Raw genomic sequence first — 53,648 nt, forward strand, 5'->3', positions numbered from 1 at the left:
GCGTGCAACAGCAGCCTTGCGTCATCGCACATCATGGCGACGCACCTCCTTCGGATGATGGCCCAGTTCCGCGCGCAGGCGCTCGCGCGCACGGGCGAGCCGCGACATCACGGTACCGATCCGCTGCTCGATGATGGCCGCGATCTCCTTGTACGAGCACTCTTCGAGTTCGCGCAGCACGATCACCTCGCGCAGTGCCGGCGGCATGCGCTCCAACGCGGCGCGCAAAGCGCCCACGTCGACGGCGAGCAGCGTGAGCGTTTCGGGCGAAGGGCCTTCATCCACCAGTGGATGGATGTCTTCGTCGAGTTCCGCGTGCAGGTCGTCCTGCCGGTTCTTGCTACGCATCGTGTAGTAGGTATGGCGCACGATGGTGAGCAGCCATACGCGTGCATCGCCGCCGTGGAAACTGTCGAAGTAACGCAACGCGCGGAGCATCGCTTCCTGCACCACGTCCTGCGCATCGCCGGCGTCATGTGACAGCCATCGCGCCAGGTTGTAGGCCGCGTCCAGATACGGCAGCACCTGCTGTTCGAAGCGGGCGCTTCGCGCAGTGTCCTGGCCGGTCATAGGGGCTGGCGGATCGGTGGGCATGAAGGTTAAGACCTCGACAGCGCCGACTTTATTCCAGGTCTTGCCGCAGGTTGTGTGAAAGCGCCCAAGGGTGGAATAAGCGCGGTCCCGGGCCGGTAGTGGATAGGGCGGGGCGCACCCGTTTCCCTATCCGGAGAATCCGACCATGCGAGACCTAGACGAAAACACGAGCAACAGCCGCCGCCAGTTTCTCCAGTGCATGGCATGGGCCGGGGCCGGCACCTTGTGGCTGATGCAGGGCGGCGTGCTGCGGGCGCAGGCGCTGAATGGACAAGGCGGTGCGAGTGCGGCCGATGCCAGCTTCGGCTTCGTGCAGATCAGCGATTCGCACATCGGCTTCCACAAGGCGCCGAACATGGATGTGGCCTCCACGTTGCGTGGCTCGCTGGCGATGGTGAATGCCCAGAAGGTACGACCGGATTTCCTGCTTCACACCGGCGACCTCACGCACCTGTCTCGGCCCGACGAATTCGACACCCTCGCGGGCATCATGCAGGAGGCGCGGGTGGACAAGACGTTCTATGTGCCCGGCGAACACGATGTGATCGGCGACAACGGTGCGGAGTTCTTCCGCCGCTTCGGCGAAAAGCAGCAGGCCGGCGGCTGGTACAGCTTCGACCACCGCGGCGTGCACTTCGTCGGATTGATCAATGTGCTCAACCTCAAGGCGGGTGGCCTGGGCTCCCTGGGGGCGGACCAGCTGGCATGGCTGAAGAAGGATCTTGCACCGCTGTCGGCCTCGACGCCGCTCGTTGTTTTCGCGCACATGCCGTTGTGGTCGATCTATCCCGAATGGGGTTGGGGCACCGACGACAGCGCCGAGGCCATCGGCCTGCTGCGCCGCTTCGGTTCGGTGAGCGTGCTCAACGGCCATATCCACCAGATCCAGCAGAAGGTGGAAGGCAGCATCACGTTCTATACGGCGCGCTCCACGGCCTACCCGCAGCCGGCACCGGGCGCTGGTCCCGCGCCTGGCCCCATGAAAGACGTGCCGCCGGAAGCGCTGCATCGCTACCTCGGCATTCGCGAGGTGCGCCACGTCCGTGGCACGCAAGCGCTCGCGCTCACCGACGAGGTGCTGTCATGAAAGCGCTTAGGCACGCGGCGGCGATGTCGATGCTTTGCCTGTGCTGCGGCGTCGCCGTACCTGCGATGGCCGCCAAGTCGGACGCGCCGCCGAAAGCGGCGGCATCCCAGATCGAGATCCGCAACTTCGCCTTTGCGCCCAACAGCATGACCGTGCCCGTGGGCACGCGGGTGGTCTGGACGAACCGCGACGAGGAGCCCCACGTGATCACCAGCGCGGGCAAACAGTTCGCTACCTCGCCCGCGCTGGATACCAGCGACACCTATGCGGTGACGTTCTCCAAGCCCGGGACCTACGCGTATTACTGCTCGATCCACCCGATGATGGTGGGCACCATCATCGTGCAGTGACGGCGCCGTCGAAACGATAGATGTCCATCGCCAGCAAGCCGTATTCGATGCCCGCGTCGATGCGCGTGGCGTGGGCCTGCGGACCTGCCGCGCCCAATGCCACGAACAAGGGCAGCAGGTGTTCGTCGGTGGGATGGGCGCGCTCGGCGAACGGCGCCTGGCGGCGATAGTCGATCAACGCCTCGACGTCGCCCTCGCCCAGCTTGCGCTCGATCCATTCGATGAAGGGGCGCACGTAGGGTGCTTCGCGCTCTTCGCTGTAGCCCGAGCGGAAGTCGTGCAGGTTGTGAGTGATGCTGCCCGAGCCGATCACCAGCACGCCTTCCTCGCGCAGCGGCGCCAGCGCGCGGCCGACCGCATACTGGTGCGCCGGGCCCAGCTGGGGCTGGATCGACATCGGTACCACGGGAATGTCGGCGTCGGGGTAGAGCAGGCGCAGCGGCACCCACGCACCGTGGTCGAGTCCCTGGGTGGGATCGAGCGTGGTCGGCAGGCCTGCCTTGTCCAGCAGTTCGGTGACTCGCGCGGCGAGCGCAGGCTCGCCCTTCGCCGGGTACTGGATGTCAAACAGCGCCTGCGGGAAGCCGTGGAAATCGTGGATGGTTTCGGGGCGTGCGGCACCGCCGACATGGGGCTGGCGGGCCAGCCAGTGCGCGGTGGCGATCACAATCGCCTTGGGGCGCGGCAAGGCCTTGGCCAGCTCGGCCAGACGCTCGCCCACGCGTCGCGGCTGGATCGCCGTCATCGGCGATCCGTGGGAGATATACAGGCTCGGCAGGGTGGTCATGGCGGTTACCTCGGGGATACCGCCATAGGTTAGGGGCTGCAGCGAAAATTGCAGCGGGCGTGCGGTGAACAATCCGTCACGCCAGTGGAACGATCATCCTCGCGCGTCATTCCGGGCTGGGCCGGAATGACGCCAGGAGGGAGCGTGCCCTTACTTCGCCCGGCGCGGCGGCTTGCCGCCACCGTGGCCCTGCGGGCGCGGCTTGCCACCGTGGGACTTCTTGAAGCCACCGCCGCCCGGACGGAAACCGCCCGGCTTGCGCGGCGGTGCTTCGCTGGCGCCACTGTCGTCGCCATCCCATTCCTTGATGCGCAGCTGCTGCTGGCTCACCCATACCTTCTTCAGGTGCTCGAACACTTCCTTCGGCATGCCATCGGGCAGGTCGATCAGGCTGTATTCGCCGCGGATGCTCAGGCGGCCGATGAAGTTGCTTTCCAGGCCAGCCTCATTGGCGATTGCGCCGATGATGTTGCCCGGCTTCACGCCGTGCTCGTGACCCACCTCCACGCGGTAGGTGCGCTTGCCTTCCTCGGTGTGATGCGGGCGCACGGGGCGCGGCACGAATTCGCGCGGCGCACTGTCGCGATCACGGGGCTTGTGCTCGCGTGCTGCGTGACGAACATCGGCATGCTCACGCGGCGCGTGCTCGCGCGGTGCAAATTCACGCTTCGGCGGGGGCGTGAGCAACAGGGGCTGGTCGCCCTGCGAGATGCGGGCCAGTGCGGCGGCGATCTCGATGGCGGGGATGTTGTGTTCCTGTTCGTACTGCTCGATCAGCTGCTGGAACAAGGCCAGTTCACCCACTGCCAGCGTGTCGCTGATGCGCTGCTTGAAGCGGGCGATGCGCACGTCATTCACGGCTTCGACCGTCGGCAGCTTCATTTCCTCGATCGGCTGGCGCGTGGCGCGCTCGATCGCACGCAACATGCCCTTCTCGCGCGGCGTGACGAACAGGATGGCTTCACCACTGCGACCGGCGCGGCCGGTGCGGCCGATGCGGTGCACGTAGCTTTCCGTGTCGTACGGGATGTCGTAGTTCATGACATGGCTGATGCGTTCCACGTCGAGACCGCGCGCGGCCACGTCGGTGGCGACGAGAATGTCCAGCTTGCCGTCCTTCAGCTGCTGGATCACGCGCTCGCGCTGTGCCTGCGCGATGTCGCCGTTGATCGCGGCGGCAGCGAGGCCCCGTGCCTGCAGCTTCTCGGCCAGTTCCTCGGTGGCCGACTTGGTGCGCGCGAAGATGATCATCGCGTCGAACGGCTCGGCTTCGAGAATGCGCGTCATCGCGTCGAGCTTGTGCATGCCGCTGACGAACCAGTAACGCTGGCGAATGTTGGCGGCGGTGGTGGTGGCGGCCTTGATGGTCACCTCCACCGGTTCCTTCAGGTGCCGCTGGGCGATCTTGCGGATCGGCGCCGGCATGGTGGCGGAAAACAGCGCGACCTGGCGGGTCGGCGGCGTCGCCTCCAGCACCTTTTCCACGTCGTCGATGAAGCCCATGCGCAGCATTTCGTCGGCTTCGTCGAGCACCAGGAACTTCAGTTCCGACAGGTCCAGCGTGCCGCGATCAAGGTGATCGATCACGCGGCCCGGCGTGCCCACCACGATCTGCACGCCGCGCTTGAGCGAGTGCAGCTGCGGGCCATAGCTCTGGCCGCCGTAGATCGGTAGCACCTGCAGGCCGGGCATGTAGGTGGCGTAACGCTGGAACGCTTCGGCCACCTGGATGGCCAGTTCGCGCGTGGGCGCGAGGATCAGCGCCTGCGGCTTGCCGGGCTTGAGATCGATACGCGACAGGATAGGCAGCGCGAACGCGGCGGTCTTGCCGGTGCCGGTCTGCGCCTGGCCGAGTACATCGCGGCCTTCCAGCAGCGGCGGAATAGTGGCGGCCTGGATCGGCGAAGGCGACTCATAGCCGACGTCGGACAGCGCGCGCAGCAGCTCAGGATGAAGGCCAAGCGCAGCGAAGCCGACGGCTGCCGGCTGGGAATCGGAAGACGGGGAGGACATGGGGGAACCTCGACATGGCATGCACGGCGGCATGCGGGAGAATGACGGTATTGTAACAGGCCGGCACGTCCAAACCGATGATTTTGTTGCGCCAAAGGCGCGATTCACGAGGAATATTCATGTCAAAACCCCTTGAAGGCCGTGTAGCGCTGGTTACCGGCGCCTCTTCGGGCATCGGCGAGGCGACGGCGCTGGCGCTGGCCGAGGCCGGCGCCAAGGTCGCCATTGCCGCACGCCGTCGCGAGCGGCTCGAGGTATTGGCCGCGCAACTGGAGAAGCTGGGTGCCGCGCCAACCATACTGGTGGCCGATTTAGCTTCCGAGGTTGAAGCGCAACGCATCGTGAAGGAAGCCGAAGCGCACTACGGACGTCTGGACATCCTGGTGAACAACGCCGGCGTGATGTATCTGGAGCCCGTCGAAGATGCCGACCTCGGCCGCTGGCGGCACATGCTCGAGCTGAATGTGCTCAGCCTGATCGCTTCCACGCAGGCCGCGTTACCCGGCATGCGTGCGCGACGCGACGGTCATGTCGTGAACATCTCGTCGACGGCGGGGCGCGTGGCCAACCCGAACGCCGCCGCCTATTCGGCGACGAAGTTCGGCGTCGTGGCGTTTTCCGAAGCGCTGCGGCGCGAGGTGTACCAGCACAACATCCGTGTCACGGTGATCGAGCCGGGCGTGGTGGAGACGGAGCTGCGCGACCACATCGGCCATGCCGAAGTGAAGGCGAACCTCAATGCGTGGGCCGACAGCATGCGCCAGCTGCAGGGGCGCGATGTGGCTGACGCCATCGTGTTCTGCGTATCGCGTCCCTCGCACGTCAACATCAACGAAGTGCTGATGCGGCCCACCGACCAGGAGCGCTGAGGCAAGCCGCACTATGATGGCGCGTTTGCGTCATTCACGGAGAACAGCCATGACCGAGATCGAGACGATCTCCGAGCAGCGTTGCCACGGCGGTGTGCAGGGTTTTTATCGGCATCATTCGGAAAGCTGCGGCGGGCCCATGCGCTTTGCGCTGTACCAGCCGCCGCAGGCAGCCACGGAAGTGTGCCCGGTGCTGTACTACCTGGCCGGCCTCACCTGCACCGATGAGACCGCCACCATCAAGGCGGGTGCGCAACGACTGGCGGCCGAACTGGGACTGATCCTGGTGATGCCCGACACCAGTCCGCGCAACACGGGCTTCGACGGCGCGACCGGTGACTGGGAGTTCGGCGAAGGGGCCGGTTTCTACGTGGATGCCACGCAGGCACCGTGGTCATCGCGTTTCCGCATGCACAGCTACGTGGTGGACGAATTGCCGGCACTGGTTGCGCAGCATTTTCCGGTCGATCGCGAACGCAGCGGCATCATGGGGCACTCCATGGGCGGGCATGGTGCGCTGACCATCGCGCTTCGCCACCCGGGGCGGTATCGCTCGGTATCGGCATTCGCTCCCATTGTCGCGCCGACCCAGGTGCCGTGGGGCGAGAAGGCCTTTCCGCGCTATCTCGGTGACGACCCATCGACGTGGGCCGAGTACGACGCGTGCGAGTTGGTGCGCCGCCATCCCTTCGGCGGCACCATCCTGATCGACCAGGGCGAGGCCGATGCATTCCTGTCCACCCAGCTGAAGCCCGAGCTGTTCGACCAGGCATGCGCGGAGGGCGGCCAGTCGCTGCTGCTGCGTCGCCATCCTGGCTACGACCACAGCTACTACTTCATCAGCACCTTCATCGACGATCACCTGCGCCATCACGCCAAGGCACTTGGCCGCCTGTGAACCTGCTCTATCCCATCCAGACGCCTCGCACGCTGGTGCGCGTGGTCGACGCAGGTGATGCGCAGCGCCTGCTGCGTTATCGCGTGCTGAATCGCGAGCACCTGGCGCCGTGGGAGCCCTTGCGTGAGTCGTCCTATTACACGCTGGACCATTGCATCCAGACGCTGGCCGACTCGCGCGAGGCCATGCGGCTGGATCGCGGCTATCCCTTCGTCGTGCTCGATCTGACCGGCAACGAAGTCATCGCGAGTTTCACCTTCGCCAACATCGTGCGCGGTGCGTTCCAGGCCTGCCACCTTGGCTACAGCATTGCCGCCAGCAGGCAGGGGCAGGGGGTGATGTACGAAGCGCTGTCGGCGGTGATGCCCTGGGTGTTCCGCGAACTGGACATGCATCGAGTGATGGCCAACTACATGCCGCGCAACGATCGCAGCGGCAAGTTGCTCGAACGTCTCGGCTTCGAGCGGGAAGGGTATGCGAAGCGGTATCTGCAGATCGCCGGCGTGTGGGAGGATCACGTCCTCACCTCGCGCATTCGCGAAGTCTGATCGCCGCAAGCTCGCTTTTTTTGTAGGAGCGCACCCAGTGCGCGAAAAGCCTACAGTGCGGTGATCTCGCAGCGCCGCGATCGCGCACTGGGTGCGCTCCTACAGTGATGCTCGGTTGCCGGCAGGCTGAAGCAGGGCACCAAGCGTCGCACGCTGCTGCCATGCCAGGACGAGATAGATGAGCAGCACGGCGAGGCCCGGCCCCAACAGGTGATCTTCCATCACCGAGTGATAGCCGAAGATCACGACGACGGGTGCGGCGAGCATCACCAGCGCCAGCGCAACGAAACGGTTGGTGAGCAGGAACAATCCACTCAACGTGTAGACCACGCCCAGCACGGGAAAGATGTAGCCGCTGCCTGCGAGGCCTTGCATGAACAACTGCGATTGCGGCGTTGCCGGTGCGGGCGGCTGCCAGAAGTGCAGCACGTCGTTGAGGCCCGCGAACACGAACCAGGCACCGAAGATGAGGCGAAGGGCGATCAGAAGCCAGTGGATAACCGATTTCATGCAGGGATTCCCGGATACGGAAGGCCCTGCATGATCGGAAGGCGAGCGACGCCGTTGTATTCCTCGTAACGCCTAGGCCCAACCGTCTAGGACAGTGGTTGGGCCATGCGCGGGCCGGAATTACGCCTTGGCGGCGGGCCGGCCGGGACGGCGACGCTTGCGGTTCCCTTCGGCGGGACGCTCGCTGCCCTTGCCATACCCGTTGTTGCCGTGCGGACGATGCGAACCCTGCTGCGGACGCGCCTGACGCGGCTGACGCTGGCCCTGCACCGGCTTCGGTGCAGCAGCGTCGGTACGCAGCGGATGCGACAGCTCGAAGCCGGGCACTTCGCTCACCGCGATTTCCTGCTTGAGCAGCTTGCGGATGTCTCGCAGCAGGCCGGCTTCCTCATGGCTCACCAGCGATACGGCCATGCCATCGGCGCCGGCGCGACCGGTACGGCCGATGCGGTGCACGTAGTCTTCGGCAACCATCGGCAGATCGAAGTTGATCACGATCGGCAGCTGGTCGATGTCGATGCCGCGCGCGGCGATATCGGTCGCCACCAGCACGGTGATGCGGCCGCTCTTGAAGTCGCTGAGCGCACGGGTGCGCGCATTCTGGCTCTTGTTGCCGTGGATGGCGGCGGCGCGCAGGCCGGCCATTTCCAGCTGCTTCACCAGCTTGTCGGCGCCATGCTTGGTGCGGCTGAACACCAGCGTCTGGCGACGGCTGTCCTGCGCCAGCACGTGCAGCAGCAGGTCGCGCTTCTTGGCGGCATCGACCGGATGCACGTGGTGCGTGACCGTGGTGGCCACCGAGTTGACGGGGGTCACCGACACTTCGCGCGGCTGATGCATGAACTGCATCGCCAGCGCCTTGATCGGCGGTGCGAAGGTAGCCGAGAACAGCAGCGTCTGGCGCTGGCGCGGCACGGCGGACAGGATGCGCTTGAGCGCCGGCAGGAAGCCCATGTCGAGCATGCGGTCGGCTTCGTCCAGGATCAGCACTTCGACGCCGGAAAGGTCGACCGAGCGCTGCTGCATATGGTCGATCAAACGACCCGGCGTGGCGATCACGATATCGACGCCGCGACGCAGCGCCTGCATCTGCGGGCCCATGCTCACGCCACCGAAGATGGTGGTGCTGCTGACGCGCATGTGCTTGCCGTAGTCGCGCAGGTTGTCATGCACCTGGGCGGCCAGCTCGCGGGTCGGGGTCAGCACCAGCGCGCGCGGACGACGCGTCTGCGTGGCGCCGGCGGTGGAAAGATGCTGCAGCAACGGCAGCGAGAACGCGGCGGTCTTGCCGGTGCCGGTCTGGGCAGCGGCGAGCAGGTCGCCACCTTCAAGAACAACCGGAATGGCGGCAGCCTGGATCGGGGTGGGTTCTGCGTAGCCTTGTTCGGCAAGCGCACGCAACAACGCGGGCGCGAGGCCCAGCGATTCGAAAGACATGGAAGCTCCAGAGCAACTCGGAGCGTTCTAACGAACCGCGTTGCAGTATTCAAAAGAGGGGAGGGAGGCGGTAGGCCTCGCCGCCAAGTATAGCTGAAAAACGCGGCGCCCGGGCGTGGGCAGCTGAACGAGCGGAGAAAAACACGCCTAAACGGTGCTTTTTCGCGCTCAGACGGGCTTTTCACCCACGATCAGGTAGCAATCGAACGGCGTGCGGCCATGCAACGAGCGAATGGTGACATGCAGGCCGGCGGCCTCCAGCAGTGCGCGAAGTTCGTCGGCGCTCGGGTAGTGCTGGGCGCCGATGCGCATCCAGCCGCTGGTACTGAGGAAGAACTCCGAGACGCGTGTCGCCGCATAGCGCCAGCTGCGTTCGCGCAGCACGTTGCGCACGATCAGCATCCCACCCGGTGCGAGATGGGCCGCGGCATTCGCGAGCAGTTCGCGCTGGCGTTCGGCGGAGAGGTAGTGCAGCACATCGAGGATGGCGACATGCCCGCGCAGCGGATACGCGGTGGCGCCGTCGGCCAGTCGCAGCGGCAGGGTGGTCTCCAGCCCGGCCAGCCGCATGGCACGCCGCCCGGCGTCGATCTTGCGTGCGTCGTGGTCCACGCCCAGGTATTGCGGGAGCACTCCGCGCGCATGCAGGTATTGCCCGAGCAGACCGATGCCGCAGCCGATGTCCAGCAAGGGCATCGGGCGGAGCGCCATGAGATCGGCCACCGCGGCGTAGGCCGGATCGGTGGCCAGCTTGCCCTGGACGTAACGACGCTGGAACCAGTGATCGTAGGACTCGGCGATGCGGTAAAGGGCGGTGGCATCCATGGCGGACATGTCAGCCGACTCCGTGACTGTATGGCGTGAAGAGAGTGTGCGCTGGCCTTGCGCCGGGCGCCACCAATCACGGGATGGTCTTGCACAGCGGCGGCCATGATGGTTCGCTTGGCGCCCTGTGTGCCGCCGTGCGGGCACGACCACGACGGAGCCACTGCATGTCGCCGTTCGCACCACTGCGGGAGTTGAACACCACCCAGCGCCACACCGTGCTGGCCAGTTTCCTGGGTTGGACGCTGGATGCCTTCGACTATTTCCTGCTCACCTTCGTGATCGTGAGCGTGGCGCAGGAGTTCCACGTCGGCAAGGAGCATGTCACCTACGGCCTGTTCCTTACCCTCGCGGCGCGTCCGCTGGGCGCGTTGCTGTTTGGACGTCTGGCCGACCGTTATGGGCGGCGTCCGATCCTGATGCTCGACGTGATCCTGTTTTCGGTGTTCGAGCTGGCTACCGCGTTCGCCAATTCGCTCACCGCGTTGCTGGTGCTCCGTTTCCTGTTCGGCATAGCGATGGGCGGTGAGTGGGGCATTGGCGCGTCGCTGGCGATGGAGTCGATTCCGGCGAAGGCGCGCGGTGTGGTGTCGGGCCTGCTGCAAAGCGGCTATCCCGTGGGCTTCTTCCTGGGTGCACTGGTGAACTGGCTGCTGGTGGACCACATCGGCTGGCGTGGCCTGTTCGTGGTCGGCGCGGCGCCGGCGCTGCTGGTGCTCTACATCCGTCGCACGGTGCCCGAGTCGGAGGTGTGGCGGCAGGGCCAGGCGACGCAGCCGAAGCGGGGCCTGCTGGAATCGATGCGCGGGCATTGGAAGCTCGCCATCTACCTGATGCTGCTGATGATGGCGTTCAACATGTTCAGCCACGGCTCGCAGGACCTGTACCACACGTTCGAGGAGGAGAGCCTGCATCTGCCGACCGGCTCGGGTGCTGCCTTCATGCTGGTGGCGATGCTCAATCTCGGCGCGCTGGTCGGTGGCCTGTTCTTCGGCGCGCTGTCCGAGCGCTTCGGGCGGCGGCGGACGATCATCCTGGCGGCCCTGCTCGCCATCCCGATCATCCCGTTGTGGATGCACGGCGGTTCGCTACCCCTGCTCGCGGCAGGCGCCTTCCTGATCCAGGTGATGGTGCAGGGCGCCTGGGGCGTGGTGCCCACGCACCTGAACGAGCTGGCTCCCGAGGGCATGCGCGGCACCCTGCCGGGCTTCGCCTACCAGACCGGCAACCTGCTGGCAGCGGTGACGGCCAATGCCCAGCTATGGATCGCGGGCTGGCACGGCGGGGACCTGGCCTTCGCGATGTCGGCCTGGATCGCCGGCGTGGCGGTGCTGCTGGCCGTGCTGGCCTGGCTGGGGCCAGAGAAGCGCGGGGTGCGTTTCGGCCAGCCGGGCCCGGAGGCGGGCGGCTAGGCGGCCGGGCTGCTAGAATCCAAGGTTTGCATTACTCACGAGACACGCAATGAAGGCTGGCAAGGACAAAGTCATCTCGCTCCACTACACGCTGACCGTGGACGGTGAAAAGGTCGAGAGCTCGCTCGATCGCAACGAACCGCTGTGGATCCTGCTCGGCCACGGCCAGCTGATCCCGGGCCTGGAGAAGGCACTGGAAGGTCGCGAGGCTGGCGAGAACCTGCAGGCTGAGATCGCCCCGATCGAAGGCTACGGCGAGCGCCAGGAAGGTCTCACCCAGCGCGTGCCGAAGAAGTACTTCCAGCAGGCTGCCAAGCTGAAGCCGGGCATGACCACGGTGCTGGCGCTGAAGGAAGGCGGCCATCGCGTGGTGGTGGTGCAGAAGGTCGGCATGTCCACCGTCGACGTGGACCTCAACCATCCGATGGCCGGCAAGACGCTGACCTTCGATGTGACCGTCAATGAAGTGCGCGACGGTACCGAGGAAGAAGTCCAGCACGGTCATGCGCATCCGCCGGGCGCCGAGGCTCACTGAGCCGGCCAGCGCCTTCCCTGTGGGGGCGCACCCTGTGCGCGACCCGCGAAGGGTTGATCCCGGCCTTGCAAGAAAAGCCCGCCAACACGGCGGGCTTTTCTTTTGCTATGCGGGTCGCGCACGGGGTAGCGCTGCTACACGGCGCCGTTGCCGTGCAGATCACTGGCGAATTGCTTACACCAGCGTGATCTGCACATCCACATTGCCACGCGTTGCATGCGAGTACGGGCAGATGTCGTTGTGCGCGGTGTCCACCAGGTCCTGCGCCACGGCGCGATCGATGCCCGGCAGGCTCACGTCCAGCTTCACGGCGATGCCGAAGCCGGTCGGTTCGCGCGGACCGATGCCCACGTGCGCGGTCACCGAAGCGTCCTTCAGCGTCACACCCTTCTGGCGCGCCACAAAACGCACGGCACCTTCGAAGCAGGCCGCGTAGCCGGCGGCGAACAGCTGTTCCGGATTGCTGCCGGCGCCACCCGGGCCGCCCAGGCCCTTGGGTACGACCAGCTGAAGGTCGAGCACGCCGTCGTCGCTCTTGGCGTGGCCTTCGCGGCCGCCGGTCACGGTGGCGGTGGCGGTGTAGAGAATCTTGCTGATGCTCATGGTGTCAGTCCTCGGTGGGGGAGAGTTGGAGTTGCCGGGTGAGTCGCTTCAGTTCATCGCGCAGCGTTTGCATTTGATCGAGGGAGAGTTGCAGGCGCTGCGCCATGCATTTGGGTACGTCGCTGGCCTGCTCGCGCAGGGCAAGGCCAGCAGCGGTGAGCCGGATGTCCACTTCGCGCTCGTCTTCGATACGGCGTTTGCGATCGACCAGTCCCGCCGCCTGCAACCGCTTCAGCAGTGGCGTGAGCGTCCCCGAATCCAGCTGCAGGCGCTGGCCCAGTTCACGGACGGTCAGGCCGTCCTGCTCCCACAGCACCAGCATCACCAGGTATTGCGGGTAGGTCAGCCCCAGTGGATCCAGCAGCGGCCGGTACAGGCCGGTGATGGAGCGGGAGGCGGCATACAACGCAAAACAGAATTGCTGGTCGAGGAGCAGATGGTCGGGAGTGGGCTTCCGCTTCATGGGCCAAATCCTAAGTGCAAAATTAAATTGTGTACAATTCAATTTTTCGATGGGAACCATAGGCCGGGCCTAAGGCCGGCTCGATGGTGGAATCGGGGAGACTAGTCGAGCAGTCGTTTGCCGAAGGCGAAATGATCGCGCCAGTAAGGGCCGTCGATATCGTCCAGGCGCACCGTGCCGCCGCTGTTGGGGGCGTGTACGAAGCGGCCCTTGCCCACATAGACGCCGACGTGGCTGATGCCGCTGTTGCCGTCGAAGAACACCAGGTCGCCGCTGACCAGGTCGGTCATGCTCCGCACCCGGGCGCCGTGCAGCTCCGACATTTCGCGCGAGCTGTGCGGAAGCGTGAGGCCCGCTGCGTTGCGATAGATGTAGTCGACCAGGCCGCTGCAGTCGAAGCCGCCATCGGGCGTATTGCCACCCCAGCGGTACGGCGTGCCCACCAGGGCAATGGCGCGGAACAGCACGTCGTTCGCGGTGCCCGCGTTGCCTTCCGGTGCGCGGGCCGGCAGGTTGGCCAGGGCCGACTGGGATTCACGCGGCGAGGCCTTGCGCGGTCCACTGGCGCAGGCGGCCAGCAGCAGGAGGGCGGTACCCAGTAGCAGGAGACGCGCCGCTCGCCACGGCCGGGGTGCTGGGGTAGGGGCGTCGTCGTCCGGGTACATCAGGCATCCCTTCTGCGTGGATTGCCTGAGAGACTAGCAAATCAATTAGTTATGTAAAAGAGTGCAGGTAATACGCGAATTGATCTCGCTTCAATGTGAGCCGCCGCTGTCAACGGTGATGTTGCGTTGGCCAAGATTGTGACCCTCCCGGTCCTTCGCAACGACGCGGTATTGGCCCGGGCGGAGATACAACGTGTTGATACTGTTGGCGGTCAGGAAGGTGTAGCGGTCGGCGGGGATGGAATCCTCGCTCTCACCAGCGTAGTGAGCCTCTACTACGCAGGGCAGCTGGCTCTCGCAGAAGTCGGTGGACACCACGCGGGGCACGCGGGCGCCGTCGATGGAAAGCCAGTGCGGGCGCCGCTCGTGGCCCGGGGGCGGCAGGATCACGTCCACGTCGTGGCGATCCGGGTCGGATGACCACACGCTGCCGTTCTGGCGGCTGATCAGTACGGACGGATCAGTCACCGGGAACTGGGCGGTGAGTTGCTTGTAGAGGTCCTTGTCGGGCATGGGGCCGATGTCGCGCCAGCGCGTCTGGTCGATCGAAAGTGGGTCGTATCCCGAGAGTTGCTTGAGCAGCATGGCCATCGGCTTGACCGTGCCGCCGAGGTTGCCTGGCGCCTTGTCGATGTGCGCATAACCGGCGTGGACGAACAGCTTGGCCTTCGGATCCTTGGCGAACACCTTCTGGTAGAGCAAGTTGGCCTGCCCTTGTTCGCGGTCGGCCAACACATCGTTTTCCGATTCGTAGGACACCACCTGGAAGCCGAGCTTTATCGCCTGGCGAATGATGTCGCCATACAACGGCTCGTGCAGGTACTGGCTGCCGGAAGTGTTGATCGGGTAGCCGCGTTTCATCAGGTCGGTGTCGGTGTTGACCAGTGCCTCGGCAGCGAAATACGTGAAGCCTTCCGCCCGCAGCTTGGGCAGCAGTTCAAGGGTCAGCTCGCGCGTATGGGCGTCGTGGTGTGCCTCATTGATCATCACGATGTGCCGGTCGGCGGCCAGCTTCGCGATTTCGTCCAACGCACTGACGGGCTGCCAATCGACAGGCGAGGGTAGCGGCACCGGTGTCTGCACCCGGTTGTCGAACGGGAAGTCGTAGATCGCCTCGTTGTAGAGCCCCAGTTCGTCCTCGACCGAGGCCAGCAACTGCTGGTCGATCAGGCGATCATCCCGGGTCAGTTGCTGCATGACCTCCTTGAGGTACATGTAGCGCGCCAGGTCGCTGCGCATGCGCGCGGTTTCCGCGAACAAGTCACGCGACACCTTCGTGCTCGACGACGCGGTGGCGGGGCCTTGCTGCGGCGGTTGTTCCTGTGGCTGCTGTTGCTGCGGCTGTTGTTGCTTCTTTTGCTGCTGCTGTTGCGGCTGCATCTGTTGCTCGATTTGCAGCAGCTGTCGCTGTTGCCCCATCGCTTCGGCGCAGATCGGGTAAACCATGGCTCCTGCCATCGCGCAGATCACCGCCAGGTGCCACACATGCTTCAACCTGCCGAACTGCACAACGGATCGTTCCATCGTTCAGGCCACTCGGGGTTAGGGGCGGGCGTTGACGACGCTACAATAACCGGATGGATGCTTCACGCAGTGATGTGCTGATTCTTGGCGGCGGCGTCATCGGCCTGGCCTGTGCGTTCTACCTGCTGAAGTCCGGGGCTACCGTGCGCGTTTTGGAGCAGGGTACCCCGGGTTGCGGCAGTTCGCACGGCAATTGTGGAACGATTACCCCCAGCCACGCCGCGCCCCTGGCCATGCCCGGCATGCTCGGCGTCGCCTTGCGCTCGATGCTTCGGGCAGATGCCCCGCTCTACCTCAACCCCCGCTTCGACGGCCCCCGCCTGCGCTGGCTGCTGGGCTTTGCCAGCCACTGCAACTGGAGTGATTTCGAACATGCCGCCCGCGCGCGTTCGTCCATCCTGCAGCGCTCCCGCGGCCTGCTGTCCTCGCTGGTGCGGGAGGAGCGCCTAGACTGCGAGTTTGGCGAGGAAGGCGAGCTGTATGTGTATCGCACGCAGAAGGCGCTGCAGACCGACGACAGGCACCATGCACAGGTGCTCGAGCGCCTCGGCGTCGAGGTGCAGCGCCTGCGGGGCGACGAGGTGGAGGCACGCGAACCGGCATTGAAGCCCGGCGTGGCGGGCGGCCTGTTCCACCCGGGCGATGCACGGCTGCGACCGGATCGTTACGCGGCCGAACTGGCCCGACGCGTCGTCGAACTGGGTGGTTCGATCGAAGCGGGTGCGCGCATCGACGACTTCGGCACGCAGGACGGGCGCATCGATCATGTACGGACCACGCGTGGCGTGTTCCGTGGCGATCGCGTCGTGATGGCGTTGGGTGCCTGGTCGCCACTGCTGGGCCGCACGCTCGGCCTGCGCCTGCCCATGCAGCCCGGCAAAGGCTACTCGCTGACTTACACGCGCCCTGCGCGGGTGCCGCGGCACGCACTGGTGTTGCGCGAAGCGGCGGTCTGCGTCACCACGTGGGAATCGGGTTACCGCCTGGGCAGCACCATGGAGTTCTCCGGTTACGTGGAAGGACTCAACCGCACGCGCCTGGACGCCTTGCGTCGTGGCGCGGCCGAAGGGCTGCACGAACCGGAAGGGCCCGAACTGCTGGAAGAGTGGTGGGGCTGGCGGCCGATGAGCATGGACGAAGTGCCCATCATCGGGCCGAGTTCGCGCTGGTCCAACCTGATGCTGGCCACGGCGCACGGCATGCTGGGTGTCAGCATGTCGGCGGCGACGGGCGAACTGATCGCTTCGTTGATGCGCGGCGGCACGCCGTCGATCGATCCAGCGCCCTACGCACCGGTTCGCTTCGGCGTGTGACCTTTACGCCGCCTGCTCGTTTGCTCGCTTACGGTGGCACCTGGATAGGAGATTCCCATGGCCGATACGTTCGACCTCATCGTGCTGGGCGGCGGCTCTGGCGGACTGGCCGCCGCTTTTCGCGCGGCACGCCACGGTGCTCGTGTGGCGATACTGGAGCCCGGTGCATTGGGCGGTACCTGCGTCAACGTCGGTTGCGTGCCGAAGAAGGCGCTGTGGTACGCGGCGCAACTGGCGCAGGGACAGCAGTTGGCGCGCGACTACGGCTTCGCCACGAACCCGGGGCCGTTCGACTGGGATCACTTCCGCCAGCTGCGTCAGAACTATATCGACGGCATCCGGCATCGCTATGCCACGAGGTTGGCTGAGACCGGCATCCAGGTGTTCGCCGAAACCGGCCGCTTCGTATCTCCCGACACGATAGCTACCTCCTGCGGCGACGAACTGCGCGCGACACAGATTCTCATCGCCACCGGCGGCAGGCCGCGTCGGCTTGACCTTCCCGGCTTTGATCTTGGCCTGGTATCCGATGACATCTTCGCGTTGCACCATTTGCCACGCCGTATCGCGGTCATCGGTGGCGGCTACATCGCGGTGGAATTCGCCGGCCTGCTGCGTGCGCTCGGCAGCGAAGTGACCCTGCATGTGCGCCATCGCATGCTCACCGACTTCGACGCGGAACTGGTCGATGCGCTGGGTGAGCGCATGCGCGAACAGGGCATCGCGATCACCGGCCAGGTGCAGGTATCGGGCCTGCATCGCGAGGGCGACGACATCGTGATCGACGACGAGGTGAATGGTCCCTGCGGTCCTTATGACGCGGTGCTGTGGGCAGTCGGTCGCGAGCCCAACAGCGATCGGCTGGACCTCGATGCGGCCGGGGTGCACATGGATGAAGGCGGGCATGTGGTCACCGACGCCTGGCAAACCACCAACGTGCCTGGCATCAGCGCGGTGGGTGACGTTACCGAACGCCCCCAGCTGACTCCTGTGGCGGTGGCGGCGGGGCGTCGCCTGGCTGATCGCCTTTTCGGCCGGCAGCCGGACAGTCGACTCGACTACGAGAACATTCCCACCGTGGTCTTCGCCGAGCCGCCACTTGCCATGATCGGCATGACCGAGGCGCAGGCGCGCGAATTTCATGGCGACCAGGTGCGCGTCTATCGCAGTCGCTTCACGCCGCTGCAGCTTGCGGTAGCGGGGCGCATGTCTCCGAGCCTGATGAAGATCCTCTGCGTGGGTGAGGATGAGCGCGTGGTCGGCATCCATGTGCTCGGCCCCGGTGCCGACGAGATGCTGCAGGGCTTTGCCGTGGCGATGAGGTTGGGATTGCGCAAACGCGACCTCGACGCGACGGTGGCGATCCATCCCAGTTCCGCCGAGGAGCTGGTGTTGATGAGCTAGCGGCATCGCACTGCCGCGTGCCTGGGCTTTCCGGGCCACGCTAAACTCCGGGCATGACCAGCACGTTCACACTCGATCGCGGCACCGCGCCGCTGCTCATCAGCCTGCCGCACGATGGCAGCCACATCCCCGAAGCCATCGCGGCGCGCATGCACCCGCTGGCGCAGCGCGCACCGGACACCGATTGGCACGTTGGCCGTCTCTACGAGCCGTTGGCGAAGGAGCTCGGTGCAAGCGTGTTGCGGCCGCAGCTTTCGCGCTACGTGATCGATCTCAACCGTCCGGCCGATGGTCACGCCCTGTACCCGGGGCGCAAGGAAACCGGGTTGGTATCCACGGTCGGCTTTGACGGCGAACCGATTTACCTGGAAGGCGAGGAGCCGACGGCGGAAGAAATTCAACGCCGGGTAAACGAATGCTGGCGGCCGTATCACCAGGCGCTTTCGCAAGAACTTGAACGCCTGCTCGCCGAACACGGGCGTGTGGTGCTGTGGGAAGGGCATTCCATCCGCAGCCGCGTGCCCATGCTGTTCGAGGGGCAGTTGCCGGACCTCAACATGGGCACCGCCGACGGCGCCAGTTGCGGTCCCGAGCTGCAGCAGCGCTTGCAGGCCGTACTGGAAAGCCAGTCGCGATATAGCCACGTGGTCAATGGACGCTTCAAGGGTGGCTACATCACCCGCCACTACGGACGTCCAGGAGCGCACGTGCAGGCGGTGCAGCTGGAGCTGGCGCAGCTCAATTACATGGACGAAGACAGCTTCGCGTACGCCCCGGAGAAGGCTGCAACGCTGCAGGAGGTAATCCTGCAGCTGCTTCGCCAGTGCGTGTAAGGACGCAAGAAGCTTCGCTCCTTGTTAGGGACTTGCAATGTCAAGCCGCGGACGACGGAAATCTCGCGCAGACTCAGGAAAAACCGGGTTCAAGGCTGCTTTAAAACGTGCCATCGTGTAGCCGTCGCGCCGCCCGCGTTGCCGGGTTCCGGCCGGGTCCGCGGCACATGACGTTCGAGGTTCTGCATCATGCGTAAGTTCGCGATCGCTTCCCTGCTCGTGGCGGGCGTTGCACTCTGCGGTTCTGTGATGGCTCAGGACGCTGCCTCGCAGGCGGCGCCCGCGACCAACAAGACGGCTCCGTCGGCGGCCCAGCCGGCCAAGTCGTCGTCGCATCATCACAAGAAGAAATCCGACCCGTCGGGTCAGTCGGGCAGCGGCAGCCACAAGGGCAAGTCGGCCAAGAAGTCGGCCAAGTCCGCGTTGCCGGCCACGACCACCAGCCACTGAGTCTGGATTTGCTTCAATCAAAAACCCCGGCATACGCCGGGGTTTTTGATTGCCTGCACGTCGACGTCAACCCTTGGACAAGGACGCAACGCACTTCAGTTCGATGGCGATGGGTGTGGGCAGCGCCGTGATGCCCAGCGTCGTGCGACAGGCATCCACGCCGGCGAAGTACTCGGCGTACAGCCGGTTATAGATAGGAAAGTCGCGCGTCATATCGGTCAGGAACACGGTGACGTCCACAAGATCTTCCCAGCGTGCCCCGCTGGCTTCGAGCACGGCGCGCACGTTGGCGAATACCTGATGGCATTGTGCTTCGATGTCGTACGCGACCAGCTTGCCTTCGGCATCATGGACGTTGCCGGGGATCGCATTGTCGCCGGGTTGGCGCGGGCCTACGCCGGACAGGAACAGCAGGTCGCCGACGCGTCGCGCGTGCGGATAGGCGCCAACCGGCGCCGGCGCCTTGCTGGTCCGGACGACCTCACTCACCGGTTGAACTCCGGAATGGTGCCCAGGCGTTGCAGTGCGTGTTCGTAGGCGGGCTTCAAGTCGCCGCGCGCGCTGACATGCATGCCCAGATCGTTCACGTGCCCATCGAACAGGCTGTAGCACCACGCGTGCACCGACAGCTTCTGCCCGCGCTCCCACGCATCCATCACCATGGTGGTGTGGCACACGTTGACCACCTGTTCCATCGCGTTGAGTTCGCACAGGCGTGCGTTGCGAAGGTTCATCAGGTCGATGGAGGTGAGCAGGGTGGAATGCTTCTGCGCGACATCGGCCACGTGGCGCAGCCAGTTGTCGACCAGGCCGAGCCGGCGATCATCGAGTACCGCCTGCACGCCGCCGCAACCGTAGTGACCGACCACGATGATGTGCTCCACCTTGAGCACGTCGACGGCGAACTGGATCGTGCTCAGGCAGTTGAGGTCAGTGTGCGACACCACGTTGGCGACGTTGCGCTGGACGAAGATATCGCCGGGCGGCAGGTCCACGATCTGGGTCGCCGGTACGCGCGAATCGGAGCAGCCGATCCACAGGTACTTTGGTGCCTGCTGTTGTGAGAGGCGCTCGAAGAAGCGGGGATCCTGCGCACGGACGGCGGAGGACCATGCGCGATTGCTTTCGAGCAGGTTATCGAGGGGACTTTTCACAGCGATGCTCTCAATAGCGAATGCAGATGTTTTTCGGCTCGGTGAAGAAGCGCAGGGCTTCCGTGCCGCCTTCGCGGCCGAGTCCGGATTGTTTCGTGCCGCCAAAGGGCGTGCGCAGGTCGCGCAACAGCCAGCAGTTGATCCACACGATGCCGAAGTCCAGGTGTGCGCCGAAGCGGTGCGCGCGCGACAGGTCGCGGGTCCACACTGAGGCGGCAAGGCCGTAGCCGGTGCCGTTGGCGATGGCCAGTGCCTCGGCTTCGTCCTCGAAGGGAATGAGGGTCACCACCGGGCCGAAGATCTCGTGCTGGTTGGTGACGGCATCGCTGCCCAGTCCTTCGATGACGGTGGGCGCGACGAACCAGCCTTCCGCGCAGCGTCCCGGCATCTGCACGGCATCGCCGCCACAGAGCACCTGGCCGCCTTCCTGGCGCGCGGTCTCGATGCAACCCATCACCTTGTCGAAATGTTCGCGCGACACGAGCGCACCCAGGTTGCTGCCCGCGTCATTCGGATCGCCGACGCGCAGGGCCTTCACGCGTGCGAGATAGCGCTCGCGGAAGCTGTCGTAGATCGATCGCTGCACCAGCAGGCGCGAGCCGCACAGGCAGATCTCGCCCTGGTTGGCGAAGCCCGAGCGCACGATGGTGTCGAGGTTGGCGTCGCTGAGTTCGGCGTCTTCGAACACCACGGCCGGATTCTTGCCGCCAAGTTCCAGCGAAACCTTCTTGAAGTGCGGTGCCGCGGTGGCCGCGATCTGCGCGCCGGTGCGCGTGCTGCCGGTGAACGACACGGCCTTCACCGTGGGATGTTCCACGATGGCCTGGCCCACGCTGGGGCCGCGCCCCAACACGATATTGAACACGCCGGGTGGAAAGCCCGCTTCAATGCTCAGCTCGCCCAGCAGGGCGGCCGTGCACGGCGTGATCTCCGATGGCTTGGCCACCACAGTGTTGCCGGCGGCCAACGCGGGCGCGACCTTCCAGGTGAACAGGTACAGCGGCAGGTTCCAAGGGCTGATGCAGCCCACCACGCCCAGCGGCTGACGCAGCGTGTAGTTGATCGCACCGGTTTCCATGGCGTGCGATTCGCTGCTCCACGCCACGATGCCCGCGGCGAAATGGCGGAGGTTGGCGATGGCACGTGGAATGTCGAGGTTTCGCGCCTGCACGAGCGGCTTGCCGCTGTCACGCGATTCCATCGCCACGAACTCCTCGAGCCTCGCTTCGATGAGATCGGCCAGCGTGTTCAACAGGCTGGCGCGTCGTTCCGTGGGTGTCGCGGCCCAGGCGGGCGCGGCGCGACGAGCCGCGTCGACGGCTTCTGCCACATCATCGGAAGAGGAATCGGGACAGTGTGCGAACACCTTGCCGGTGGCCGGTTCGAACACGTCCAGCCAGCGATCGTGCCGCGGCGCCTGCAGGCGACCGTCGATCAGGTTGGCGAGGCGCAGGGTTGGCATCGGCACAAGCTTAAGGCCTGGGGCCCCGGAATGCACCGGACGCGTGCGTATGCGTTGGTGATCTGGGCTTGCTGTAGGAGCGCACCCAGTGCGCGATAAGCCAACGGAGCGGTGACGCCGTAACGTTGCGATCGCGCACTGGGTGCGCTCCTACCGGAAAAGGTTGCGTGCTGCGTCAGGCCAGCGTGCGCGTGCGCCCACCGTCGACGGCAATGCTCACGCCATTCACATAGGCCGCCGCCGGGGTGCACAGGAAGGCAATGACCGAAGCCACTTCCGATGCTTCGCCAAACCGACGCGCCGGCACGGAGGCCAGGATGCCCTGCGCGATCTCGTCTCCCGAACGGCCGCTGGTGCTGGCCTGTGCCGAGAGCAGGCTGTCCAGTCGCGAGGTGCGGGTGTAACCGGGCAGCACGTTGTTGACGGTGATGCCGTCGGCGGCGAGTTCACTGGAAAGCGTCTTCGCCCAGGCGGCCACGGCGGCACGCACGGTGTTGGAGACGCCGAGCCCAGCGATGGGTTCTTTCACCGACGTGGAGATCACGTTGACGATGCGGCCATAGCTGCTGGCGCGCATGCCGGGCAGCAAGGCCTGCAGCAGCGTCTGGCCAGCCAGCAGGTGCTGGCGGAAAGCGGCCTCGTAGGCGCTGGCCTCGGCCGTGTGCGCCGGGCCGCCCGGAGGGCCACCCGTGTTGTTGATCAGGATCTGGATCGGGCCGGGGGCCACGATATCGTCGAGTGCGGTGCGCAGGCTGTCGGTCTGCGACATGTCCACCGCGAACCAGCGATGCTGCTGCCCGTGCTTGCGGGGCAGTTGGTCGACGACGGTCTTCAGTGCATCCGCGTTGCGCGCCAGTACGGTGACGCTGGCGCCCAGTTCGGCCAGTTCAATGGCGCTTGCGCGGCCGATGCCTTGTGAGGCGCCGCAGACAAGGGCGTGACGTCCGCTCAGGTCCAGCTGCATGAGAGAGGCTCCTTGCGGTGGAAGGGAACTAGCGCGCGTTGAGCTGGATGCCGAGTGCGCCGAACCAGCACAGCCACGCTGCCCACAGACTGTAGCGCCAGGCCTGGCGCCAACGCGTGATGGCGTTGTCTTCCAGTGCCGGCAGCACCGGGGAGCGCAGCGCCAGCTGCAGGCGCATCCAGATACGCAGCAGGTTGGCGGGGTGGCCGTCTGCTTCGGCAATGATCTGCCATTCGCGCGGATGGTGGCGGCGCAGCAGCGAGGCCACGCGGTACTGCGACCCGAAATGCAGCAGGAAGCAGGCGACGCCAGCCATCAGTAGGGTGAGGTAGAGCTCGATCATGCCGTGCCTGTCTTCAGAATGCGTCGATCGCGCCGGCTCAGCTGCTCGGCGAGCTGCCCGTTGCCGGAGTATGGGGAGTATCGGTGGTGGTGCTCTTGGGGGCGGCGGTCTTGTCGCCCTCGCCGATCACGGGGAACGGAATCGAATCGCGCAAGGTGTTCAGCACGCCGTCGCCCTGCGCCGCCTTGGCGCAGATCGCATTGTCCACGGCACCCTGGTAGGTCTTGTCCATGAGGCCGACCCACACCGTGCCATCCGGGCCATGCGGCACCTTGAAGGTACCGGCGGTGGCCATCTTGACCGGAGCTTCGGCCGAGAACGCGGCGGGTGACTGCTCCCAGTACGTGTTGCCGGACTGCTGCTTGGCCGAGCTGTACAGCACCAGGTAGCGCGCGCGCTTGTCGGTGACTTCAATGCTGCCGAAGGCGCCGGTGGTTTCGTCGGTCCAGCCCATGTGCTCGCACAGGCCGACGTCCTGGGTGGCGATCGGCTGGAAGGCATCGTCCAGCAAGACCACGGTGGGCGCGAACAGATAGCTTGCGCGCAGCCAGCGGCCGTTCAATTCCGACTTGATGGCAACGCGGTACGGCAGCTGCGTTTCGCGCGGCAGGCTGAAGCTCAGGAAGTAGCTGTGCTCGCCGTTGAAGCTCACCACGGTGCTGCCCGGACCCAGCACGAATTTCTTCGGCTGCCAGGGCAGGGTGTTCTGGAACGAGAAGTCCGCGAAGGTGCTGCAGCAGGGAGTGGCCTGCTGCAGTGTCTTGCGGGCTTGGTCGAGGCTGCCGTTCGCATTCTCCGGCGGCCGCAGGTTGGGCGGCACGAAGGTCTTCATGCTGTGGCATCCGGCCGCCAGGGCGGTGGAGACAGCAATGGCGGTGGCGGCGATCAGGCGATAGCGCATGGCATAACCGTCAATCAGAATTCGGCCGTCCCTGCCGCACGCGGGTAGGGAATGGCGTCACGAATGTTGGACAAGCCGCATACATACACCAGCAGGCGCTCGAAGCCGAGGCCGAAACCCGCATGCGGGACGGTGCCGTAGCGACGCAGGTCACGGTACCAGCCATAGGTGGCCGGATCGAGGCCGAACTGGACCATGCGGCGGTCGAGGTAGTCCAGGCGCTCCTCGCGCTGGGCGCCGCCGATGATCTCGCCAATGCCCGGAGCCAGCACGTCCATCGCGGCAACGGTCTTGCCGTCGTCGTTCAGGCGCATGTAGAAGGCCTTGATCTGTTCGGGGTAATTCATTACCACCACCGGGCGGCCGACATGCTTCTCGGCGAGATAGCGCTCGTGCTCGGTCTGCAGGTCGATGCCCCAGGCTACCGGGAACTCGAACTTCTGCCCGGAGTTCTTGAGAATTTCGATGGCGTCGGTGTAATCGATGCGTTCGAACGGTTCGGCGATAAAGGCTTCCAGACGGCTGATCGCGTCCGGCTGCACGCGCTCGGCGAAGAACGCCATGTCGTCCGCGCGCTCATCGAGCACCGCCTTGAAGATGGCCTTGAGGAAGCCCTCGGCGCAGTCGGCATTGTCATTGAGGTCGGCGAAGGCGATCTCCGGCTCCACCATCCAGAACTCGGCGAGGTGGCGCGCGGTGTTGGAGTTCTCGGCGCGGAAGGTCGGACCGAAGGTGTACACCTTGCTCATAGCCAGGCAATAGGCCTCGACGTTGAGCTGGCCGGACACAGTAAGGAAGGCTTCGCGACCGAAGAAATCCTTGCGGAAATCGATCTTGCCGTCCGGCGTGCGCGGCAGGTTGGCCAGGTCCAGCGTGGACAGTCGGAACATGTCGCCGGCGCCTTCGGCATCGGACGTGGTGATGATCGGCGTGTTGATCCAGAAGAAGCCCTGCTCGGTAAGCCAGCGGTGGATCGCCGTCATCATCGTGTGGCGCACGCGGGTCACGGCGCCGAACAGGTTGGTGCGCGGGCGCAGGTGCGCCACTTCACGCAGGAACTCCATCGAGTGCTGCTTGGGCTGGATCGGGTAGGTTTCTGGATCGTCCACGAAACCGGTGACGGTCACTTCCGTGGCCTGGATCTCGAAGCTCTGGCCCTTGCCCTGCGAGGCCACCAGCGTGCCTGTGACGATCACGCCGGCACCGGCGGTAAGGTGCTTCACCTCGTCCTCGTAGTTGGACACTTCGCTGGTGACCACCGCCTGGATCGGGTCGAAGCAGGAGCCGTCGCTGACATTGACGAAGGACAGGCCCGCCTTCGAATCGCGCCGCGTGCGGACCCATCCGCGCACGGTCACGGTGCTGCCGGCTTCGATAGAGCCGGAAAGAGCCTGCTTGACGCTAACCACCGCCATGGATTGAAACTCCTGCTGGGCGCCGCATATCGGACGCATAAGACGAATCTGGCATCATAATGGACGTATCGTTCAGGTAGCGACCCTGCGTGTCCGATTTCCGACCATCGAATCCCCCGAGTAGTTGCATCGCCCATGACCATCACCATCACTCCCGCTGCCAGTGAGCGCATGCGCACCTTCCTTGCCGGTGCCCCCGGTGCTGCGGGCGTGCGTTTCGGCGTGAAGAAAACCGGTTGCTCCGGTTTTGGCTATGTGGTGGACCTGGCCCAGAAGGTGGGCGAGGGCGAGGAGACCCTGAACGTCGACGGCGTCCCCCTCATCGTGGACGGCAAGAGCCTGCCCCTCATCGACGGCACCGTCATCGATTTTCAGCGCCAGGGCCTTAACGCGAGCTTCGTGTTCCACAACCCCAACGCCACCGGCGAGTGCGGTTGCGGCGAGAGCTTCACGGTCGGCTGAACGTCCGGGCCGAGCCTGGGCCGGGTTGGGTGTGGCTCCATGGGTCACCCGCTTGCCCCAAACCCCTGAATTCCCTTACACTTCCGCTTCTGTCCAAGCCCAACAGGTTTGGATGGAACCTTGCCTCACCGCATAGTGCGGGAGGCTGCCAGGCCCCAAAAGGGCCGCATCCACAAGGAGTTACCCACAGATGTCCCTGCGACATTACGAAGTCGTGTTCCTGGTCCACCCTGACCAGAGCGAGCAGGTCCCGGCCATGATCGAGCGCTACAAGGCGCTGATCGAGACCGACGGCGGCAAGATACACCGCCTGGAAGACTGGGGCCGCCGCCAGCTGGCTTACCCGATCGTGAACCTGGCCAAGGCTCACTACGTCATGCTCAACATCGAAGTCAGCCAGAACGCGCTGAACGAGCTTGAGTCGGGCTTCCGTTTCAACGACGCCGTGCTGCGCCACCTGGTGATCAAGCGCGACGCCGCTGACACCGACCAGTCCTTCATCCTGAAGTCCAAGGAAAAGGATGACGCCAAGTCCTCGCGCCGCCGCGACGACGAAGCCCGCGACGACAACGATCGCGACAGCGACGACTGATCAGGAGCCTAAGCCATGTCCAAGTTCTTCCGCCGCCGCAAGTTCTGCCGCTTCACCGCTGAAAAGGTGAAGGAGATCGACTACAAGGATCTCAACACGCTGCGCCAGTACGTCACCGAGAACGGCAAGATCGTTCCGTCGCGCATCACCGGCACCAAGGCCCGCTACCAGCGTCAGCTGGCGACCGCCATCAAGCGCGCCCGCTTCCTGGCCCTGCTGCCGTACACCGACAACCACGACGTCTAAGCAGCGTCGTTCCTCCTCTCCCCTTTGGGGAGAGGATCGAGGTGAGGGGTGGGTGCTCGCGATAGGGTGACCTAGAGCGAGCTTCAATCACGCGATATCGCAAGATTGGCCCCTCACCCCAACCCTCTCCCCAAAGGGGAGAGGGAGCTGAATTTGAGCAACACCTTCGGACAACCGTCCACGGCTGCGCCGGGCCACACCGGTGCTAACGAAAAGGAACCACCATGGAACTGATTCTTCTCGAGAAAGTCCGCAACCTCGGCAACCTGGGCGACAAGGTCAAGGTCAAGCCGGGTTACGGCCGTAACTACCTGCTGCCGCAGGGCAAGGCCGTGCCGGTCAACGCCGCCAACCTCGAAGCTTTCGAGAAGCGCCGCGCCGAGTACGAAGCCAAGGCTGCCTCGCAGCTGTCCGGCGCTGAAGGCCGCAAGGCCAAGCTGGAAGGCGTCGAGGTGACCCTCGCCGTCAACGCCAGCCCGGAAGGCAAGCTGTACGGTTCGGTCGGCCCGCGTGAAATCGCCGAGGCCCTCCAGGCCGCCGGTCACGACGTTCACAAGAACGAAGTGATCCAGGGCGAAGGCCCGATCCGCCACACCGGCGAGTTCGAAGCCGTGATCGCGCTGCATGCCGACGTGCAGAGCCAGGTCAAGGTGATCGTGGTCGGCGAAAAGTAAGCCGATCCATCGCTCGTAGTACCCAAACGGGCGCCTCCGGGCGCCCGTTTGCTTTTGGGTTGGGGCGTGGCGTTGTCCACTGTCTTATCCACAGATAACCACAGCTTTTCCACAGGGTTATTGTCTCGTCGCCTGAGATGGCGCCGCGTATGCTCTGTAGTCATTGCCATGCCGCCGGCGCCGCCGTCGGTTCGCTCCGAGGAACCGCGATGTCCTTCGTTTCCGACCGCTCCGAAGAATCCGGGCGCCGCCGCCGTACCGAGCGCAAGCCGTCGCCGGCGATCGATGCGTTGCGTGTACCGCCGCACTCGATCGACGCGGAGCAGGCGGTGCTGGGTGGCCTCATGCTCTCGCCCGATTCGCTGGACAAGGTGGCCGACCGCCTGAGCGAACAGGACTTCTATCGCAAGGACCACCGCCTGATCTGGCGCGCCATCACCGAGCTGGCCGGCAAGGGCATGCCCTGCGATGCGGTGACCCTGGGCGACTGGTTCGAGGCCAATGGCCTGGCTGAGATGGTTGGCGGTGCCGCTTACCTGATCGAACTGGCCAACACCACGCCCAGCGCGGCGAACATCGCCGCCTACGCGGAAATCGTGCGCGAGAAGTCGGTGCTGCGCCAGCTGATCGATGCCGGCGTGGGCATTACCGAAGACGGTTACCAGCCCGAAGGCATGGGCGTGCAGGAAGTGCTGGAGCGCGCCGAGCAGGCCGTGTTCAAGATCGCCGAGTCCGGCGCGCGCGGCAAGAAGGACACGGTGTCGATGCGCGAGGCGGTGAAGGATGCCTTCCGCATTCTCTCCGAGCGCTTCGAGAACAAGGGCCAGCTCACCGGCGTGTCCACCGGCTTCTCCGATCTGGACGAGCTCACTTCGGGCTTGCAGCCGTCCGACCTGATCATCGTCGCGGCGCGCCCCTCGATGGGCAAGACCGCTTTCTCGGTGAATATGGCCGAAGCGGTGGCGATGCGCGGCAAGAAGGCCGTGGCGATCTTCTCGATGGAAATGTCGGCCTCGCAGCTGGCCTTCCGTATGATTTCCTCGGTGGGGCGCATCCATGCGCAGCACCTGCGCAACGGCGATCTCGCCGAAGAGGACTGGCCGCGCGTCACCAACGCCATCGCGCTGCTGTCCGAAGCCAAGATCTTCATCGATGACACGCCGGGCCTGTCGCCGGTGGAGATGCGTTCGCGCTCGCGTCGACTGCACCGCGAGCACGGTGGCCTGGGCCTGATCGTGATCGACTACCTGCAGCTGATGCAGGTGCCGGGCATGAAGGAAAACCGCGCGACCGAAATCTCGGAAATCTCGCGCTCGTTGAAGGGCCTGGCGAAGGAACTCAACTGCCCGGTGATCGCCCTGTCGCAGTTGAATCGCTCGCTGGAACAGCGTGCCGACAAGCGTCCGATGATGTCCGACCTGCGCGAATCGGGCGCTATCGAGCAGGACGCGGACGTGATCATGTTCATTTACCGCGACGAGTACTACAACAAGGAATCGCCGGACAAGGGACTGGCTGAGATCATCATCGGCAAGCAGCGTAACGGCCCGACCGACACGGTGAAGCTGACCTTCCTGGGTCACTACACGAAGTTCGAGAATTACGCGCCCGATTCCTTTGTCGGTGCATTCGAGTAACGCGATAGCGCCGCACTCCGATCTTTAGGTGCCGTTCCGGTTCGGGAACGGTGCCTGTACCGCAGCCGCCTCTATGCACCGTATGCACGCGAAACGACGGGGAGGTTCACATACCCCGGTGCACCCTCGTGGCCGTCCTTACCGCACGAGGCACAACACATGTCGTTGCTACTCCTGCTCATCATCGTGTTGCTTTTGCTCAGCGCGTTACCTGCCTGGCCTTACAGCCGTGCATGGGGTTACGGCCCCAGCGGTGGCTTGGGCCTCATTCTCATCATCTTGATTGTCCTGCTGGTACTAGGTGTGATCTGAGGTTGCTGGTGCTCGGCGTCATACGAGGGCGTTGCCATGAACCGAATCGTGATTCCTGCTTTGTTGGCGACCGCATGTCTTGCGCTCAGCGGTTGCGGTAGCCATACCCGCGTCGTACAGACCGACGAAACCTGCGGCAAGCAGATGACAGATCTGCAGGATGCCCTGGCTTCCGGTGCAATGACGCAGCACGAATACGACAAGGCGCACCGTGCGGCGATGGAGCGTTGCACACGGCGTGACGATCACGATTGAGTGTCGCCGCGCTGCACACGCCCTGAAAATGCCATGACGGGGGCCTCGAAGAGGCTCGGCAGGGCGCCAGGATGAGCTTCAATCGTTGGGCTCGGGCAGGCTGGTAAGCTAGCGGCCTGTCCGGACCCGCCGGTCCGCATCGTTTTCCATCTTCCCGTCATGCGCCGTTGTCGCGGCGCCGAGCAGGCATGAGCCGCACCACAGTCGCCACCATTCACCTGGGCGCCTTGCGCCACAACCTCGCCCGCATCAAGCAGCTGGCCGCGCCCGCCAAGGTGATGGCGGTGGTCAAGGCAGATGCCTACGGGCATGGCCTGGAGCGTGTGGCGCGCGCGCTGGACGGTGAAGCCGACGCCTTTGCCGTGGCGGCCCTCGGCGATGGCCTGCGCCTGCGCGCGGCGGGACATCGACAGCGCATCGTGGTGTTGTCCGGGCCGGACCGCGCCAGCGACATCGCGGAGATGCAGCGGCTCAACCTCGATGCCGCGATCCATCACGAAGAACAGCTGCACTGGCTGACGCAAGCCTCGCCTGCTCGCGGTTCGCTGCGCGTGTGGCTGAAGGTGGACAGCGGCATGCACCGGCTCGGTTTTGCGCCGGAAGCGGTGGGCTTCGTCCATGCGCAACTGGCGGCGATGCCGGGTATCGATCCGGAGATCGGCCTGCTCACGCATTTCGCCGAGTCGGAAGTCTTCGGTGGCACCGAGACGGCCGCGCAGATCGCGCGCTTCGCCAACGCCACGCAAGGGCTCCAGGGGCCTCGGTCGCTTTCCAACTCGGCAGCCGTGCTCGGCTGGGCCGAGGCGAAGGGCGACTGGGTGCGCACGGGTGGCCTGCTGTATGGCCTGTCGGTGGTGGACGGACAGACGGGTGCGGATTTCGGTTTCCGTCCGGCCATGACGCTGAGCACGCGCCTCATCGCCGTCAACCGGATCGGCCGGGGCGAGCGGATCGGCTACAACGGCACCTGGACCTGTCCGGAAGACATGCCCGTCGGCGTTGCCGCGGTGGGCTATGGCGACGGCTATCCCCGCAGCGCAGTTGCCGGCACGCCCGTACTGGTGGGCGACCAGCGAGTACCGCTGATCGGCCGGGTGTCGATGGACCTGATCACCCTGGACCTGCGTAATGCGCCGGACGCCCAGGTGGGCGATCGCGTGACGCTGTGGGGTCCGGAGCTGCCGGTCGAGATCATCGCCGCCCAGGCCGGCACCATCTCCTATGACCTGACCTGCGGCATGACCAGGCGCGTGCTGTTCGTCGAGGACGAGCACTGACCTGCGTCTCGCCGCCTGCGATGGCGGCCCGTTAAGCTCACGCATTACGCAAAGCGTTCCAGGGAATCCGCATGGCCAAGGCCAAGACTGCTTACGTCTGTTCCGATTGCGGGGCAGAGCACTCCAAATGGCAGGGCCAGTGCATCGAATGCAATGCCTGGAATACGTTGAGCGAATTCGTGGTGCAGCCGGCGGTGAAGTCGGTAGGCGCCGCACGCACGAGCGGTTATGCGGGCGCGGCGGCGGGTTCACCCAAGGTCACGCCGCTCACGGCAGTAGCGCTGACTGCAGAGGCGCGCACGCTCACCGGCATCGGCGAACTCGATCGCGTGCTCGGCGGCGGCCTTGTGGATGGTTCGGTGGTGCTGATCGGTGGCGACCCGGGTATCGGCAAATCCACGTTGCTGTTGCAGATGCTCGGTACGTTGGGTACGCAGGTGCCCAGTGTCTACGTCACCGGCGAGGAATCGCTCGCACAGGTCGCCGCTCGCGCGCAGCGCCTGGATCTACCGCTGGGGCCGCTGCATGCGCTCGCGGAAACCTGCATCGAGCGGATCATCGAGCAGGCGCTGAGCAGTCGCCCACGCGTACTGGTGATCGATTCCATCCAGACCATCTGGACCGAGCTGCTCACCGCCGCGCCGGGATCGGTAAGCCAGGTGCGCGAGTCCGCAGCCAAGCTCACTCGTTTCGCCAAGGAAACCGGCACCTCGGTGTTCCTGGTTGGCCACGTCACCAAGGAAGGCGGTATCGCCGGTCCGCGTGTGCTCGAGCACATGGTGGACGCGGTGCTGTATTTCGAGGGCGAGTCGGGTAGTCGCTTCCGCGTGCTGCGCGCGTTCAAGAACCGCTTTGGTGCAGTGAACGAACTGGGTGTGTTCGCCATGTCCGAAAAGGGCTTGCGCGAAGTGCCCAATCCGTCGGCGATCTTCCTTTCCGCGCATAGCGGTCCAACTTCGGGCAGCGCGGTGATGGTGACGCGCGAGGGCACGCGCCCGCTGCTGGTGGAGGTGCAGGCGCTGGTCGACCAGTCGTCGCTGGGCAATCCACGTCGCGTCGCGCTGGGCCTGGAGCAGAACCGCTTGGCCATGTTGCTGGCCGTGCTGCATCGCCACGGTGGCGTGGCGGCTTACGACCAGGACGTCTTCGTCAACGTGGTCGGTGGCATCCGTGTGCAGGAAACCGCGGCCGACCTTCCCGTGTTGCTGGCGGTGCTGTCCTCGCTGCGCGACCGGCCGCTACCGGAGAAAACCATCGCGTTTGGCGAGGTGGGTTTGTCCGGAGAGATCCGTCCGGTGCCCAACGGCGAGGAGCGCTTGAAGGAGGCCGCGCACCATGGCTTCCAGAGGGCCATCGTGCCCAAGGCGAATGCGCCGAAGAAGGCAAAGGTGGGTGAGATGGAAGTGGTGGCGGTGGAGCGGCTGTCGCAGGCGCTGGAGGCGTGTCGCTAGCCGGTATTCCCGCTGCTCTTTCTTATGTGAGAGCGCACCCTGTGCGCGAGGCCTTACGCCGCGGTCTTTCCTACCTGTCACTCCCGCGAAGGCGGGAGTCCAGTGACTTGGTTCCTTGGTGTGACGCTCCCGCCAGCTTGCCGCCTACGACCGAAGGAAGTCCCCGTGGGACGCGGCGGGCGTTTCGATCTCCTGCCGGCGACGCGTAGCTAGTCCCCGTGGGAAGCTCGAGTCACTTTTCTTTTGCTGGTCCAAAAGAAAAGTAACCCAAAGAAAACGACCTGAAGAGCTGGTAGCGGACTGTTGGGAAAAGCCCTGAAGGTTCCGGGGCCTGGATTGCGACCGGCTTCGCCGCCAAGCACGGCTGCTCCGCAACGCGCCGATGCGCTGAGGACATAAGGCGAAGCCCGCTTCGCTCCCTCTCCCCTCCGGGGAGAGGGCTGGGGTGAGGGGCGGGTGCTCGCGGGAGTGCCACCTATCCCTCTCCTGTAGGAGCGCACCCAGTGCGCGAAAAGCTTACGGAGCGGTTGCTGAGAGGCCGCGGTCGCGCACTGGGTGCGCTCCTACAGGGAAAAGAACCGCCGCGTTATTCCGGCGGCAGCGCCGCAAAATCCGGGTGCTCCTCAGCTCGCCGTGAGAATCGCACGAGGTTCGGATAAGCCTGTGCCCCGATCACATCCGCGGCGACGATCTGGGTGAAGCCCCATGCCACGGCGATGGAAATATCCGCCTGGGTCGGCGCACTACCAAACAACCAGCCGTCTACGCCTGCCAGCTCCCGCTCCAGCAGGTCGTAAGCCGAGTGCAGCTGGCCCTGCACGCGCTGCATCCAGCCTTGGTCGCGCTTGTCCGCCTCGCGCTTGCGCTCGTAAACAATCTGCACGCTCTTCTCGCTAGCAGCGATGGCGATGCCGATCAGGCGCGTGGCCCGCAGGCGTTGTGCGGTATCGCCGGGCATCAGCGATGGCTTGCTGCTGACGGACTGCGCCCAGTCGATGATCAGGCTGGATTCGGTGAGCATCGTGCCGTCGTCCAGCACCAGTGTCGGCGCCTTTACCAGCGGGTTGATCCGATGGAATTCGTCGAAGTTGCGGAATACGGACAGCGAGCGGTGCGTAAAGGGAATGCCCAGCAGGCGCAGCGAAATTGCCGCGCGCCGCACGTAGGGCGAGTCGAGCATGCCGATCAGATCCATGGTCGTCTCCGGGTCAGGAGTGGAAGACGACCGTCTTGCTGCCGTTGAGCAGCACGCGATCGTCGAGGTAGAGGCGAAGCGTGCGTGCCAGCACGCGCCGTTCGATATCGCGGCCGATGCGAATCAGGTCATCCGGCGTGTCCGCATGGGTCACGCGCTCGATGTCCTGCTCGATGATGGGGCCTTCGTCGAGATCCGCCGTGACGAAGTGGGCCGTGGCGCCGATCAGCTTGACGCCGCGGCGGTGCGCCTGGTGATACGGACGCGCGCCCTTGAAGCCGGGCAGGAACGAATGGTGGATGTTGATGCATCGTCCCGCCAGGCGTCCGGCGAGTTCGGTCGAAAGCACTTGCATGTAGCGAGCGAGCACCACCAGTTCGGCACCCGACTGTTCGATCAGCGACCCTAGCGCGGCTTCCTGCCGGGTCTTGCTGCCGCCATCCACCGGCAGGTAGTGGAACGGAATGCCATCCAAATCCAGGTGGCGATAGGTGTCGCGCGGATGGTTGGCCACCACACCCACGATATCCATCGCCAGTTCGCCGATACGCCAGCGATAAAGCGTGTCCGCCAGGCAATGGTCGAATTTCGATACCAGCAGCATCACGCGCCGACGCTGCGAGCGATCGCGCAGCGTCCACTGCATTTTCAGCGATGGCGCAAACGCTTCGAAGCTGCCGTGCAATGGCTCCAGGCCATGCTGCGTGCTCTCGAACACCAGCCGCATGAAGAAGCGCCCGGTCTCGGCATCGCCGAACTGCTGGGCTTCCACGATGTTGCAATGCTGGGCCGCCAGGTGGTTCGACACCGCTGCCACGATGCCGGCGCGATCCGGGCATGACAGGGTGAGGACGAACTGGCCGGCGGCGCTCATGGCATGCGATGCAGTATCAGTTCCAGCACCGCCTTGGTGCCGAAGAAGGCAAGCAGCAGGACGCCCATGCCGACCAGGGTCAGGTTCACCGCGCTGCGGCCGCGCCAGCCATAACGCCAGCGGCCAAACAGCAAGGCGCCGAAGACCAGCCACGCGATGATCGAAAGCACCGTCTTGTGCACCAAGTGCTGGCCGAACAGGTTGTCGACGAACAGGATGCCGGTGAGCAGGGTGAGCGTCAGCAGCAGGAAGCCGGCAGCGATCAGGCGGAACAACAGGGTTTCGGTCAGCGTCAGTGGCGGCAGTGAACGAAGCCAGGGCCCGAGCCGACGATGGCGCAGTGCGCGCTCCTGGACGGCCAGGAGAATGGCGAGCACCGCCGCGATGGACAGCACGCTGAAGGCAAGCAGCGCCACGGTGACGTGCAGCTTGATCTGCCATTCCAGCGGCTGGGGTGTCGTGGGCGGCGCCGCGAACGTATCGATGGCGAGCAGCAGGGCAGACAAGGGAAAGACGATGCCGCCCAGGGCCGCTACAGGCCGCCAGATGTTTACTACCAGGGTCAGGGCGGATACCACGCAGGCCACGAGGGACAGCGCGGCAAAGAAATGCAGGTCCAATGCACCACGATGCAGGCTGAGCAGGATGGTGGCGTGGGTCAACACCGCGACACTGGCTGCTAGCAGCGCAATGCGCTGCAGCGTGAGTGACGTGTTGTTGCGTGCAAACAGCGGCCACGTCGGCAGGCCCGCAGCAAGCAGGTAGTCGACGATGGCGATCAGGGCGGCGGCGGTCAGCATGGCGGGGAAGTGTGGCACAGGGCCGTCAACGCGTGAACGGCACTTGCCAGGGAGCGACGGTTTGCCCAAGGTTCGCCCGCCCAGGGGCGCACTCCCGCGGGCCGACCAACGTGGGGAGCAAGGTGATGTGGCATCGATGGAGCCTGGCGGTCTGTGCAGGCCTGTTTGGCTGGGCCTCGATGGCCCATGCGGCTAGCAACTCTTGCGAGGCGCGTTCGGCAGAGATTCTCGATGCCCTGCGCAAGGGTGACTTTGCATCGGCGACCACCCATTTCGACGCTCGCGTGAAGGCGGCGGTGGATGCGCAGAAGCTCGGCGAAATCTGGCAACACATGCTGCCTGCGCAATTCGGTGCATTCGATCATGCGGATGCGCCCAAGGCCGATCTGCAAGGCGGCGCGATGGTCGAGACGCCGCTGCATTTCGCCCATGGCAACCTGCTTATGCGGGTCGCCTGCCATGCCGAAGGTGAGGTGTCCGGGCTGCGCTTCCTCCCCGTGCCCGCATCGCCGGCCACGCTGGGGCAGGGAGAGCGCCAGCTTGAGGTGCCGTCCCCGTTGGGGCCGCTGCCCGGCATCTTCACGATGCCGAGTGGATCGGGGTCCTTTCCGGTCGTGGTGCTGGTCGCGGGCTCCGGTCCTCATGATGGTGACGAGACCATCGGCCCCAACAAACCCTTTCGCGATATTGCGCAAGGCCTGGCAGCTGCAGGCATCGCCAGTCTTCGCTATGACAAGCGCACGTTTACCTATGCGGCACAGATGGCCGCGCGCAACGACGTGACGATCGACGACGAAGTTACCGACGACGCACTCGCGGCCATCAAGCTGGCGGGCGTCCAGCCGGGTGTCGACCCGCACCGCGTGTTCGTGCTCGGTCATAGCCTGGGCGCGTACATCGCGCCACGCATCGGGCAGCGCGATGCCGCGCTGGCAGGACTGATCCTGCTGGCTGCGCCGGCGCGGTCGCTGCTGGATGTACAAGCCCAGCAGGTGCGCGAGATCGGCAAGCGGCAGGGACTGAGCGAAGCGCAGATCGCCAATCGCCTCCACCTCATCGAAGCCGAGCGGGAATGGCTGGCGGGCAGGGGCGCGAGCAAGTCCGCGACCGGTTCGTTTGGCGGTGTTCCCCAGAGTTACGAATTGAGCCTGCGCGACTACGACGTGGTGGCCACGGCCAAGGCGGTGGGTATGCCCATGCTGATCCTCCAGGGAGGGAGCGACTTCCAGGTGTCTCCTGAACAGGATTTCGCGCGGTGGCAAACCGCGCTGGCTGGACGGCCACGAGTGGCGTTCCGGCGCTACGACGATCTCAGCCATCTGTTCATGCCCGCTGGAAGCAGCGCCACGCCAGCGGACTACCAGGTGCCGGGAAAGGTGGATCCCAGGGTGATCCGGGACATTTCCAACTGGGTGAAGGAACAGCCCGCCGGGGGCTGAATCCCGTCATGACACCCGCCTCTGCTATATTTGCCCGCTTGTCCCTGGACTTCTGTCTGCCATGTTCGAATCGCTCAGCCAACGCCTCTCCGCCACCGTCAACCGCCTGCGCGGCCGCGGTCGCCTGACCGAGGAGAACATCCGCGAATCGCTGCGCGAAGTGCGCATTGCGCTGCTCGAGGCCGACGTGGCCTTGCCGGTGGTGCAGGCGCTGGTCGAGCGCGTGAAGGTGCGCGCGGTGGGCCAGGAAGTGCTCAAGAGCCTCTCGCCGGGCCAGGCCCTGGTGAAGGTGGTCAGCGACGAGCTGACCGCGTTGATGGGCACCGCCAATACCGAGCTCAACCTCGCGCAGCAGCCGCCGGCCGTGGTGCTGATGGCGGGCCTGCAGGGCGCCGGCAAGACCACCACGGTGGCCAAGCTCGCCCGCTTCCTCACCGAGCGCAAGAAGAAGAAGGTGATGGTGGTGAGCTGTGACGTTTACCGTCCGGCCGCCATCGAGCAGCTGCGTACGTTGGCCGAGCAGGTCGACGTGAAGTTCTTCCCGTCCGAAGCGGGCCAGAATCCGGTCGATATCGCGAAGAACGCGATTGCCGCCGCCCGTCGCGAAGTGGTCGATGTGCTGCTGGTGGATACCGCCGGTCGTCTGCACGTGGACGAAGCGATGATGGCGGAGATCAAGGCGCTGCACGCCGCGATCACGCCGGTCGAAACGCTGTTCGTGGTCGACTCCATGACCGGCCAGGACGCGGCCAATACCGCTAAGGCGTTTGCCGAAGCGCTGCCGCTCACCGGCGTGGTGCTGACCAAAACCGATGGTGATGCGCGTGGTGGTGCGGCGCTGTCGGTGCGCTATGTCACGGGCCGTCCGATCAAGTTCCTCGGCGCCGGCGAAAAGACCGATGCACTGGAACCGTTCCATCCTGATCGCGTTGCGCAGCGCATCCTCGGCATGGGCGACGTGCTGTCGCTGGTCGAGGAAGTGGAGCGCAAGGTCGACCAGGAAAAGGCGCAGAAGCTCGCCGAGAAGGTCATCAAGGGCAAGCGCTTCGATCTCAATGACATGCGCGACCAGCTCGAGCAGATGTCCAACATGGGCGGCCTGGCCGGCCTGATGGACAAGCTGCCCGGCGTGTCCGCGCTGCCAGACAACGTGAAATCCAAGGTCAACGACGGCGAGATCAAGCGCATGGTCGCGATCATCCAGTCGATGACCAAGAAAGAACGTCGCCACCCGGATCTGCTCAACGGCTCGCGCCGTGCCCGCGTGGCACGTGGCTCGGGCACGCAGCCGGCGGACGTGAACCGTCTGCTCAAGCAGTACATGCAGATGGAAAAGATGATGTCCAAGCTCTCCAAGGGCGGCACCAAGGGTCTGCTGCGGCAGATGCGTGGCGCCATGAAGGGCATGGGCGGCATGGGTGGTGGTTTCCCGCCGATGCGCTGAGGCTGAACGGATCCGGCCGGCGAGTTCGGTCGGATCTGCCTGTCAGCTCTTCCTTTTTCCCCAAAATTCATTAAAATGTCGCGTTCACCGCGCACGGCCACGTGCGTGCTGCCGGCATCCCGGCAATTCTGGAGCTTTTATTTATGGTCAAGATTCGTCTTTCGCGCGGCGGCGCCAAGGGCCGTCCGTTCTACCACATCGTTGTCACCGATCAGCGCAACAAGCGCGACGGTCGCAGCATCGAGAACGTGGGTTTCTACAATCCGGTTGCTTCGGGCAAGGACAAGCGCCTTGAGCTGAACGTCGCTCGCGTGCAGGAGTGGATTGGCAAGGGTGCGCAGCTGACCGACAAGGTCGCGTCCCTCGTCAAGGAAGCCGGCAAGCAGCAGGCTGCCTGAGTATGACGGCAGCCGGCCGGCGCGTCCTCGTGGGACGCATCGTCGGGCTGTATGGCGTGCAGGGCTGGCTCAAGATCGAATCCTGGACCGAGCCCCGCACGAAGATCTTCACTTACCAACCCTGGCTGCTTGCATCGGCGCCGGGTGTGGAAACGGAGATCTCGGGAGTCAAAGGTCGTCCGCAAGGCAAGGGGCTCATCGCCCAGTTTCCTGAAGTGGACGATCGAGACGCAGCAGCAGCGTTGGTGGGACAAGACATCTATGTCGCCCGCGAACTGCTGCCGCCTCCCGGCAAGGACGAGTTTTACTGGGTCGACCTCGAGGGTCTGGAGGTCGTCACCACGGAAGGCGTGGCACTGGGGCGGGTCAGTCATCTGTTCGCGACCGGCGCCAACGATGTCGTGGTGGTGAAGGATGGTACGCGTGAGCGTCTGATTCCTTTTATCCAAGGTTCGTATGTGCGTTCGGTGGACTTGTCCGGTGGACGCATGGTGGTGGACTGGGATCCTGAATTCTGAGCGCGCCACGCGCCGCCACAAGGGTTGAGGATCATGCGCATCGACGTCGTCACGTTGTTTCCCGACTTCATGCGTCAGTGTGCTGCCGTTGGTGTCGTGGGACGTGCGCAGCAGCGTGAGTTGCTGCAGGTGGAAACCTGGAACCCGCGCGACTTCGCCACCGACAATTACCGTACTGTGGACGGCCGCACCTGCGGCGGCGGGCCCGGGATGGTGATGCTGATCCAGCCTTTGCGCGAAGCCCTCAAGGCTGTGCGTGAGGCCGCACCGGAACCGGTGCATGTGATTTACCTCAGTCCGCAGGGAGCGCGGCTGACGCAGGGCAGGGTGGAAGCGCTGGCGAAGCTGCCGCGCATCGCACTGCTCTGTGGGCGTTACGAGGGTGTGGACGAGCGTCTGCTGGCGCACGAGGTCGACGAGGAGCTTTCCATCGGCGATTATGTGCTGTCCGGCGGTGAGCTGGGCGCGGCAGTGATCATCGATGCCGTGGGCCGCTTGCAGGACGGCGCGTTGAACGACGCGCAGTCGGCGCAGCAGGATTCGTTTTCGGACGGACTGCTGGATTGCCCGCACTATGCAAAACCGGTGCATGACGCACTGGGCGACGTACCGGACGTGTTGCTTTCCGGTGACCACGCGGCGATCCGCCGTTGGCGCCTGAAGCAATCGTTGGGACGGACCTGGTTGCGGCGTCCCGATCTTTTGGCGCAGCGCGCGCTGGATGCGGAATCCCGAGCGCTGTTGGATGAATTCCGTCGCGAACATGCTCAGCAGTCGCGGCACGACGATACGGCCCACTAAGGGCGAGAAATTAGACAGGTGTTGCCATGAACAAGATCATCGAACAGTTCGAATCCGAGCAGATCACCCGCCAGCTGCCGGAATTCGGCCCTGGTGACACCGTGGTGGTCAACGTGAAGGTGAAGGAAGGTAACCGCGAGCGCGTCCAGGCGTTCGAGGGCGTCGTCATCGCCAAGCGCAGCCGCGGCCTGCATTCGGCCTTCACCGTGCGCAAGATCTCGCACGGCACCGGCGTGGAGCGCGTGTTCCAGGCTCACAGCCCGGCCATCGATTCGGTCGAAGTGAAGCGCAAGGGCAAGGTGCGTGGCGCCAAGCTGTACTACCTGCGCAACCTCGAAGGCAAGGCTGCCCGCATCAAGGAAGACGTCGCCGCCGTCTCGGCCGCCAAGGCCGCGAAGAAGGCTGCCGCTGCGGAGTAATCCCGGCACGTCTTTTCGAAACACCAGAAACCCCGTGGAGCGATCCGCGGGGTTTTTGTTTAGGCCTTCGGTATGCATGCCTTGCGGCAGGGAGACTCCCTCCTCGCCTCTGTGGGAGCGCACCCTGTGCGCGAGGCCTTTCGCGCCGGTCTTCATGTTCTCCGCTCTAGGGATCTCGGGGCTTGGCCTTCAGTAGCCCCGTTCGCGCCAGGGTGCCGCCTACGACGCAAAGCTAGTCCCTGTGGGACGCGGCGGGCGTTTCGATCCCCTGCCAGCGACGCGAAGCTAGTCCCGTGGGACGCTCGAGTCACTTTTCTTTTGCTGGCCCACGCACGCGCAGGAGCGCGTGCGAACGGCGAAGCCGGCCCGAAGGGCGGAGGGCAGGATGCCCGGAGTCAAAGAAAAGTAACCCAAAGAAAATGGCCTGAAGAGCTGGCAGCGATATGCAGGGAAAAGCCTTGAAGGATCCGGAGCCCTGATTGCGACCGTCTTCGCCGATAGCGAGCGGCTACCCCGCAACGCGTCGATGCGCTGAGGACTTAAAGTGGCTTCGTTGTTCGCCCCGGTCCATCACTTCTCCCTCTCCCTTCCGGGGAGAGGGCTGGGGTGAGGGGCGGGTGCTCGCGGCGGCGCTGCTTACTGCTTGTAGGAGCGCACTTAGTGCGCGATCGGCGTATGGCAAAGTGTTGCCAAGGCCAAAAAAAGCCCGCCATAAGGCGGGCTTTCGCGTTGCGTGGAAACCGTGGCTGTGCTGCTCGCGCACTGGGTGCGCTCCTGCAAAAGATGGCAGGGGCGCATCACGCCAACCGCTGCGGCTCCTGCAGGAAGTTGCCTTGCACGAAGTCCACGCCGCAGGCGAACAGCAGCGAGGTACTGGCGGCGTCCTCGACCCATTCGGCGATGGTCTGCTTCTTGAGTTCGCGTGCCTGACGGCAGATCTCGGCCACCTTCTTCTGGCTCTCCACCTGCTGTGGCAGGTCGGCCATGTAGCTGCGGTCGATCTTCAGGTAGTCGGCATCGATGTGATTGAGCAGCTGGAACGAGTTGAGGCCCGAGCCGAACTGTTCCAGCGCGAACTGGCCGCCCAGCTCCCTCCAGATCTTGATGAATTCCTGCGCGGGGCGCAGCGCGGTTACCACCTTGCTCTCGGTGGTTTCCAGCACCAGCTTGCCGTTCTTCAGTCCCGCCTGCTTAAGGCGTTCGCCCAGCCACGGCAGCAGCTTGGTGTCTTCCAGCGAGCTGGAGGTGAGCTTGACGAAGAAGGTGGTAGGCGAGCCGCTGCGGTCGCGGGCACGCAGATGTTCGATGGTCTGGTTCAGCACCCAGCGGTCGATGGCCGGGGTGAGGTTGTGCTTCTCGGCGATGGGCATGAAGAAGCCCGGCAGCACCTCGCCCTGCGGGCCGTTCAGGCGCAGCAGGATTTCCGAGAATTCGCCCTCGGCGTCCTGCAGGCTGATGGTCTGCTGGTGATAGAGGACGAAATCGTCCTGCGTCAGCGCCTGCTTGAGCACGCCCAGCCAGTAGCGCTCGCGTTCTTCCTCGGCCTTTTCGCGCGCCGCCGGATCGTGCAGCTCGCTGCGGTTGCCGCCCTGGCTCTGCGCATTGCGCAGGGCCTGGCTGGACTGGTTGAGCAGCAGCTCGGTGTTGGCGTTGCGCTCGCCCAGCAGGCTGCCGCCGATGCTGACGGTAACGGTGAGCGAGTGGCTGCCGAGGTCGAAGATGCCGCCGGCAATAGCCTGCTGCAGGCCGGTGATCCACTGCTTGATCGTTTCGTCGTTGCGCGTATGCAAGAGCACGCCGACGGTGTGTTCGGCCAGCAGGCCGGCGGTGTCATGGGCGCCGAGCTGGCCTTCCACGCGATTGGCGAAGGCGGCCAGGAGCTCATCGGCCTTGGCCAGGCCCACGCCGCCCACGATCGTCTGCCAGTTGTCCGGCTCGATCAGCAGCAGCGACTGCCCCTTGGTGCCTTCGGTCGCGGCGGCCACCGCCTGGTCGATGCACTCCAGCATGCGGGCGCGATTGAACAGGCCGGTGACGGGATCGCGCTGCAGCTGCTCGATCACGCTGGCGTCGACCTGCTGGCGGCGGAACACCACCTGCAGGCAGGGCTCGCCCTCGAAGGTCGCGTGGGCAAACTCCACGCTGGCCTTGAAGCTGGTGGCATCGGCGCGGCGCGCCTGCAACTCGATCGGGGTGCTGGGCTTCTCGCCGCGCGACAGGCCCTTGAGGGTGTTCTTGAACTCGTCGGCATCGGTCGGCCCGATCATGTCCAGCACGGGTAGGCCGAGCAGGTCGTCGAATTCGGTATAGCCGAAGGTATCCAGATAGGCCTGGTTGGCGCGCACGTGCATGCCTTCGTGCACGTAGGCGATGGCATCCGTGGAGGAGTCCAGCAGGGCGTCGCAGCGGCGCTCGGATTCGCGGAGCGCTGACTCCAGGCGGCGCAGCTGGCGGCGGGTGTTGAGCGCGTCGAACTCGCGCTGGATCACCGCCATCAGCTGGCGCGGCTGCGAGCGCAGGGCCACACTGCGGGCGCCGTTGACGAACAGCTCGGTGACCCCGGCGTTGTCCACCTGGCCGACCAGGGCAACCAGCGAGAGGTCACGGCCGTGTGCATCGAGCATGCGCGACACCTCGCGCAGCTCCAGCGTGCCGACGGCGGGATCGAACAGCACGATGTCAGGGCCCAGCTCATCGAGTGCAGCGGTTACCTGCTCGGCGCTGGTGGCGCGCGCGGGCCGGACGGCAATGCCGTTGTTGCGCAGCAGGCTGATGATCTGTTCCGCGTCTTCGACTGACTTCTCGATGAAAAGGATCTTGATGACCTGGTCAGTTTTCATAGGCACGTCGAGCTATCCATTGTTCGCCGCTGCTGTGAAGCCTGCCGTGACAGCAGGGCGCGGGCCACCCGTGTTTTTAGCGGATTCCGCGAGTCACGGCTAGCGGAAATATTCCTGAAGTGACCGTGACCACACTGAGCACGGCCGCACATGTCGAGCGCATTACAGCGGCCGCTTGGATGCCTCGCCGCCCACCTCGCGCACCAGCTTGGGTACCAGGTACCCGGGCAGGCGATGGCGGACGGCCTCCACCAGGGCCAGTGCGCGCGTGTCGTCCACCTCGAAATGCGCCGAGCCCTGCACCCGATCGAGCTGGTGCAGGTAGTAGGGCAGCACGCCGGCCGCGAAAAGGCGCTCGGACAAGGCGGCCAGGGTGTCCGCGTCGTCGTTGATGCCGCGCAGCAGTACCGACTGGTTGAGCAGGGTCACCCCGGCTTCGCGCAGGCGGGCGCAGGCGGCGTCGACCGAGGCGTCGAACTCGTTGGCGTGGTTGGCGTGAAGGACCACCACCTTCTGCAGCGGCAGCCTGGCCAGCCAGTCGACGAGGGCGTCGTCCACCCGTTCGGGCAGCACCACCGGAAGGCGGGTATGGATGCGCAGGCGGGTGACGTGGGGGATGGCTTCCAGGCCCTGGCTCAGTTCCTCCAGCTTGGCGGTGGCCAGTGACAGCGGGTCGCCGCCCGAAAGGATGAGCTCGCTGATCGACGCGTCCTGCCGCACATGGTCCAGCGCCTTGCGCCACTGGCCGGCGGCGGCCATCTCGTCGCCATACGGGAAATGGCGGCGGAAGCAGTAACGGCAGTTGATGGCGCAGCTGCCGCTGGCGATCAGCAGGGCGCGGCCCTCGTACTTGTGCAGCACGCCCTGGGCCGAGCGAGCGGCCATGTCGCCCACCGCGTCGATGCTGAAGCCCGGGACCTGCGCCGTTTCGGCCAGTTGGGGCAGCACCTGCAGCAGCAGGGGGTCGCAGGCGTCGCCCTGTCGCATGCGGGCCACGAAGCCACGCGGAACCCGCACGCTGAAGCCGGCGTCACCTGCCGGTAATGCATCGGCCAGATGTCCCAGGCCCACCAGCGCCAGCAGCTCGCGGCCATCCGTGACGGCCTCGCGCCACAGTGCGCGCCAGTCGGATCCGGGCTGAGATAGGCGGGCGGCTTGGCTTGCGGTTATCATAGTGGGTCTTGAAACGGGCCTCTGGCCCCGGAAACCCCCTATTCTAGCCGCCTGCGGGCGGCGCTACATCTGGAGCAGAGCGCATGGCCACCGCCGGTCTTAACGACGTCAAGAAGGGTATGAAGATCCTTCACAACAATGACCCGTGGGTCATTACCGACGCCGACTTCATCAAGCCCGGCAAGGGTCAGGCGTTTACCCGCATCTTCATCCGCAACCTGAAGAACGGCCGCACCAGCGAATCGACCATGAAGTCCAGCGACAGCTTCGAAGTCGCCGACGTCGTGGATACCGACATGCAGTACCTGTACTCCGATGGCGAGTTCTGGCACTTCATGCACCAGGAAAGCTTCGAGCAGCACCAGGCCAGCAAGGCAGGCATGGGCGATGCCGTGAAGTGGCTGAAGGGCGAGGAAGAGTGCGTGGTGACGCTGTTCAACGGCGAAATCATTTCCGTGCAGGCCCCGAACTTCGTGGAGCTGAAGATCACCGAGACGGATCCGGGCCTGCGTGGCGACACCTCGGGCGGCGGCGGCAAGCCGGCGACGCTGGAAACCGGTGCCGTGGTGCGCGTGCCGCTGTTCGTCACCACCGAAGAAGTGATCAAGGTCGACACCCGCACGGGCGAATACGTCAGCCGCGTCGGCAAGTGACGAACTGGCGCGCGGGCTTAGCCCGCGCCTTTGCCAGTTCGTCATCCCTGCGAAGGCAGGGATCCAGTGAAATACGTCGTGCGAAGCACGCTGATTCGCTCTTCGCACGGCCAAGCGCAAAATCACTGGATTCCAGCTTGACCAGCCTACGGCTGTTGAAAAGCGCCTCGCTGGAATGACGAGCCTGAAAGCGTCATGCCGTTAGGCAACCATGGGGCGGCCACCGCAAGGTGATCCGCCCCATGTCGTATCCACCATCGAGAAAGCGAGCCTAAGGATGAGCCAGACCGCCCCGCAACCCATCGACCTGTTGATCGAAGCCCGCTGGGTCGTGCCCGTGGAGCCGCATGGCGTCGTGTTCGAGCACCACGCCGTGGCGGTAGACAAGGGCGCCATCGTGGCGCTGCTGCCGATCAGCGAGGCACGGCTTGCGTATGCACCACGCGAGCGCGTCGAACTGGGCGAGCACGTGCTGATTCCCGGCCTGGTCAACACGCATACGCACAATCCAATGACTCTGCTGCGCGGCCTGGCCGACGACCTGCCGCTGATGGTGTGGCTGCAGAAGCACATCTGGCCGGTCGAGGGCCAGGTGATCGGCCACGAGTTCGTGCGCGACGGCGTGGAGCTGGCGGTGGCGGAGATGATCCGTGGCGGCACCACCTGCGCCAACGAAAACTACTTCTTTCCGGACGTCATCGGCGCCACCTACAAGCGCATGGGTTTCCGCGCGGTGGTCGGTCTGCCGGTGATCGAGTTCCCCACGGCGTGGGCGAAGACGCAGGACGAGTATTTCGATCGCGCCATCGAAGTGCACGACAGCTTCCTGGGCGATCCGCTGATCGGCACCTCGTTCGCGCCGCACGCACCATATACCGTGTCGGATGAAAGCTTCGAGCGCATCCGCGTGCTCTCCGACCAGCTCGATATCCAGGTGCACCTGCACACGCACGAAACCGCGCACGAGGTGGAAGAGGAGAAGGCCAAGAGCGGCCTGCGTCCGTTCCAGCGCCTGCAGAAGCTGGGCATCGTCAACGATCGCCTGATCGCCGTGCACATGACCCAGCTGACCGATGCCGAAATTGCTGCCTGCGCGGAAGCAGGTGTGTCGGTGGTGCATTGCCCCGAATCCAACCTCAAGCTGGCCTCGGGCTTCTGCCCGGCCGAGAAGCTGCGCCTGGCCGGCGTCAACGTGGCCATCGGTACCGACGGTTGCGCGTCCAACAATGACCTGGACATGTTCGGCGAGCTGCGCACGGCGGCGCTGCTTGCCAAAGCCGTCGCCAATGATGCTGCCGCATTCGATGCCGCGTATGCGCTGCGCGCGGCGACGCTCAACGGCGCTCGTGCGATGGGACTCGAAGATCGCATCGGCTCCATCGAGGCCGGCAAGCAGGCTGACCTTGCCGCCATTCGCTTGTCCGACCTGGAAACGCAGCCACTGTTCCACATCGCTTCGCAGCTGGCCTATGCCACGGGTCGCCACCAGGTGACCGACGTGTGGATCAGCGGCGTGCGCAAGCTGGCGGGCCGCGTGCTCACCGATATCGACACCGACGCCGTGTTGGCGAAGACGCACGCATGGCGCGAGCGTATCGCCGCGATCGATGCGGGTTGAGCGAGGCCATCCGATGAATCGCTATCTCGTGATGGCCATGCGTCGACCGGACTTCGATCCGGCGGTGGTGCAGCCGCACCTGGATTTCCTGCACGGATTGCGCACGGGTGGCCGCCTGGAGTTGTCGGGTGGTTTCAGCGACAAGTCCGGTGGCGCCTACCTCGTGCTCGCGGAGAACATGGACGAGGCGCTTTCGATCGTCCACCAGGATCCCGCTTACACCAGCGGCGGCTGGGAAATCACGGTCTACGAATGGCAGGCGCGCTAAGCTCCGCCACCAGTCATTGAGGAAGCAATCGATGCAAGCAGCTGCCAATGTCAGCCCCGAGGAAATCGCCCGTTTCGGCAAACTCGCCGCACGCTGGTGGGACCCGGATGGCGAGTCCCGCCCGTTGCATGATCTCAATCCCGTTCGCGCTTCCTACGTGGGTGCACGGGTAAAGCTGCAGGGAGCGCGTGTCGCTGACGTGGGTTGTGGTGGCGGGCTGCTCAGCGAGGCACTGGCGAAGTCGGGCGCGCATGTCACCGGCATCGACATGGGCGAGAAGGTGATCGAGATCGCCCGCCTGCATCTGCACGAATCGCGACTCGACGTACCCGACCTCCATGTCGACTACCGCCTGCAATCGTCAGCCGAGCTGGCGGCTGCCGAGCCGGAACACTTCGACGCCGTGTGCTGCATGGAGCTGATCGAACACGTGCCCGATCCCGAGGCGCTGGTAAGCGACCTGGCGCGCATGGTGAAACCGGGCGGAGTGGTGGTGATGTCCACGCTCAATCGCACGCCGGTGGCTTTCGGTGCGGCGATTCTCGGTGCGGAATACCTCATGCGCATGCTGCCGCGTGGCACGCACCACTTCGCGCAATTCCTCAAGCCGTCCGAACTGGGTCGGTTGCTGCGCCATGCTGGGCTCGAAGTGGAAGACGTTTCCGGCCTTGGCTACAACCCCGTCAACCGCAAGGCGTGGATCAGCCGTTTCACCTCGGTGAACTACCTCATCAGCGCCCGCAAGCCCGCATGAAGCCCTTTCCCCAGGACATCCAGGGCGTGTTGTTCGATCTCGACGGCACGTTGCTCGACAGCGCCACTGACCTGTACGCCGCACTGAAAACCCAGTGCGAGGAAATGCAGGTGTCCGTACCGCCCTTTGCGATGGTGCGCGAGGTCGTGTCGCGTGGTTCGCGGGCCATTCTGCGTTGCGCGTTCCCCGACTTCAGCGACGATGCACTGCTTCCCCTGTTGCCTCGCTATCTCGAGCTCTACCAGGCCGTGATGGCCGAGCACACGCAACCGTTCGAAGGTGTCGACGAGTTGCTTGCCGTCCTGGAAGCGCAGGGCATCGCGTGGGGCATCGTCACCAACAAGCCGGGCTTCCTTACCGATGACCTGGTGCAGCGGATCGGCTGGGCCGATCGCGCGGTCGCGGTGGTATCCGGTGACACCTTGCCGGTGAAGAAGCCCGACCCCGCGCCCGTGTTGCTCGCGTGCGAACGTGGCCGCCTCGATCCGGCGCGCTGCCTGTTCGTCGGCGACGATCGCCGCGACGTGCTGGCCGGCGGCGCCGCAGGTGCCTATACCGTCGCCGTGCGCTGGGGCTACCTCGATGGCGGCGATCCGGAGCAGTGGGGTGCCGATCTCGTGATCGATCACCCGGCGGAGCTGACGGCGCGCCTGCGAGTGACTGCATGAGCGACACCGCGCTTCAGAGCTATATCGACAAATGGCTTGCGGTCCAGCCGCAGCAGCGCATCGCGCTGGCCTTCGTCAATCCGAATACGTATCCCGGCCATATCGCGCTGGCGGCGCTGGAACAGGAGTGGCTCGCCGCCGCCTATGGCATCCGCGAACCGCATGTGGCCGCCACCAAGTTGAACTGGTGGGCCGAGGAGCTTTCCGGTGCCGCCGCGAGCGGTGGCCGCCATCCGCTGACCCAGGTGCTGTTCGACGACGAACGGGCGCATGCGCTGCCGAGCGAGTTCTGGGTGGCGCCGATACTGGCCGCGATGGCCCAGTTGGAAGAGGGCACCGCCGCCGATTTCGAGGCGCAGGTGGCCGCAGCCTCCTTGCTGCACGGCGCGATTGCGGAGCTGGAAACCACGTGGTGGTTCGGCAATGGTGCGTTCTCCGCACGTGCCGGTCGCGTTGCCACTTTGGCCCATTTGCTGTTCTCGCTGTTGCGGCTGGAAGAAGACGCCGAGCGCGACCGCCTGGCCTTGCCCATGGCCCGCCTGGCCCGGCATGGGCTGAGCCGCAGCGAGCTGCGCGTGGCCAGCCCCGAGCGCGAAGAAGCCATTCGCGCCCAGCTGGAAGACCTGCATGTGGCCTGGCGCGACGCCGATCGCCTGCCGGGGCCGCTGAGTGCCTTTCGCGGGCTGGAATCCCGCCATGGACGGGCCCTCGTCGCCAAGGCGCGCAAGGCGGCCGATCCGCTGGCCGTGCTGCGCCAGGGACAGGGGCGCCAGGGGCCGGCCGTGGCCTGGCAGGCCTGGCAGGCTGCACGGGCGTGGCGAAAGCAGGTCGACTGAGACGCAGCGTTTCCCCCACGCCACTATTGCGAGGCCACCGGCCTGCCCCAAGATTGATGTGCCACGGCGCCCGTGCGCCTGACGGAACACAGGATTCACCATGTATACCGAGGAAAACACCGCCCGCCTGATGCCCGACGTGGCCCACCATGCCCAGCCGCACCTGGCGGGCGAGCTGGACTGGGTCGGCATGGATGGCATCGAGGTGCCCGTCCGCTTCGACGCCGGCGACGGTGATGCGCAGCGCGCCAGCGCGCGCGTGGGTGCCTTCGTCAACCTGCGCCGCCCGGACAAGCGCGGCATCCACATGTCACGCCTGTACCTGCAGGTGGAGCAGGCCCTGAGCACGCAGACCCTGAGCGCCGCGTCGCTGCGCGAACTGCTGCGTGGTTTCCTCGATTCGCACAAGGATCTTTCCGATCGCGCCTGCCTGAGCATCCGCTTCGAGCATCTGGTGCGACGCCCGGCCTTGCGCAGCGGCAACAGCGGCTGGCGCGCCTATCCGGTATGCATCGAGGCCAGCCTGGTCGGCGACGAGTTCCTGCTCGAGCTGGGTACCGAGGTGGTTTATTCCTCGACCTGTCCCGCGTCCGCAGCACTGTCGCGCCAGTTGATCCAGGAGCAGTTCACCAAGGATTTCAACGCGACCCAATCGATCGACTACGCTGCCGTGCTGGCATGGCTGGGCAGCGAGAAAGGCATCGTCGCCACACCGCATGCCCAGCGCAGCGTCGCGCGCCTACGCGTGCGTCCTGCCGAGGGTGCCAAATTCGATCTGATCAACCTGATCGATCGCACCGAGCAGTCCCTGGGTACGCCGGTGCAGACTGCGGTGAAGCGCGAGGACGAACAGGCCTTCGCGCTGGCCAATGGTGGCAACCTGATGTTCTGCGAGGACGCGGCACGCCGCATCCAGAAGGCGCTCGATGCCGACACCGCGCTCAGCGATTTTCACATTCGCGTCGAACACCAGGAGAGCCTGCATCCGCACGATGCCGTGGCCTATGCCAGCAAGGGCGTCGAAGGCGGTTACGCGGGCAAGGGTTGCGCCTGAGGCGGCTGTCCGTCGCCGCCTGTTAGCATGCCCGGAGCCCTGACCGGGCTCCGCAGGAGATTTGCATGCTGTCCCGTGTTTCGTTGCTGGCCGTTACCGTCGTGGCGCTTGCTGGCTGTTCGATGTTTTCGCACCACGCAAAGCAAGAGGCGCCGGTCGCCACGACCGCGCCTGCGCCGGTGCATCAATCGCTGATGAAGTCGATTACCGGCGATATCCGCTACGAGCTGCCGCAGGCGGTGCCCGCGGATGCCTATCTGCTGGTGACGCTGGCCGACGTCAGCCGGCAGGATGTAGCGGCACGCACCGTCTCCGAGGAACGGATCCAGCCCGTTGGCGCCTCGCCGGTGGATTTCCTGATCAGCTATGACCCGTCGGATCTGCGCGACGGGGTCGACTTCGCCATCAACGTGCGCCTGCAGCAGGGCGACAGGCTGCTGGCCATCAATGACACGCGCACGAGCGTGCTGGGGCGTTCGGGCGAAAACGGCCCGGTCAGCATCACGCTGAAGGCCGTTCCGTAAAGAGATTGCCTATCCCTGTAGGAGCGCACCCAGTGCGCGATCGGGCTGCGGGGTCTCGCGGCGTCCGATCGCGCACTGGGTGCGCTCCTACAGGGAGGCTGCTGAAAATCAGCGCGCGAAGGTCAGCCGTTGGCCGCGCACGCTGCCATCCACGTTCTTGCCGTCCCACACGCGCTGGCCATTGACGAAGGTGGCGGCAATGGAGCTGCTGAAGGTATAGCCCTCGAACGGCGACCAGGCGCACTTGGACAGCACTTCCTCGCGGCGCACGGTGTGCGGCCTGTTCGGGTCCACCAGCACCAGGTCGGCGGCGTAGCCCTCGCGCAGGAAGCCGCGTTCCTTCACGTCGAACAGGGTGGCCGGTGCATGGGTCACGGCTTCCACCATGCGCTCGAGCGTCAGCTTGCCCTCGAACACGCGCTGCAGTGCTGCCTGCAAGGCGAACTGCACCAGCGGCAGGCCGCCTGGCGCCTTGTCGTAGAGCTGGCCCTTTTCCTCGAGCAGGTGCGGGGCATGGTCGGTGGCCAGCACGTCGATGCGGCCCTCGGCCAGCGCCTTGGTGATGGCTTCGCGGTCGGCGGCGGTCTTGATCGCCGGGTTGCACTTGATCAGGAAGCCCAGGCGCTCGTAGTCGCGGTCGTTGAAATGCAGGAAGTGGACGCAGGTTTCTGCGGTGATGCGCTTGCCCTTGATCGGGCCCGGCTCGAACAGCGCCAGTTCGTCCGCCGTGGAGATGTGCAGCACGTGCAGGCGGCTGTTGTGACGCCGGGCCAGTTCGATGGCCAGTCGGGTCGACTTGATGCAGGCCTCGCGCGAACGGATCAGCGGATGTTCGCGGGGCGGGATGTCGTCACCGTACTTTTCATGCGCCTTGGCGAGGTTCACGTCGATCATCGGCGTGTCTTCGCAGTGCGTGATGATCGGGGTGGGGGCTTCGCGGAAGATGCCGTCCAGCACCTCGGGGTTGTCCACCAGCATGTTGCCGGTGGAGGCGCCCATGAACACCTTGACGCCGGGGGCCGCCAGCGGATCGAGGCGGCGGATGGCTTCCAGGTTGTCGTTGCTGGCGCCCATGTAGAAGGCGTAGTTCACCGCCGAGGTTTCGGCGCCGCGGGCGTACTTGGCTTCCAGCGTGTCGCGGTCGAGCGCCGGCGGCTTGGTGTTGGGCATCTCCATGAAGCTGGTAATGCCGCCAGCTGCGCATGCGCGCGACTCGTGGGCGATGTCGGCCTTCTGGGTCAGGCCCGGTTCGCGGAAATGCACCTGGTCGTCGATCATGCCGGGGAACAGCCACAGGCCGCTGGCATCGACCACCTGCTCGCCAGGGCGGGCGTCCAGGTCCCCGGCAATGGCGTCGATGCGGCCCTGCTTCACTCGTACGTCGGCATGGAAACGACGGCCTTCATTGACCAGTTCGGCGTTCTTGATAAGCCACTCAGTGGCCATGGTTGGCTCCAGCATTACGGCAACGACGGAAGGTGACCTGCTCGGGTACGGGGTCTTCGCCCCCCTCACAGAGCGGCTGGCAACGCAGCAGGCGCCAACCGGTCAACGCGCCGCCACGCAACGGTCCGAAGCGCGCAACGGCAATCCGTGCATAATCGGAGCAGCTGGGGTGAAAGCGGCAGCGCGGACCCAGCAGGGGGCTTAGCCAGCGCTTGTAGAAGCCGAGCAGTAGAAGTATTAGTCGGGTCACGACGGTTTGACGCTGCCGAAACAGTTTGCGGCATGTAGTGTCGCAAGTATTCCAGAAGCAAGGTTGCCGGTGTTAGATACATGGGCTATAACACCCGGCCGCCAAGGCCAAAATGGTGAAGGGAAATGGCGAAAACGACGCGTAGTGCGACAGCCACCAAGCCGCAGAAGGGAAAGCCTGCTGGTAAGGTGAAGGACGTCAAGACCAGCAAGAAGACTGCGACTGCGCGCGCGGCTAAGCCGGCTGCGGCAGCCAAGACCGCTGCGGCCAAGAAGCCGGTGGCCAAAAAGGTCGCTCCCAAGAAGGTGGTGGCGAAGAAGGTTGTCGCCAAAAAGGTCGCCAAGGCCCCCGCCAAGTCCGTTGTAGCCAAGAAAGCCGCTCCCAAGCCGCCGGCGAAGAAGGCCGCTCCGGCCAAAAAGCCGGCACCGGCCAAGCCGGTCGCCAAACCGGTAGCCAAGAAAGTGGCTGCCCCAGCCAAGAAGCAACCGCCCAAGGCGGTCGCTGCACCGGCAAAGCCCGCCCCCAAGGCAGCCCCGGCCAAGCCGGTCGCCAAGGTGGTGCCAGCCAAGCAGCAACCCGTCGCCGCCAAGGTCGCGGCGCCGGCACCGGTCAAGGCGCCACCTCCGGCGCCGGCCAGGCCGGCAGCTCCACCCCTTGCCGGCAAGGTGGCCAGTGCCACCGCCCGTCATACCCCCCTCAAGAAGCAGAAAGCCCAGCAGTCCTCGATGAACAAATCCGCAACCCTCGATAACGGCATTACACGGGAAGACGGTCGCTACGCGCTGCCTTCGACCACCACGATCGACCTGCCCAAGGGTTATCGTCCCTCGTCGAACGACGAGGAGTACATGAACCCCAAGCACCTGGCCTATTTCCGCAACAAGCTTCGCGAATGGCGCGATCAGCTGGTTGAGGAATCGCGCCAGACCATGGAAAACCTGCGTGACGAAGTGCGTGACGTGGGCGATGAGGCCGAACGTGCCACTCGCGAGACCGAAAACTCGCTGGAACTGCGCACGCGCGATCGCTACCGCAAGCTGATCTCCAAGATCGACAAGGCACTGCGTCGTATCGAGGAAGGTCGTTACGGCTACTGCGAAGAGACCGACGAGGAAATCGGCCTGGAGCGTCTCGACGCCCGCCCGATCGCCACGCTGTCGCTGGACGCGCAGGAACGCCGCGAACATCTGCAGAAGCAGATGGGCGACTGATCAGGTTCGCTATGTAGCTGCCGAACCGACAAAGCCCCGCCATTGGCGGGGCTTTGCGCTTGTGAGCTTGATTGGTTCACGAGTTCGGTGCGCCGGTTCAATGGCGTCACCCTTCTGGCGTTCGCTCCGTGTCGGAGTCGATGCAGCGCGCTCAGGCGTTCAGCGAGGCCGCCGCATAGGCCTTCAGTTTCGTCAGCATC

The 53,648-nt window shown here is 65.1% G+C and carries 61 protein-coding genes (2 of these 61 only partly in view); 35 read left to right on the plus strand and 26 right to left on the minus strand.

Annotation, left to right across the window (positions count from 1 at the left end; genetic code table 11):
* Together EPB08_RS16390 and EPB08_RS16395 are read right to left on the minus strand one after the other, a co-directional pair.
* Positions 1-35, minus strand: partial view of an anti-sigma factor family protein gene (locus tag EPB08_RS16390; protein WP_130620194.1) — the 5' portion only. Its footprint begins 751 nt before the window's first position; 35 of the gene's 786 nt are visible here — the first part of the coding sequence; its start codon is at positions 33-35; its stop codon lies beyond the left edge, outside the window.
* Entirely contained in the window at positions 22-594 is a 573-nt protein-coding gene (locus EPB08_RS16395; protein ID WP_205746377.1) for a sigma-70 family RNA polymerase sigma factor, read from the minus strand. The genes EPB08_RS16390 and EPB08_RS16395 overlap by 14 nt, the downstream gene beginning before the upstream one ends.
* Positions 595-739: 145 nt before the next feature.
* Between EPB08_RS16395 and EPB08_RS16400 the strand changes: the two genes are divergently transcribed.
* Both EPB08_RS16400 and EPB08_RS16405 read left to right on the plus strand, forming a co-directional pair.
* Positions 740-1,681 carry a metallophosphoesterase family protein gene (locus EPB08_RS16400; protein ID WP_130620195.1) on the plus strand — a complete coding sequence of 314 codons (942 nt, stop codon included), beginning with the start codon at positions 740-742 and terminating at the stop codon, positions 1,679-1,681.
* Entirely contained in the window at positions 1,678-2,031 is a 354-nt protein-coding gene (locus tag EPB08_RS16405; protein WP_130620196.1) for a cupredoxin domain-containing protein, read from the plus strand. Before EPB08_RS16400 ends, EPB08_RS16405 begins: the two co-directional genes overlap by 4 nt.
* Here the strand turns inward: EPB08_RS16405 and EPB08_RS16410 are convergent.
* Entirely contained in the window at positions 2,018-2,818 is an 801-nt protein-coding gene (locus EPB08_RS16410; RefSeq protein WP_130620197.1) for a dioxygenase family protein, read from the minus strand. The two genes, EPB08_RS16405 and EPB08_RS16410, sit on opposite strands and share 14 nt — an antisense overlap.
* 150 nt (positions 2,819-2,968) lie before the next feature.
* A complete protein-coding gene (locus tag EPB08_RS16415; RefSeq protein WP_130620198.1) occupies positions 2,969-4,831 on the minus strand; it encodes a DEAD/DEAH box helicase in 1,863 nt (620 codons plus the stop codon).
* Positions 4,832-4,950: 119 nt separating this feature from the next.
* On the opposite strand from EPB08_RS16415, the gene EPB08_RS16420 reads away from it, so the two are divergent.
* From EPB08_RS16420 to rimJ, 3 genes are read left to right on the plus strand one after another with little or no spacing between them, the layout of a single operon-like run.
* Complete coding sequence (locus tag EPB08_RS16420) at positions 4,951-5,700, plus strand: SDR family NAD(P)-dependent oxidoreductase (RefSeq protein WP_130620199.1); 750 nt, start codon at positions 4,951-4,953, stop codon at positions 5,698-5,700.
* Positions 5,701-5,749: 49 nt separating this feature from the next.
* On the plus strand, positions 5,750-6,598 hold the full coding sequence (gene fghA / locus EPB08_RS16425) for an S-formylglutathione hydrolase (RefSeq protein WP_130620200.1): 849 nt from the start codon (positions 5,750-5,752) through the stop codon (positions 6,596-6,598).
* Positions 6,595-7,146 carry a ribosomal protein S5-alanine N-acetyltransferase gene (rimJ, locus tag EPB08_RS16430; protein WP_130620201.1) on the plus strand — a complete coding sequence of 184 codons (552 nt, stop codon included), beginning with the start codon at positions 6,595-6,597 and terminating at the stop codon, positions 7,144-7,146. Before fghA ends, rimJ begins: the two co-directional genes overlap by 4 nt.
* Before the next feature lie 99 nt (positions 7,147-7,245).
* On the opposite strand, the gene EPB08_RS16435 is transcribed toward rimJ, so the two are convergent.
* From EPB08_RS16435 to EPB08_RS16445, 3 genes are all read right to left on the minus strand, one after another.
* Positions 7,246-7,656 (minus strand): hypothetical protein, encoded by a 411-nt coding sequence (locus EPB08_RS16435; protein ID WP_130620202.1) that lies wholly within the window; start codon positions 7,654-7,656, stop codon positions 7,246-7,248.
* 120 nt (positions 7,657-7,776) lie between these two features.
* Entirely contained in the window at positions 7,777-9,093 is a 1,317-nt protein-coding gene (locus tag EPB08_RS16440) for a DEAD/DEAH box helicase (protein WP_130620203.1), read from the minus strand.
* Between the two features lie 168 nt (positions 9,094-9,261).
* The gene (locus EPB08_RS16445; RefSeq protein WP_324615318.1) at positions 9,262-9,927 is read right to left on the minus strand and encodes an SAM-dependent methyltransferase; all 666 of its coding nucleotides are present in this window, start codon (positions 9,925-9,927) and stop codon (positions 9,262-9,264) included.
* Positions 9,928-10,085: 158 nt separating this feature from the next.
* On the opposite strand from EPB08_RS16445, the gene EPB08_RS16450 reads away from it, so the two are divergent.
* Both EPB08_RS16450 and EPB08_RS16455 read left to right on the plus strand, forming a co-directional pair.
* Positions 10,086-11,330 (plus strand): MFS transporter, encoded by a 1,245-nt coding sequence (locus EPB08_RS16450; protein WP_130620204.1) that lies wholly within the window; start codon positions 10,086-10,088, stop codon positions 11,328-11,330.
* A 49-nt stretch (positions 11,331-11,379) separates the two neighbouring features.
* The gene (locus EPB08_RS16455; protein ID WP_130620205.1) at positions 11,380-11,865 is read left to right on the plus strand and encodes an FKBP-type peptidyl-prolyl cis-trans isomerase; all 486 of its coding nucleotides are present in this window, start codon (positions 11,380-11,382) and stop codon (positions 11,863-11,865) included.
* Between the two features lie 174 nt (positions 11,866-12,039).
* Here EPB08_RS16455 and EPB08_RS16460 read toward each other — a convergent pair whose 3' ends face one another.
* The 4 genes from EPB08_RS16460 to EPB08_RS16475 all read right to left on the minus strand — a co-directional run bounded on the left by EPB08_RS16460 (position 12,040) and on the right by EPB08_RS16475 (position 15,120).
* Positions 12,040-12,468, minus strand: coding sequence for an organic hydroperoxide resistance protein (locus tag EPB08_RS16460; protein ID WP_130620206.1), 429 nt, complete (start codon positions 12,466-12,468; stop codon positions 12,040-12,042).
* A gap of 4 nt (positions 12,469-12,472) precedes the next feature.
* Positions 12,473-12,931 (minus strand): MarR family winged helix-turn-helix transcriptional regulator, encoded by a 459-nt coding sequence (locus EPB08_RS16465; protein WP_130620207.1) that lies wholly within the window; start codon positions 12,929-12,931, stop codon positions 12,473-12,475.
* A gap of 101 nt (positions 12,932-13,032) precedes the next feature.
* Positions 13,033-13,596: a C40 family peptidase gene (locus EPB08_RS16470; protein ID WP_130620208.1), complete on the minus strand. Its 564-nt coding sequence runs from the start codon at positions 13,594-13,596 to the stop codon at positions 13,033-13,035.
* A 90-nt stretch (positions 13,597-13,686) separates the two neighbouring features.
* Positions 13,687-15,120: a hypothetical protein gene (locus EPB08_RS16475; RefSeq protein ID WP_205746378.1), complete on the minus strand. Its 1,434-nt coding sequence runs from the start codon at positions 15,118-15,120 to the stop codon at positions 13,687-13,689.
* 53 nt (positions 15,121-15,173) lie between these two features.
* On the opposite strand from EPB08_RS16475, the gene EPB08_RS16480 reads away from it, so the two are divergent.
* From EPB08_RS16480 to EPB08_RS16495, 4 genes are all read left to right on the plus strand, one after another.
* Positions 15,174-16,433, plus strand: coding sequence for an NAD(P)/FAD-dependent oxidoreductase (locus EPB08_RS16480; protein ID WP_130620209.1), 1,260 nt, complete (start codon positions 15,174-15,176; stop codon positions 16,431-16,433).
* Between the two features lie 57 nt (positions 16,434-16,490).
* The gene (gene gorA / locus EPB08_RS16485) at positions 16,491-17,837 is read left to right on the plus strand and encodes a glutathione-disulfide reductase (RefSeq protein WP_130620210.1); all 1,347 of its coding nucleotides are present in this window, start codon (positions 16,491-16,493) and stop codon (positions 17,835-17,837) included.
* Positions 17,838-17,890: 53 nt separating this feature from the next.
* Entirely contained in the window at positions 17,891-18,670 is a 780-nt protein-coding gene (gene hutG, locus EPB08_RS16490) for an N-formylglutamate deformylase (protein ID WP_130620211.1), read from the plus strand.
* A gap of 189 nt (positions 18,671-18,859) precedes the next feature.
* On the plus strand, positions 18,860-19,120 hold the full coding sequence (locus EPB08_RS16495; RefSeq protein ID WP_130620212.1) for a hypothetical protein: 261 nt from the start codon (positions 18,860-18,862) through the stop codon (positions 19,118-19,120).
* 66 nt (positions 19,121-19,186) lie between these two features.
* Here the strand turns inward: EPB08_RS16495 and EPB08_RS16500 are convergent, their stop codons facing one another.
* The 7 genes from EPB08_RS16500 to asnS form a co-directional block, all read right to left on the minus strand.
* Entirely contained in the window at positions 19,187-19,609 is a 423-nt protein-coding gene (locus EPB08_RS16500; RefSeq protein WP_130620213.1) for a RidA family protein, read from the minus strand.
* Positions 19,606-20,274, minus strand: coding sequence for a carbonate dehydratase (gene can / locus EPB08_RS16505; RefSeq protein ID WP_130620214.1), 669 nt, complete (start codon positions 20,272-20,274; stop codon positions 19,606-19,608). The genes EPB08_RS16500 and can overlap by 4 nt, the downstream gene beginning before the upstream one ends.
* A gap of 10 nt (positions 20,275-20,284) precedes the next feature.
* Entirely contained in the window at positions 20,285-21,736 is a 1,452-nt protein-coding gene (locus tag EPB08_RS16510; RefSeq protein WP_130620215.1) for an aldehyde dehydrogenase, read from the minus strand.
* 175 nt (positions 21,737-21,911) lie between these two features.
* A complete protein-coding gene (locus EPB08_RS16515) occupies positions 21,912-22,700 on the minus strand; it encodes an SDR family oxidoreductase (RefSeq protein ID WP_130620216.1) in 789 nt (262 codons plus the stop codon).
* Positions 22,701-22,728: 28 nt separating this feature from the next.
* Positions 22,729-23,043 (minus strand): hypothetical protein, encoded by a 315-nt coding sequence (locus EPB08_RS16520; protein WP_130620217.1) that lies wholly within the window; start codon positions 23,041-23,043, stop codon positions 22,729-22,731.
* A gap of 37 nt (positions 23,044-23,080) precedes the next feature.
* Positions 23,081-23,944: a MalM family protein gene (locus EPB08_RS16525; RefSeq protein WP_130620218.1), complete on the minus strand. Its 864-nt coding sequence runs from the start codon at positions 23,942-23,944 to the stop codon at positions 23,081-23,083.
* A 14-nt stretch (positions 23,945-23,958) separates the two neighbouring features.
* Entirely contained in the window at positions 23,959-25,359 is a 1,401-nt protein-coding gene (gene asnS / locus EPB08_RS16530; RefSeq protein WP_130620219.1) for an asparagine--tRNA ligase, read from the minus strand.
* A 135-nt stretch (positions 25,360-25,494) separates the two neighbouring features.
* Here asnS and EPB08_RS16535 point away from each other — a divergent pair, with 135 nt between their 5' ends.
* The 9 genes from EPB08_RS16535 (at position 25,495) to radA (ending at position 32,265) form a co-directional block, all read left to right on the plus strand.
* Positions 25,495-25,821, plus strand: a complete 327-nt coding sequence (locus EPB08_RS16535) for a HesB/IscA family protein (RefSeq protein WP_130620220.1) — start codon at positions 25,495-25,497, stop codon at positions 25,819-25,821.
* Positions 25,822-26,011: 190 nt separating this feature from the next.
* A complete protein-coding gene (gene rpsF / locus EPB08_RS16540) occupies positions 26,012-26,413 on the plus strand; it encodes a 30S ribosomal protein S6 (protein ID WP_130620221.1) in 402 nt (133 codons plus the stop codon).
* Between the two features lie 15 nt (positions 26,414-26,428).
* Positions 26,429-26,659, plus strand: a complete 231-nt coding sequence (gene rpsR, locus EPB08_RS16545; RefSeq protein ID WP_017462785.1) for a 30S ribosomal protein S18 — start codon at positions 26,429-26,431, stop codon at positions 26,657-26,659.
* A gap of 224 nt (positions 26,660-26,883) precedes the next feature.
* On the plus strand, positions 26,884-27,333 hold the full coding sequence (gene rplI, locus EPB08_RS16550; protein WP_130620222.1) for a 50S ribosomal protein L9: 450 nt from the start codon (positions 26,884-26,886) through the stop codon (positions 27,331-27,333).
* 209 nt (positions 27,334-27,542) lie between these two features.
* Positions 27,543-28,970, plus strand: coding sequence for a replicative DNA helicase (locus EPB08_RS16555; RefSeq protein WP_130620223.1), 1,428 nt, complete (start codon positions 27,543-27,545; stop codon positions 28,968-28,970).
* Between the two features lie 159 nt (positions 28,971-29,129).
* Positions 29,130-29,282, plus strand: coding sequence for a DUF3309 family protein (locus EPB08_RS16560; protein WP_130620224.1), 153 nt, complete (start codon positions 29,130-29,132; stop codon positions 29,280-29,282).
* A 36-nt stretch (positions 29,283-29,318) separates the two neighbouring features.
* Positions 29,319-29,537 carry a hypothetical protein gene (locus tag EPB08_RS16565; RefSeq protein ID WP_130620225.1) on the plus strand — a complete coding sequence of 73 codons (219 nt, stop codon included), beginning with the start codon at positions 29,319-29,321 and terminating at the stop codon, positions 29,535-29,537.
* Positions 29,538-29,725: 188 nt separating this feature from the next.
* Positions 29,726-30,814, plus strand: coding sequence for an alanine racemase (alr, locus tag EPB08_RS16570; protein WP_130620226.1), 1,089 nt, complete (start codon positions 29,726-29,728; stop codon positions 30,812-30,814).
* Positions 30,815-30,885: 71 nt separating this feature from the next.
* Positions 30,886-32,265 carry a DNA repair protein RadA gene (gene radA / locus EPB08_RS16575; protein ID WP_130620227.1) on the plus strand — a complete coding sequence of 460 codons (1,380 nt, stop codon included), beginning with the start codon at positions 30,886-30,888 and terminating at the stop codon, positions 32,263-32,265.
* A gap of 586 nt (positions 32,266-32,851) precedes the next feature.
* On the opposite strand, the gene EPB08_RS16580 is transcribed toward radA, so the two are convergent.
* Genes EPB08_RS16580 through EPB08_RS16590 form a run of 3 tightly spaced genes read right to left on the minus strand, consistent with a single transcriptional unit; the run spans position 32,852 to position 35,134 of the window.
* Positions 32,852-33,460, minus strand: a complete 609-nt coding sequence (locus tag EPB08_RS16580; RefSeq protein WP_130620228.1) for a glutathione S-transferase family protein — start codon at positions 33,458-33,460, stop codon at positions 32,852-32,854.
* Between the two features lie 13 nt (positions 33,461-33,473).
* Positions 33,474-34,334 (minus strand): formyltetrahydrofolate deformylase, encoded by an 861-nt coding sequence (gene purU, locus EPB08_RS16585; protein WP_130620229.1) that lies wholly within the window; start codon positions 34,332-34,334, stop codon positions 33,474-33,476.
* Positions 34,331-35,134, minus strand: coding sequence for a cytochrome C assembly family protein (locus EPB08_RS16590; RefSeq protein ID WP_130620230.1), 804 nt, complete (start codon positions 35,132-35,134; stop codon positions 34,331-34,333). Before EPB08_RS16590 ends, purU begins: the two co-directional genes overlap by 4 nt.
* Before the next feature lie 125 nt (positions 35,135-35,259).
* On the opposite strand from EPB08_RS16590, the gene EPB08_RS16595 reads away from it, so the two are divergent.
* The 6 genes from EPB08_RS16595 to rplS all read left to right on the plus strand — a co-directional run bounded on the left by EPB08_RS16595 (position 35,260) and on the right by rplS (position 40,153).
* The gene (locus EPB08_RS16595) at positions 35,260-36,573 is read left to right on the plus strand and encodes an alpha/beta hydrolase (RefSeq protein ID WP_130620231.1); all 1,314 of its coding nucleotides are present in this window, start codon (positions 35,260-35,262) and stop codon (positions 36,571-36,573) included.
* Positions 36,574-36,634: 61 nt separating this feature from the next.
* A complete protein-coding gene (gene ffh / locus EPB08_RS16600) occupies positions 36,635-38,017 on the plus strand; it encodes a signal recognition particle protein (protein WP_130620232.1) in 1,383 nt (460 codons plus the stop codon).
* Between the two features lie 143 nt (positions 38,018-38,160).
* Entirely contained in the window at positions 38,161-38,415 is a 255-nt protein-coding gene (rpsP, locus tag EPB08_RS16605) for a 30S ribosomal protein S16 (RefSeq protein ID WP_038616072.1), read from the plus strand.
* Positions 38,416-38,417: 2 nt separating this feature from the next.
* Complete coding sequence (rimM, locus tag EPB08_RS16610) at positions 38,418-38,933, plus strand: ribosome maturation factor RimM (protein ID WP_130620233.1); 516 nt, start codon at positions 38,418-38,420, stop codon at positions 38,931-38,933.
* A gap of 33 nt (positions 38,934-38,966) precedes the next feature.
* The gene (trmD, locus tag EPB08_RS16615; protein ID WP_130620234.1) at positions 38,967-39,734 is read left to right on the plus strand and encodes a tRNA (guanosine(37)-N1)-methyltransferase TrmD; all 768 of its coding nucleotides are present in this window, start codon (positions 38,967-38,969) and stop codon (positions 39,732-39,734) included.
* A gap of 26 nt (positions 39,735-39,760) precedes the next feature.
* Entirely contained in the window at positions 39,761-40,153 is a 393-nt protein-coding gene (gene rplS / locus EPB08_RS16620) for a 50S ribosomal protein L19 (RefSeq protein ID WP_130620235.1), read from the plus strand.
* Positions 40,154-40,950: 797 nt separating this feature from the next.
* On the opposite strand, the gene EPB08_RS16625 is transcribed toward rplS, so the two are convergent.
* On the minus strand, positions 40,951-42,993 hold the full coding sequence (locus EPB08_RS16625; RefSeq protein WP_130620612.1) for an EAL domain-containing response regulator: 2,043 nt from the start codon (positions 42,991-42,993) through the stop codon (positions 40,951-40,953).
* Between the two features lie 162 nt (positions 42,994-43,155).
* Positions 43,156-44,166, minus strand: a complete 1,011-nt coding sequence (gene epmB / locus EPB08_RS16630; protein ID WP_130620236.1) for an EF-P beta-lysylation protein EpmB — start codon at positions 44,164-44,166, stop codon at positions 43,156-43,158.
* Between the two features lie 83 nt (positions 44,167-44,249).
* Between epmB and efp the strand changes: the two genes are divergently transcribed.
* From efp to EPB08_RS16670, 8 genes are all read left to right on the plus strand, one after another.
* Positions 44,250-44,819 (plus strand): elongation factor P, encoded by a 570-nt coding sequence (efp, locus tag EPB08_RS16635; RefSeq protein WP_130620237.1) that lies wholly within the window; start codon positions 44,250-44,252, stop codon positions 44,817-44,819.
* A 277-nt stretch (positions 44,820-45,096) separates the two neighbouring features.
* Positions 45,097-46,437 carry a TRZ/ATZ family hydrolase gene (locus EPB08_RS16640; protein WP_130620238.1) on the plus strand — a complete coding sequence of 447 codons (1,341 nt, stop codon included), beginning with the start codon at positions 45,097-45,099 and terminating at the stop codon, positions 46,435-46,437.
* Positions 46,438-46,450: 13 nt separating this feature from the next.
* Complete coding sequence (locus EPB08_RS16645) at positions 46,451-46,705, plus strand: YciI family protein (protein WP_130620239.1); 255 nt, start codon at positions 46,451-46,453, stop codon at positions 46,703-46,705.
* A gap of 31 nt (positions 46,706-46,736) precedes the next feature.
* On the plus strand, positions 46,737-47,459 hold the full coding sequence (gene ubiG / locus EPB08_RS16650) for a bifunctional 2-polyprenyl-6-hydroxyphenol methylase/3-demethylubiquinol 3-O-methyltransferase UbiG (RefSeq protein ID WP_130620240.1): 723 nt from the start codon (positions 46,737-46,739) through the stop codon (positions 47,457-47,459).
* Positions 47,456-48,127, plus strand: a complete 672-nt coding sequence (locus tag EPB08_RS16655; RefSeq protein WP_130620241.1) for an HAD family hydrolase — start codon at positions 47,456-47,458, stop codon at positions 48,125-48,127. Before ubiG ends, EPB08_RS16655 begins: the two co-directional genes overlap by 4 nt.
* A complete protein-coding gene (locus tag EPB08_RS16660; protein ID WP_130620242.1) occupies positions 48,124-48,963 on the plus strand; it encodes a squalene/phytoene synthase family protein in 840 nt (279 codons plus the stop codon). The genes EPB08_RS16655 and EPB08_RS16660 overlap by 4 nt, the downstream gene beginning before the upstream one ends.
* Positions 48,964-49,063: 100 nt before the next feature.
* Complete coding sequence (gene folE2 / locus EPB08_RS16665; protein ID WP_130620243.1) at positions 49,064-50,017, plus strand: GTP cyclohydrolase FolE2; 954 nt, start codon at positions 49,064-49,066, stop codon at positions 50,015-50,017.
* Positions 50,018-50,082: 65 nt separating this feature from the next.
* Positions 50,083-50,541, plus strand: coding sequence for a YbaY family lipoprotein (locus tag EPB08_RS16670; RefSeq protein ID WP_130620244.1), 459 nt, complete (start codon positions 50,083-50,085; stop codon positions 50,539-50,541).
* A 108-nt stretch (positions 50,542-50,649) separates the two neighbouring features.
* Here the strand turns inward: EPB08_RS16670 and EPB08_RS16675 are convergent, their stop codons facing one another.
* Positions 50,650-51,987 (minus strand): dihydroorotase, encoded by a 1,338-nt coding sequence (locus EPB08_RS16675; protein ID WP_130620245.1) that lies wholly within the window; start codon positions 51,985-51,987, stop codon positions 50,650-50,652.
* Positions 51,977-52,237, minus strand: a complete 261-nt coding sequence (yidD, locus tag EPB08_RS16680) for a membrane protein insertion efficiency factor YidD (protein ID WP_130620246.1) — start codon at positions 52,235-52,237, stop codon at positions 51,977-51,979. The genes EPB08_RS16675 and yidD overlap by 11 nt, the downstream gene beginning before the upstream one ends.
* 125 nt (positions 52,238-52,362) lie before the next feature.
* Between yidD and dksA the strand changes: the two genes are divergently transcribed.
* Positions 52,363-53,448 (plus strand): RNA polymerase-binding protein DksA, encoded by a 1,086-nt coding sequence (gene dksA, locus EPB08_RS21300; RefSeq protein WP_229238381.1) that lies wholly within the window; start codon positions 52,363-52,365, stop codon positions 53,446-53,448.
* Between the two features lie 151 nt (positions 53,449-53,599).
* On the opposite strand, the gene EPB08_RS16690 is transcribed toward dksA, so the two are convergent.
* Positions 53,600-53,648, minus strand: partial view of a SufE family protein gene (locus EPB08_RS16690; RefSeq protein ID WP_130620247.1) — the 3' end only. Its footprint extends 386 nt past the window's final position; the window shows 49 of its 435 coding nt (coding positions 387-435); its start codon lies beyond the right edge, outside the window; the stop codon is at positions 53,600-53,602.

Origin of the sequence: Dyella amyloliquefaciens (genome assembly GCF_004296575.1) — a bacterium.
Classification (GTDB): Bacteria; Pseudomonadota; Gammaproteobacteria; order Xanthomonadales; family Rhodanobacteraceae; genus Dyella; species Dyella amyloliquefaciens.

What these genes read in the sequence shown, in the direction of transcription:
- EPB08_RS16395 (WP_205746377.1), bottom strand. Translation starts at nt 594, where the DNA reads ATGCCCACCGATCCGCCAGCCCCTATGACCGGCCAGGACACTGCGCGA.
- EPB08_RS16400 (WP_130620195.1), top strand. Translation starts at nt 740, where the DNA reads ATGCGAGACCTAGACGAAAACACGAGCAACAGCCGCCGCCAGTTTCTC.
- EPB08_RS16405 (WP_130620196.1), top strand. Translation starts at nt 1,678, where the DNA reads ATGAAAGCGCTTAGGCACGCGGCGGCGATGTCGATGCTTTGCCTGTGC.
- EPB08_RS16410 (WP_130620197.1), bottom strand. Translation starts at nt 2,818, where the DNA reads ATGACCACCCTGCCGAGCCTGTATATCTCCCACGGATCGCCGATGACG.
- EPB08_RS16415 (WP_130620198.1), bottom strand. Translation starts at nt 4,831, where the DNA reads ATGTCCTCCCCGTCTTCCGATTCCCAGCCGGCAGCCGTCGGCTTCGCT.
- EPB08_RS16420 (WP_130620199.1), top strand. Translation starts at nt 4,951, where the DNA reads ATGTCAAAACCCCTTGAAGGCCGTGTAGCGCTGGTTACCGGCGCCTCT.
- fghA (WP_130620200.1), top strand. Translation starts at nt 5,750, where the DNA reads ATGACCGAGATCGAGACGATCTCCGAGCAGCGTTGCCACGGCGGTGTG.
- EPB08_RS16435 (WP_130620202.1), bottom strand. Translation starts at nt 7,656, where the DNA reads ATGAAATCGGTTATCCACTGGCTTCTGATCGCCCTTCGCCTCATCTTC.
- EPB08_RS16440 (WP_130620203.1), bottom strand. Translation starts at nt 9,093, where the DNA reads ATGTCTTTCGAATCGCTGGGCCTCGCGCCCGCGTTGTTGCGTGCGCTT.
- EPB08_RS16445 (WP_324615318.1), bottom strand. Translation starts at nt 9,927, where the DNA reads ATGTCCGCCATGGATGCCACCGCCCTTTACCGCATCGCCGAGTCCTAC.
- EPB08_RS16450 (WP_130620204.1), top strand. Translation starts at nt 10,086, where the DNA reads ATGTCGCCGTTCGCACCACTGCGGGAGTTGAACACCACCCAGCGCCAC.
- EPB08_RS16455 (WP_130620205.1), top strand. Translation starts at nt 11,380, where the DNA reads ATGAAGGCTGGCAAGGACAAAGTCATCTCGCTCCACTACACGCTGACC.
- EPB08_RS16460 (WP_130620206.1), bottom strand. Translation starts at nt 12,468, where the DNA reads ATGAGCATCAGCAAGATTCTCTACACCGCCACCGCCACCGTGACCGGC.
- EPB08_RS16465 (WP_130620207.1), bottom strand. Translation starts at nt 12,931, where the DNA reads ATGAAGCGGAAGCCCACTCCCGACCATCTGCTCCTCGACCAGCAATTC.
- EPB08_RS16470 (WP_130620208.1), bottom strand. Translation starts at nt 13,596, where the DNA reads ATGTACCCGGACGACGACGCCCCTACCCCAGCACCCCGGCCGTGGCGA.
- EPB08_RS16475 (WP_205746378.1), bottom strand. Translation starts at nt 15,120, where the DNA reads ATGGAACGATCCGTTGTGCAGTTCGGCAGGTTGAAGCATGTGTGGCAC.
- EPB08_RS16480 (WP_130620209.1), top strand. Translation starts at nt 15,174, where the DNA reads ATGGATGCTTCACGCAGTGATGTGCTGATTCTTGGCGGCGGCGTCATC.
- gorA (WP_130620210.1), top strand. Translation starts at nt 16,491, where the DNA reads ATGGCCGATACGTTCGACCTCATCGTGCTGGGCGGCGGCTCTGGCGGA.
- hutG (WP_130620211.1), top strand. Translation starts at nt 17,891, where the DNA reads ATGACCAGCACGTTCACACTCGATCGCGGCACCGCGCCGCTGCTCATC.
- EPB08_RS16495 (WP_130620212.1), top strand. Translation starts at nt 18,860, where the DNA reads ATGCGTAAGTTCGCGATCGCTTCCCTGCTCGTGGCGGGCGTTGCACTC.
- EPB08_RS16510 (WP_130620215.1), bottom strand. Translation starts at nt 21,736, where the DNA reads ATGCCAACCCTGCGCCTCGCCAACCTGATCGACGGTCGCCTGCAGGCG.
- EPB08_RS16515 (WP_130620216.1), bottom strand. Translation starts at nt 22,700, where the DNA reads ATGCAGCTGGACCTGAGCGGACGTCACGCCCTTGTCTGCGGCGCCTCA.
- EPB08_RS16520 (WP_130620217.1), bottom strand. Translation starts at nt 23,043, where the DNA reads ATGATCGAGCTCTACCTCACCCTACTGATGGCTGGCGTCGCCTGCTTC.
- EPB08_RS16525 (WP_130620218.1), bottom strand. Translation starts at nt 23,944, where the DNA reads ATGCGCTATCGCCTGATCGCCGCCACCGCCATTGCTGTCTCCACCGCC.
- asnS (WP_130620219.1), bottom strand. Translation starts at nt 25,359, where the DNA reads ATGGCGGTGGTTAGCGTCAAGCAGGCTCTTTCCGGCTCTATCGAAGCC.
- EPB08_RS16535 (WP_130620220.1), top strand. Translation starts at nt 25,495, where the DNA reads ATGACCATCACCATCACTCCCGCTGCCAGTGAGCGCATGCGCACCTTC.
- rpsF (WP_130620221.1), top strand. Translation starts at nt 26,012, where the DNA reads ATGTCCCTGCGACATTACGAAGTCGTGTTCCTGGTCCACCCTGACCAG.
- rpsR (WP_017462785.1), top strand. Translation starts at nt 26,429, where the DNA reads ATGTCCAAGTTCTTCCGCCGCCGCAAGTTCTGCCGCTTCACCGCTGAA.
- rplI (WP_130620222.1), top strand. Translation starts at nt 26,884, where the DNA reads ATGGAACTGATTCTTCTCGAGAAAGTCCGCAACCTCGGCAACCTGGGC.
- EPB08_RS16555 (WP_130620223.1), top strand. Translation starts at nt 27,543, where the DNA reads ATGTCCTTCGTTTCCGACCGCTCCGAAGAATCCGGGCGCCGCCGCCGT.
- EPB08_RS16560 (WP_130620224.1), top strand. Translation starts at nt 29,130, where the DNA reads ATGTCGTTGCTACTCCTGCTCATCATCGTGTTGCTTTTGCTCAGCGCG.
- EPB08_RS16565 (WP_130620225.1), top strand. Translation starts at nt 29,319, where the DNA reads ATGAACCGAATCGTGATTCCTGCTTTGTTGGCGACCGCATGTCTTGCG.
- alr (WP_130620226.1), top strand. Translation starts at nt 29,726, where the DNA reads ATGAGCCGCACCACAGTCGCCACCATTCACCTGGGCGCCTTGCGCCAC.
- radA (WP_130620227.1), top strand. Translation starts at nt 30,886, where the DNA reads ATGGCCAAGGCCAAGACTGCTTACGTCTGTTCCGATTGCGGGGCAGAG.
- EPB08_RS16580 (WP_130620228.1), bottom strand. Translation starts at nt 33,460, where the DNA reads ATGGATCTGATCGGCATGCTCGACTCGCCCTACGTGCGGCGCGCGGCA.
- purU (WP_130620229.1), bottom strand. Translation starts at nt 34,334, where the DNA reads ATGAGCGCCGCCGGCCAGTTCGTCCTCACCCTGTCATGCCCGGATCGC.
- EPB08_RS16590 (WP_130620230.1), bottom strand. Translation starts at nt 35,134, where the DNA reads ATGCTGACCGCCGCCGCCCTGATCGCCATCGTCGACTACCTGCTTGCT.
- EPB08_RS16595 (WP_130620231.1), top strand. Translation starts at nt 35,260, where the DNA reads ATGTGGCATCGATGGAGCCTGGCGGTCTGTGCAGGCCTGTTTGGCTGG.
- ffh (WP_130620232.1), top strand. Translation starts at nt 36,635, where the DNA reads ATGTTCGAATCGCTCAGCCAACGCCTCTCCGCCACCGTCAACCGCCTG.
- rpsP (WP_038616072.1), top strand. Translation starts at nt 38,161, where the DNA reads ATGGTCAAGATTCGTCTTTCGCGCGGCGGCGCCAAGGGCCGTCCGTTC.
- rimM (WP_130620233.1), top strand. Translation starts at nt 38,418, where the DNA reads ATGACGGCAGCCGGCCGGCGCGTCCTCGTGGGACGCATCGTCGGGCTG.
- trmD (WP_130620234.1), top strand. Translation starts at nt 38,967, where the DNA reads ATGCGCATCGACGTCGTCACGTTGTTTCCCGACTTCATGCGTCAGTGT.
- rplS (WP_130620235.1), top strand. Translation starts at nt 39,761, where the DNA reads ATGAACAAGATCATCGAACAGTTCGAATCCGAGCAGATCACCCGCCAG.
- EPB08_RS16625 (WP_130620612.1), bottom strand. Translation starts at nt 42,993, where the DNA reads ATGAAAACTGACCAGGTCATCAAGATCCTTTTCATCGAGAAGTCAGTC.
- epmB (WP_130620236.1), bottom strand. Translation starts at nt 44,166, where the DNA reads ATGATAACCGCAAGCCAAGCCGCCCGCCTATCTCAGCCCGGATCCGAC.
- efp (WP_130620237.1), top strand. Translation starts at nt 44,250, where the DNA reads ATGGCCACCGCCGGTCTTAACGACGTCAAGAAGGGTATGAAGATCCTT.
- EPB08_RS16640 (WP_130620238.1), top strand. Translation starts at nt 45,097, where the DNA reads ATGAGCCAGACCGCCCCGCAACCCATCGACCTGTTGATCGAAGCCCGC.
- EPB08_RS16645 (WP_130620239.1), top strand. Translation starts at nt 46,451, where the DNA reads ATGAATCGCTATCTCGTGATGGCCATGCGTCGACCGGACTTCGATCCG.
- ubiG (WP_130620240.1), top strand. Translation starts at nt 46,737, where the DNA reads ATGCAAGCAGCTGCCAATGTCAGCCCCGAGGAAATCGCCCGTTTCGGC.
- EPB08_RS16655 (WP_130620241.1), top strand. Translation starts at nt 47,456, where the DNA reads ATGAAGCCCTTTCCCCAGGACATCCAGGGCGTGTTGTTCGATCTCGAC.
- EPB08_RS16660 (WP_130620242.1), top strand. Translation starts at nt 48,124, where the DNA reads ATGAGCGACACCGCGCTTCAGAGCTATATCGACAAATGGCTTGCGGTC.
- folE2 (WP_130620243.1), top strand. Translation starts at nt 49,064, where the DNA reads ATGTATACCGAGGAAAACACCGCCCGCCTGATGCCCGACGTGGCCCAC.
- EPB08_RS16670 (WP_130620244.1), top strand. Translation starts at nt 50,083, where the DNA reads ATGCTGTCCCGTGTTTCGTTGCTGGCCGTTACCGTCGTGGCGCTTGCT.
- EPB08_RS16675 (WP_130620245.1), bottom strand. Translation starts at nt 51,987, where the DNA reads ATGGCCACTGAGTGGCTTATCAAGAACGCCGAACTGGTCAATGAAGGC.
- dksA (WP_229238381.1), top strand. Translation starts at nt 52,363, where the DNA reads ATGGCGAAAACGACGCGTAGTGCGACAGCCACCAAGCCGCAGAAGGGA.